The organism is Streptomyces tamarix (genome assembly GCF_032423885.1).
Lineage (GTDB): Bacteria > Actinomycetota > Actinomycetes > Streptomycetales > Streptomycetaceae > Streptomyces > Streptomyces tamarix.
Genome location: NZ_JAWCTQ010000055.1, coordinates 1 through 40,837 on the forward strand (window position 1 = coordinate 1; position 40,837 = coordinate 40,837).

Consider the following 40,837-nt stretch of genomic DNA (forward strand, 5'->3'; position numbering starts at 1 on the left):
CGACGGGGCTGCGCGCCGTCGTCAGCGCGCCCCGTAGGGTGGTCTGATGTTCGATCGTTTGGAGATCAGGGTGTTGCCGCCGGGGCCCCGTTTCGCGGCTCAGGTGCGGGTCTGGGTCAATGGCGAGGACATCGTGGAGGCGGTTGACGAGGGCGGCCGCGGGCCGTACGCCGCCGACGTGCTGCCTGCGGGGCGGCCCAGCCCTCTCCGAGCAACCGGTGAGGCCCGCCGCCTGGAGCTGGGAGAACCCGAGTGCACCGGCGGGTGCTGCGGCTTCCTGACCGTAGTGGTACAGCGGTTCGGAGAGATCGTGCAGTGGTCGGACTGGGAGGTCCCGTGGGCAGCGCACACCGCGCCCTACCCGCCGCCAGAGCTCCACTTCGACGCGGGTCAGTACGACACCGAAGTGGCTCGTGCCGAGGCGGACCACTGGTGGCAGGTGTACTCGTAGACCCAGCGCGGCCCTGCCTCCTACTGGCCCCCGTCCTCGTCGACGCCAACCCCTCAACCAGACCCAGACGCTGTCGAAACTCGGGCTCTGGCTCAAGTTCCGTGACCCAGTCACTGTCAGTGACCACTCGGCCCCTTCGAGCTGTGGGTGAAGTCGCCTGAAAATGATCCCTGGGCAACGCAGTTGGGCTGAAGGTTCAGGGCCGTGGAAGAGGTCCTGCTCCGGCTCAAGGGGTTGTTGTTCCCGTCGATCGCGGACGTCGCGGTGCTGTCGGTGGACGTGAACATCGCGATAGTGCGCGTTGACGCGCAATGCACCGCCGGCGGCGCCGCGTGCCCGGTCTGTGGCACCTGGTCGAACCGGGTTCACGGTTCCTATCTGCGGTTTCCGGCTGACGTTCCCAGCGGAGGCCGACGGGTCGTCCTTCAATTGAAGGTCCGGCGGTTCACCTGTGGAAACTCGGACTGCGCACGCCGTACCTTCGTCGAGCAGATACCGGGCCTGACGCGCCGGCACAGTCAGCGGACCGAACGGTTGCGCTTGACCCTGGCGTCGGTCGGCTTGGCGCTCGCGGGCCGGGCCGGGGCCCGCATCGCCGACGTCCTCGGCGTTTCCGTCAGCCGCAGCACGGTGCTTCGTCTGGTGGAAGCGCTTCCCGAACCCGAGGTGGCCGCACCACGGGTTGTAGGCGTTGACGAGTACGCAACCCGGAAGGGCCGCCACTACGGCACCGTCCTCATCGACATCGAGACCCGCCGCCCCATCGACCTGCTGCCGGACCGGGAGGCGTCCAGCCTGGCGGCCTGGCTCGCCGCGCGGCCGGGCGTTGAGGTGATCTGCCGTGACCGGGCGCCGTTCTTCGCCGAAGGTGCCACCGTCGGCGCTCCACAGGCGGTCCAGGTCGCGGACCGCTGGCACCTATGGCACAACGTGAGCGAGGCTGCCGAACGAGCCGTCGCTCAGCACCGCCGCTGCCTGCGCGCCCTTGTCACGGCCGCCCCCGATCCCGATCCGGAGCCTGCGCCGGAGAAGGATTCCTCTGGCTCGCCATGGCCGACCGGCCATCGTTTCGCCGACCGCACCAGGGCCCGGCACGCCGACGTCCACGCACTGCTGGAAGCCGGGCACAGCCGTCGCTCGGTCCAGCGGCAGCTCGGCATGACATGGCGGACCGTCAAACAGCTCGCCGAGGCCAAGGCTCCGGAGGAGCTGTTCACCGGCCAGTGGCAGAACCGGCCCTCGGTCCTCGATGACTACAAGCCCTACCTGGACGACCGGTGGAACGAGGGCTGCACCAACGCCTGGAAGCTGTGGGAAGAGATCGTGCCGCTCGGCTACAAGGGCAGCTACCAGCGCGTCCGCGCCTACCTGCACAAGAAGCGCACCTCCCCACGACCGGTAGTCGCCCGGCCGCCCTCACCCCGAACGGTCGCCGGATGGATTCTCCGGCGACCGGAAACCCTTCCCGAGCCCGAACAACTGCTGCTCAAGGCCGTGCGCACCCACTGCCCCGAGATCGACGCGCTCACCCGACACGTCCGCGCCTTCGCCGTCATGCTGACCGAGCGCCAGGGCGAGCGTCTTCCGGACTGGCTCGTCGCCGTCCGGCAGGACGATCTGCCCAGTCTCCATACCTTTGCCGCCGGCATCGATCGCGACCGCGATGCCGTCATCGCCGGTCTCACCCTGCCTTGGAGCTCGGGCGCAGTCGAAGGCCATGTAAACCGCATCAAAATGATCAAGCGGCAGATGTATGGACGCGCTGACTTCAGCCTCCTGCGCAAGCGGGTACTGCTTGCCTCCTGAGTGCACTGTCAGTGGCCGGTGCGACGATCCCCAGACGACCGCGCGAGGAGAGACATGGGCACCTGGGACATCGGCCCCTTCGACAACGACACCGCCGCCGACTTCGCCGGTGACCTGGACGAGGCACCACTGGAAGAGCGCGAAGCCATGATCCGGGGTGTGCTCAAGCGTGCCGCCGGGCCCGCGGACTTCCTGGGTATCTACGACGGCGAGCGAGCCGTGGGCGCGGCGGCTCTGGTCGTTGCCCAGCACTCTGACGGCGATCGGGCGTGTTCGAATTATGGCCCTTCAGAGCCGCTACCGGAGCTGCCCGCGGACCTTCGAATGCTCGCCGTCGACGCCCTGGATCAAGTGGTCTCCAACCGGTCTGAACTCGCCGAGCTATGGGCCGAAGCCGCGAACTGGTCGAAGTGGCGCCAGGACATCACCCGCCTCCGCGACATCCTTGCCCCTCCGATCCCGCCACAAGAGGAAGCCCTGTTCGAGATCTAATCGGTGACCCACAGTCACGGACCACAGAACCTGAGCCAGAGCCCGTTCTCATGAACAGAGCCAGGAGCGGCGGCAACGGCGAGGACCAGGAGGAGCGGGAGCTCCGCCTCGAGGCATGGATCGGCAACCAGCGCAGCCGGGCCGCGACACTGTCCCCGGAGTGGGTGGAGCAGCTGTCCGCCATCGGCATGCGCTGGACGTGACGGTGGGCGTCGTCGTCCACCACCACCCCGGTAGCGGGACGGCAAGGCGGCCCGGGACGGCGACACCACCGCCGCACAGTGCCGGCACCGCGGCGGACGGCAGGGCGACAGCGCCACGGGACCGCGGCGCCACAGCGGCACGGCGGCACGGCGAGACACAGCGGCGGGGGGCCGCAGCGGCCCGACGCGGGACAGCGAAACGGCGCCGGGACCGCGGGGTGTCGGCAGGACGGCGACGCGGGACAGGGCAGCGGCGGCAGGACCACAGCGTGGGACGGCGGCGGGATGGCCTGGCTCGAGGCACCCACCACACCGAGCCACCCGGCGCCCGCACCCCGGAAACAGATAGACGACCAGGACGACGCGGCCGACGGGCCGAGCAGCGACGAGTCCACGGCCGGCGGGCCGACGGCGCGGCGGCGGCACGGCGCGACCGGCGGGCGGGACGGCACGGCCAAGGCCCGGGCGGACGGCACGGGCGGCGGGGCGGCGGTCGACGACCGCGACGGGCGGCCGGACACCGCGTACGGCGTCGACGCAGGGACAACGGGCGACGGGGCAGCAGCGACAGGCGCGAACGCTGGCACGGCGGCAAGCACTGCGAGGGCAGCGCGGCGAGGGCGGCACGGCGGCGTACCGGGGCCCACCAGAACGGCGGCCGCACGACGACAGTAGAAGGCGGCAGAAACACGAAGCGACGGGACGACGTGGAGAGCCTGGGACCCAAGCCCGCAGCAGCAACACGACGACGAAACGACCAGGCCCCCTCGGCGGCGAGGACGGCGGCCATCGTCGACGGCAAAACGGCGCGGCGAGACGGCGGTCGACGACGCGGCCGTACGACGGTCGACGACGGTGGTGATCGACGGGCGAGCCCCGATGGTCGGGACGGCGGCGGCACGGGCGAGTGGGACCGGCGCCCGCCCCGCAGTCACGAGCGCGGGCGCCAAGAGCCAGACCCACGACAGCGACACGGCAGGGGGCCGAGCGGCCGGCGGACGGACGGGCGGCGTGGGGCCGCGGGCGGCGGCAGCAGGACGGCACGGCGAGGCGGCGAGCCCGCGACAGCAGGACCTCGAAGTGGGCAGGACGACCGCGCCGCGCCGGTGCCGCAGGACAGCACGCCGGGACGCCGGGCGCGGCAGGGAGGCGGGGCTGCGGCGGCACAGCGGCGGACGGGCGGGCGGCCGTCAACAGTGGAACGCTGAACGAATCCACACAGTCGCGGGCGCCAGCACCCATCCTCGCCGGCCCGGCACCCTTCCCCAGCCGAACGACACCCCGGCCGCCGCGGCCTTCAAGCCCGCCGTAACCGGGGCACCTGGCAGGCTCAGCAGAGTGATCGCGGCACCGCGCAGGCACGACACCACCACCTCGACCGGCCGCTGGAGGAAGTCGCCTGCCAAGATCCGGGGCGTGTCCTGCGACAGGGCCAGCGCGACAGCACACGGCCCGTCCATCACGGTCGCCCGCCGCGCGCGGGCCGGGCTCTTGCCCTGCGCCAGGAGTTCGCGCCCGATCCAGTCGGCGTCCGGATGCCGGCCCTCCCCCAGGAGCAGCTCGGCCTGCCGCCCGCTCACCACCTCCCCGGCCCCCAAGCCGCCTCGCGGCACCCTCCCCGACTGGCGGCCGCTCGACGCCGAGATCGTCTTCAAGGGCGTGTGCCCCGACTGTCTGGGCGACGCCGTGGCCGAGGGCGACTGAAACCACCCTCGGCCACGGCGCTCCTCACACGGAACGCGACACGAACAGCGAGCCGCGCGTCAGCGCGTCGCGGCCATGGTCACGGCCAGGGCCACGACCCCGGCCGCCCACAGAGCCGTACGGCCCACGACTCCCCCGCCGCCGATGCGGCCGTCCGCCGTCGGGCGCCACAGCGCCGCCGGCTCCGACCACAGGTAGGCGGGGAAGCCGGCGCCGAACACCAGGCACGCGGTCAGCCAGTGTCCGGCGCTCGGCGCCCGGAGCCGCGCCCGGACGACGATGTCGACCAGGACGGTCGCCCCGGCCACGAGAACCGCCCAGGCGAGCCAGGCGGTGGAGATGAACCGCCAGTACAGCACCGGCACCAGGGCGGAGAGACCGCCCAGCCTCTCCAGCGGATCCTCCCTGTCGAAGGCGACCGGCACACCGCCGCCGCCCTTCCCCGCGAGTTCCTTCCGCACCAACGCCTCGAAAGCCGCCTCACCGCCCTCGCCCCCCGGAAGGGTCTCGAAGCGGTGCGTCAGCTCCTTGTCGCCGGCGAACCCGGTGGTCCACCGCACCCCCACTGCGTCGGGGGCGGTGTAGAAGACATGGACCACCGAGGTCCGGCCGGCGCGCACGTCGTCGAGCAGATCCCGCAGCGAAGCCTGGCGCGGCACCAGGTTCGACAGCAGGTCGACGACCGCGGCGAGCAGGAGCAGCAGCGCGAGCGCCCGGAGCGACCGGTGCACCGGGCCTCGGGCCCGTACGGGAAGACGGTCGAGTGCACGCACGGCCACTCCTGTCCCCTCTCTTGTCATCAGTCGGCGACGGTCAGAAATCGACCGTCATCGTCCAGTAGTAGGTCTGGTGCAGGGTGCCCATCTGCTTCCCCTGCCCGATGTCCGGAACGACGTGGGTCAGGGACTCCGTACCGGTCTCGTTGTACGCGGCGAAGGCGACCGTGAAGGTGCGTTCCCGCTTGTTGACGTTGATGACCTGGTGGATCTGATCGTAGGAGCCCATGAACGCCTCCGGAACCCCGGATCCCTTCGCGCCGTCGGTCAGCATGCCGGTGATGTCGTTGAAGAAGTTGGTCCTGGGGTCCTTGTAGGAGGATCTTCCGCCCATCGAGGCGGGGTCGATGTCGTAGTCGGCCGCCTGGATCTGCTGTCGGAGCTGGGCGAGGACGTTCAGGCTGTGCTTGTTGGTGGCGAGCTGCTGGGTGATGTGGCTGCCGGCGCCGAAGGCCCGGTTGCCGCCCTTGCCGTTCAGCCACTCGTTGAGCAGGTCGTTCCAGGTGTCGGTGGAGCCGATGCCCGCGAGGTCGTCACAGCCCGCCGCGACGCCGGAGGAGACCATGGCGCCTTTCGACGCACGGGGAGGTCTCCTGGGTGATGACCTGGACGTACTTCTTCAGGTCGACACCGAGCGCCTTGTAGAGGCCGCCCTTCCACTTCTTGGCGATGTTGTCGAGCGCGCGCTGGCAGGGGACGTCACAGCCGCCGCCACCGCCGCCGTTGCCGCTACCGCCGCTGGAGACCGGGATGTCGCCCTTGCAGGTGATCCCGTACTTCTGCGGCTCCATGCACTCGGGCACACCCTCGCCGGTCGGGTCGGCATACGTGACCGGGTTGTTGTTGGCGTAGGCGTACCCGTTGAGCGACTGCGCCTGGTCCAGGATCAGCTTCGGGTCGGCGCTGGTGAACTGCCCGATGGTCGGGTCGTACTGCCGCGCGCCGACATGCGTCAGCCCGGTGGTGGTGTCGACGGTCTTCCCCAGGAACCCCTTGTCGTCGGGCCAGGCTCCGCCAGTGACGGTGCCACGGGTCTGCCCGAAGACGCCGGTGTAGCGCTTGCTGAACGTCTGGGCGCTGGACGCGAAGGACGTCCTGGCGGCCGCGGAAAGCTTCCCGTGGGCCCTGGCCGCACCGGGACGCGGCACTGGCCGGACGGGGAGTTCCTGGACGTCGCGCTGAGCGCGGTACGCACCGAGGAACGCCAGGGGTACATCGAGCGCCTGGAGGCGTTCGTGGAACAGCACCGCGCCCGCCTGGAGGAGCTGCTGCGCGCGTACGGGCCGGGCAGTCGGCCCGCCTCCCACGGCCGGTACGCGCTGATCGGGCAACCGGAGACCCTGGTCGTCCTGGAGCGGATGGAGACCGTTCCGATGCTCCTGCACGGCCGGTGGGAGAAGGGAGCTGGAGACCGTCTTCCTGGACGACCTCGAGTTCGCGTGGGGGCCACGCATCCGCCTCAGCCGGTGAACAGCCCGGAACCAGCAGCGGGGCCGGACAGGGTGATCCTGCCCGGCCCCGCTGTCGTCGGGTCAGCCGAAGTCGAGCGTCTCCTGTGCGAAGTCGGCTGGGGCCGGGCTGGGCGGAGGCGGTAGTGGGATGGCGGCGGGCGCAGCGGTGGAGGCGCCGCAGCGGCGGCCCGGCGGCCCGGCGCCGCCCCGGGCGGGTGGGCCCGCTGCGGCGGCAGGGCGGCGGACAGCGCCAGGCAGCCGGACGGACACCAGCGGCACGACGGCCGGCGCAGCGGCGCGCTGGCGCCGCCGCGGGGCGGGCGCGGCGCGGCGGACGGGCGAGGTGACACAGGACGGGTGCCAGGAGCCAGGCTCGCGACAGTCAAAGCGGCAGGGGCGGCGCGGCAACGGTGGCCCGCCGCGGCCGCGGCGCGAGACACAGAGGTGAGACCGCGGGCGGCAGGGGCGCCACAACAGGGCCATGAAGCGGCGGGACGGCAGCAGGACCGCGAAGCGGCAGGACGCCGGCACCACGACGGAACGGGCGGGCGACACAGCCGAGGCACAGGGCGGACCGAGCGGCGACGGGGGCGCCGCAGCGGCGGAGGTGGGCGGGCCGAGCCGCGGCGAGCCCGCGACGGCAGGGAGTCGACGCGCCAGCCGCAGGGACGCCCCGGCGGTGCCGCAGGGGGGCGGCCCGGGCACCGCAGCAGGGGCGGCGGCCCGGGCGACGGGCCGAGCAGCGGCGGGGTCGGCACGACGACGGGATGGCGGCGGCGCGCCGGCGCCGCCGGGCGGCCGCGCTGCGGGACGGGCGCCCGGCGGCGGCCCGGCGGGGACACGACAGCAGCGGGCAGTAACGGGGATGTCGCAGCGGCACGGCAGACGGCAGAGCAACGCGACGGCGCGGCGGCAGCGGCACGGCCGAGACCCAGGGCGGCGGCAGGGTGTCGGCGCGGCGGCCCGGCAGGGGCAGGACAGCAACGGCGCGGCGCCACAGCAGGACCGCGAAGCGGCGGGACGCCGGTGCCGCGGGCGGCACACCAGGACGCCGGACGCGACGGCAGGACGGCAGGACGGCAGGACGGCAGGACCACGATCAGAACTCACCAAACCGAGACAGCGTCACCTCCAATGCGATAACGCCCCGGGACAGCAATACCCCACGGTTCTCTCACCGCCAAGACAGCGACCCCGCGCCCCGAAACCACCACCGACCAGCACCAACACACCCCGACCCCACTGTCTCCCACCCCACTGTCACAAAACCGAAAGATCGCAGCCGGAGCAGCGCGCCCCACGGGTCGACGCCAGCGGAGGCGGGAAGACGGCGTACGGCCGGACACCGCTCTCCGCAGCAGCACGGCGGCGCCGTACGGCGGGGCAGACGACGGTCGGTCGATGGTGGTGATCGACAAGCGAGCCCCGATGGCCGGGACAGTCGAACGCCACCCCCCGACAGCAACCGACGACGGAGCGGCAGAGCAGTGTCGAAGCGGTGGTCGACGACGGGCCGGGCGGCCGGACACCGCGCACGGCACCGACGCCAGGGGCAACGGGCGACGGGGCAGCAGTCGACAGCCAGCAGCGGGGCGAGGAGCCGGGATGCCGGCGAGACGAAGCCGGCGAGACAGCGACGGCGGCGGGGCAGGACGCCGCCCTCCGCGGCGAAGCAACGGAACCGACGGCCAGAGCCCGGGGACGTCGTCCGCACCGACGACAAACCGGTGCGGCGGGACGGCCGGACACCGCCCTCCGAAACGGCGGGACCGGCGGCGGGCCGGCGGAGCGAACGCCGTACGGCGGCCGGTGGAGCGGTGGCGCCGGCAGCAAGGCGAGAAGGCGGGCGACGGCAGGCCGAAGCAGCGATCGACGACAAGGCCGGGCCCTGTCACGGTCAGCCGGGAGGTGGAGGCCGTACGGGCGAGCGCCAGTGCCCGGGACGGGGCGGTGACGGGACGTCGGGACGATGGAGCGGCGGCAGGGAGACGAGGCGACGGGACGGCCGGACGGCGGTACGGGACGCCGTACGGGAGTCGACGGCGCTGGTGGTCGACGGGCAAGCGTTGGTGGCCGAGGCACCCGTACGGTCACGGCGCTGCGCGCCGAGTGGCGCCCGGCGACGACGTGCCGCCGAAACGGATCCGCCAGGTCTGCGGGGTCAGGCTGCCCGCACGCCCACAACAAGCGATAGCCCCCGGTCCGCCTCCCTCCCTGCCGGACCCGACCGTGAGGCGTCAACGGCGCGAAGCGGTTCCCTGCGGTCGACCGCCACCGGGAGGGGTCAGAGCTTGTCGGCCGCCCGGACCCGGTGGAGGTGGACGAGGACGTCGTAGGCGCGGCCGATCGCGAGGGTGGGCAGGGGGTCGGGGGTGAAGGTCGAGCCGGCGTCGTAGACCGGCCGGGGCCGGTTGAGCCAGATCCGGGCCTTGGCGGGTACCGCCCGCAGGTCCACGTAGAAGTCTCGGTACCCGACCTGGTCCAGGGTGTGCTCGTGCATGCCGGGGCGCGCCGCCGGAACGGTGACCGGCTTCCAGTCGCCGTCGAGGGAGGTGTCTTTGGTGAGGAAGGAGCCGCCGGCGAAGGTGAAGCCGAACGCCGCGTAGTCGCGGCCCAGGCAGTCGCGCAGGACGGTGCCCTGGGTGCGCGGGTACATGTCGGGATGGGTGGACAGGTAGCCGACGTGGCCGTTGTGAGCGGACAGCAGCATCCTGTGGCCGGTCTGGCGCTGCCACCACAGCACGTTGTCGGCCATGGCCTGGTCGCGCAGGCGCTCCGCGGCCGTGACCGAGGCCGGGTCCGTGAGGTCGACGGTGGCGAAGGCGAAGGTGTGCGCGATGTTCCGGGCGTGCTGCACGGTCCACGCGTAGTCCTCACCACCGGCTTCCTGGTGCCCGGCCACCAGGCCGAGGGCCTCCTGTGCCCGCGCGGCGTTCTCCTTGCGTTCCGGAAGCGGCTTGCGCAGGTGGGCGAAGACGTCGTCGAAGGGGCGCAGTCCCGCGTACAGCTCCTGGAGCCGGGGCAGTGCTTCCGGCCTGGCCGTAGCGACGGACGACAGGACCCGTTCGAAGATGTGGTCGCCGAGTTTCGGTGCCCCGAGGTCGTCGCCCATGAAGTGGACCCGGCGGTCGGGGTGGCGGGTGTTGTGGTCGCGCATCCAGCCGATCAGACGGACGAACTCCTCACGTTCCCAGGGGGATCCGGCCAGCGTCTCCCGTGCGATCCGCCGCGGATCGCCGGGGCCGCCCTGGAGGTACTCGTCGATCCTGAGCCCGGCCGACCAGCTCATTTCCAGGGCGAAGGTGGTGAAGTCGCGTTCCTCGACGAGGTGTTGGAAGACGCGGTGCTTCATGGTGAAGAACTCGTGCGACCCGTGCGTGGCCTCGCCGAGGCCCACCACTTTCGCGTCTCCGACCATGGCGTCCAGCGCCCGCAGGTCCGCCGTCGAACCGCCGGGCTGCGTGGAGCGCAGCGGGTGCGCGGCTCGTTCCAGGGAGCGTACGACGCCTGCGGGGGAGGCGGGGGTGGCGCCGGGTACGAAGGGTGGGGACGGGGCCGCGGAGGCCACCGGGGCGGTCACCGCCGTGGTGGCGAGCGCTGCCGTGAGCGCGAGCAGTCCTCGCCGGCCGATGGACTTGCTGTTCCCGTACATGGTGATCACTCCTCGTGTGCGGCGGCTCCCCGAGCCGATGCAGTGATCTTCATGCGTTGCGGCGCGCAGGGCGCTGAGGCCCCCCGCCGTCTTGTTCCGGGGGTCCTCCCCTGCAAGGGGCGGGGGATCGTCCCCACCGTCTTGGGGGGCCGACCGGATGGTCCGGCCGACACCGGCAACAAACAGGGTTGAACCATCAGGAAGTACGGAGGAAGGAAACCCCGGATGTTCGGCATGAAGACGGTCCGCCGCCAGGCGGCCCGCACGGTAGCGGTCTGCACGCTCGCGGTGACCACGTGCGCCACGCTGATGGCCGGCAGCGCGGGAGCCATCGTCAACGGGACCGAGCCGAGGCAACGCTACCCGTTCATGGCGGTGATCCCGGAGTCGGCGCCCGAGCAGGGGCTGTACGACGGCAACTGCGGAGCTTCGCTGATCGATCCGCAGTGGGTGCTGACGGCGGCCCACTGCTTGCAGGGCGACGGGCTTGAGCTGGACGGCTACGTCCGGATCGGCAGCACGGACCGAAAGTCCGGGGGGGACCGTCCGAACCATCGCGCGGACCTTCATCCATCCCGGCTACCTGAACGGTGACGGGAAGGCCGCCAACCGGGACGACATAGCCCTGGTCCGCCTGCACCGCCCCGTCTCCGAAAAACCCGTCCGGATCACGAAACGGCCGGGACGTCCCGGCGCCCCGACCCGGATCCTGGGTTTCGGCACCACCTCCGACACCGGGCTGCATCTCCCGGAGCGGCTGCGGGAGCTTTGGACGCGCCGGGGCGCCGAGACCGAGTGCGCCCCCGGACACGCCGATCGGACCCGGTTGTGCGCGGTCAGCCGCGTGCCCGCGGCCATGGCGTGCTTCGGGGACTCCGGCGGGCCGCAACTCCAAAAGGGCCGACACGGGCGGTGGGAGCCCATCGGAGTGGCCTCGGGACCGGGCAGCCCCGGTGTCCCCTGCTCAGCCGGGCCGGGCCTCTACACCAACGTGCCCGCTTACGCCGGTTGGATCCGGCAGACCATCAGGCACAACCCCTGAACCCGACAGTCACCTGGCATCACACCGCAACCCGTACAACGCCAAGCGCCAGCTACAGGACTGCGCCGGACACCCAACACAGCGAAGCCACTGCATTGACCCTCAGCGTTGTTCACGCGGTTGGGCGGGTGTCCGCGAAATGCGCTGTGACAGCGGTGATGGTTGCAGGTGGGGAGGCAGACTGCCAGGGCTGCTGTGCTTTCGCCGTTCGGAGGTGTAGGGCGGCAGGTGGGGCGACGGGGCCGGGACGCCGTACGAAGGTCGACGAGGGTGGTGGTCGACGGGCGAACCCCGGTAGCCGAGACGGTCGAACACCACCCACGACAGCCAACGACGGGACGGCGGGACGGTGGAACGGCGGCGCCAGCAGCAAGGCTCGCGACAGTCAAGGCGGCAGGGGTGGCGCGGCGACGGTGGCCCGGCGGTGCCGCGGGGGGCCCGAACACCGCAGCAGAGGCGGCGGCACCGCAGCAGGACGGCGCGGCGGCGGGACGGAGCCGCCGCGGAGGGACGGCCACGGCCGACGTGAGGCCGTGGCGGCAGCGCGGCCCCGACGGCGCCGCGGGGGACGGCGGCAGGGCGGCGACGGTCGGCGCCCGCCCCGCAGTCACGAACGCGGACGCCAAAAGCCAGACCCACGACAGCGACACGGCAGGGAGCGAACGGCCAGCGGACGGGCAGGTGGGCCTCGGCCCGCTCCCGCGCCACGACGAGCGGGCATCGTCCTCGGCACGGGCCCGGTCCAGCAGGACGGCGGCGATCGGCTGACACACCCCGCCCCGCCCCGCCGGGCCGGCACAGGCACAGGCACAGGCACAGGCACAGGCACCGATCAGCGTGACCAGAGCGGGCACTGCCGCGGCGCCGACTCGGCGCCGCGGCCGAAGCGAACGGCGCCGGGCGCCGACTCGACGGCACGGCCAGAGCACCGGGGTCGGCTACGGGGGTGGTGTGGGCGGTATCTTCACCCGTACCACTTCGGTTCCGTCCTCGTTGTGCTGCTGTGCCCAGCTGGTCATGGCGGTGTGGCAGGAGTGGTCCAGGTGATGAAGCCCGGACAGGTCGAGGTCGATAAGCCGGTCGGGCGGAAGGGCCTCCAGCGTATCCAGGATCTTGGGCAGTCGCAGAAAGGTGGCGTTGCCGGTCAGCCGGACGCGGATGCGTCGGGCGTGGCTGTCGTCGACCTCCAGGTGGACGACGGAGGTTTCCCAGGCCGCCTTGGCTACAGCCATCAGCAGCCCGAGCAGGACACCTTCGAACATGTTCGTCGCGACGATGGCTAGCGCGGTCACCACTAGGACGACGGCCTCACCGCGATGCTCGCGCCACAGCGGCACCAGTTCCCGGACCGGGATCAGCTTCCCGCCCGCATGGATCAGCACACCGGCGAGCGCCGCCAGTGGGATGACTGCGAGAGCCGCAGGCAACAAGGCGGCGAACAGCAGCAGCCACACCCCGTGCAGCACACGTGAGACCTTCGTTTGGGCGCCGGCCCGGACGTTGGCGGAGCTGCGCACGATCACCGCGGTCATCGGCAGTGCGCCGAGCAGCCCGCACACCGTGTTGCCCACTCCCTGGGCCATCAGTTCCTTGTTGTAGTTGGTGCGCGGACCGTTGTGTATCCGGTCCACCGCCGCCGCGCTGAAGAGGGACTCGGCGGAGGCGATGAGGGCGAAGGCCACCACCGTGCCGAGCACCGCCATGTCACCAAGACGGAAGAAGTCGCCCAGGTCCAGCGGCTGGAGTGACTTGATCAAACCCTGCACTTTGACGGTGGCGACCGGCAGGTCCAGCACGGCCACGGCAATGGTTGCGAGCGCGACGGCCGCGAGCGGCGCGGGAAACGCCTGCGATAGCCGCCCAGCCACCCGCTTCCACAGCCCCAGCACGGCGATCGTCCCCGCCCCCACCAGGAACGCCGACACGGCAGTGCGGCTGGAGGCGGTGTCCACCACCAGAGTGGGAAGGTCACCGATCTTCTCCGGCCCACTGCCCGGAGCCGACAGATCCACCATGGCGTACACCTGGCCGAGGATGAGGACCAGTCCGATCCCCGCCAGCATGCCTTGTACGACCGCGACCGAGATCCCTCTGAACCAGCGCCCGCACCGCGCAGCGCCCAAGGCCATCTGGAGAACGCCGGAAGCGAGCACGATCACCCCGAGTGCGGCAAGCCCATGCGTCTGGATCGCCTCGTACACCAACACCGTCAGGCCTGCGGCGGGACCACTGACCTGGAGCGAGCTGCCGGGCAGGATGCCGGCGACCAGGCCGCCGACGATGCCGGTGACCAGGCCCAGCTCTGCGGGCACGCCCGAGGCGACTGCCACCCCCACACAAAGCGGCACGGCGATGAGGAAGACCACGAGCGAAGCCATCACATCGCTGCGCACGACGCCCGCGGGCGGGGCAGGTAGACGGGAGAACATCAGTCCCTCACGGTGCGGTGGTCAGGACGGAGGAGCGGCGGCACGCGCCTGGGCAGGTTGCCGGCTGCGGTCTGGGACCCGCGGACCCGCCCACGATTTCTCTACAGACACGTAGAAGCATAAGGTCGTCCCAGTCTGTCCCGTCCGTAGCGCAACGCGGCGAACAGACGGCGGCACGACGGCCTTCCTACGGCCCGTCTCTGGCCGCCAGACTGAGACGGGCAGCGCAGCAGCGGCGCCAAGCAGGCCCACGGCAGTGCGCGCCCGAGACGGGACGACGGCCGGAGACGCCGTACGAAGGTCGACGCCAGCGGTAGTGGTGGTCGACGGGCAAGCACCGACGTCCAGGACAGTCGGACACCACACCCGACAGCGAGGTCGGCCGCCGGGGTGGCCGGCTTCCCCGAGGCCGGGCCGGTCGCGCCCTGGGAGTGGACGCCGGACATCGCCCACTGTCGGGCTTCGGCGTCCGACAGGTTCAGCACCTGTGTCTCCTGGGCGCGGCCGCGGGGGACGACTTGGACGCGGCCGTCGTGCTGGCTGGGCATCGGGATGGGGCTGACCGGCGGGCACGGGCATGTGCCAGGCGTTGAGGCTGTAGCGGACCAGGATGCGGGTGGAGAAGTTCTCGCGCATCTCCGGTCCGCCGATGGCGCGGGCGGTGGCGGACTGCGCGACCAGCAGGACGTGGAGGCGGACCTGGCGGCCCATGAAGAGGATCTCGGCGAGCGCGTCGACGGCCGAGGAGGTCTTGGGGTTGCCGGGCTCCCAGTGCCACACCGGCAGCTGGACGTGCGGCACCTGGCGCAGGTGGACGGGGGTGGCGCACCGCGGCAGGCCGGCCAAGGACAGCGACCACCAGGTCGTGGCCGCTGGGCGTTGAGCAGCTGGTTCAGCGCGCGAAGATCATGATCAGGATGCCGGTCGCGATCGCGCTGATGAGCAGCGATCCCAGGCAGCCGATCCGGTTACTGAAGAAGAACATGACACCCGACTACCCCGAAAACACCTGAAGGTAGCCGCAGGAGCGGTAGCAGCTCCGTGGCCGACGGGGAGGAACACCAGACCGGCCGGGGTCGTGCCCGCGTAGATGGTTCAGTCCGGTCGCGGTGAACGGGATCCTCCCGCCGTAGAGGTGGTGGCCACCCTTCTGCCGCTTCCCCTGCCGCAGGTGGTCGCCCGTTGCCGACCGCGGAACAAAGTCAACGTCGGCGGTCCCGCTCAGCCCAGGGGCTCGGCCAGCTCCGGGATGTACCGGACGTCCTTGAGAGGTGCTGTGAGCTGTGCGCCGAACTTTTCCACGACGGTGCCTGCGGTGCCGACGTGCACGACCTGGAGGGCGACGCGGGTGTCTTGTCCGCGCAGGTCGATCCGCACACGGGGGGAGCCGCCTTCGGGCTTCATGTCCACGATCCGCTCGTCGGGGTACCCGGCGCGCTTGAGCGCGGCTCGCACCTCGGCAGCGTTGCCGCCCGTGCCCTTGAGGGCCGCGGTGACGTGCGTGGCGAACTTGTCCGCGTAGCAGGTCTCGGGCTCGGTGAGCGCAACCGGCTCCAGGAGGTTCTCGTCGGGCATGGGCGGTACCGGGTCGTCGGTGGCCGGCGGATCGGCGGGGTCGGGGTCCGCGGGCAGGGGGGCGCGGTCGCCGGGCTTGCCGGAGGGCTCGCCGGAGGGGCCCGGGGGGATGGTGGGGGCATCGCTGGGGCCGAGGGTCTTACCGGTCTTGGTGCCGTCAAACGGCGGGCAGCCATCGGTGACCTCGAAGGACAGTTTCATGAAGTCAAGCTGCGGATGGTCGGCGTCCCCGCCCCCGGGTACGGAGACGGCATTGCCCGTCTCGACCGTAGCGACCGAGTGCGTGCCGGAGCAGGCGGCGAGAGAGAAGGTGAGCACGCCTAGAGCTAGGACGGCTACGGAGTGTGCTGTTCGAGACATGCCGACAACGTACAATCGCATGCTTGACATGGCCATGAGTACGCGTACTCATGGGCAAAACGGAAGAGCTGACTCCCAAACAAATCCCTTGCCCGCGATACCTCCCCCTCATGACAGCGACTTGGTTGTGCTCCCAACCACCGGCGGGCGGGCGGGCGGACACCGCTCTCCGCAGCGGCCCGGTGACGGCGGGCCGGACAGCGGTCGACGACAGTGGTGGTCGACGGGCGAGCGCCAGTGGTGGTCGACGGGCGAGCGCCAGTGGTGGTCGACGGGCGAGCGCCAGCGGGCGGAGGCGGCCGGACACCACTCCCGGCAGGCGACGACGGCACCGTACAGCGGCCGGCCGGGTGGCGGGGCCTCGTACGGGCGAGCACCGGCGACGGTCGACGACCAGCAGCGGGGCAGGGGCGCCGGGATACCAACGCGGCGAAGGCCAGCGGTGGGGCGGCGCGCTGGAGGGCAGCGTGCAGGTCGGCGATCTGCTGGACGCGGATCTCGGCCGCGGGGGCGGGGGCGGGCGGGGTGTCCATGAGGGGTTCTCCTTGGTGGTCGGTCAGGTGGGGCGGGCGATCAGGGCGGTGGCGTTGTCCGCGTACGGGTCCCGCTGCGCGCGGGCACGATGGACAGCGTCGTCGACCAGGCGCTCGGCGGCGGTGCGCGGGTCACCGTTCAGGTAGTCGGCCAGGTCGCGGTCGGCATCCTCGTGGGGCTCGTAGGCGCCGTCGGAGGCGAGGAGCAGCCACCCCGGCCGGGCCGGGGTACGCAGGTGCTCGATGGCCGGGTGGCCCCACCACCGTTCGGTCTCCTCGTCGTCGCGGATTCCGCCGAGGCAGGCGGTGATCAGGTTGCGATTTCCGTGGCCGTCGTAGGCGCGGCGGGCGTTGTGGTCCTCGCTCAGCAACCGCAGAGGCCCGAGTCCGTCGAGAAGGAGGTAGGCGCGGGCGTCGCCCGACCAGGCGACGGAGAACAGGCTGCCGGGGACGTGGACGGCGACGACGGCCGCCGCGCAGGGCAGGTCGTGATCGGGGTCGCGCCGGGCAGGATCGGCGGCGTAGCGGTCGTACTCGGCCCACAGGCCGGCTACCACGTCGCCGCACACGGCGGCGGCACGGGCCAGACGGCGGGACGGAGCGGGGCCCGGGCAGCGGCAAGCCCGCGGCGCCGCAGCAGGACCGCGAAGCGGCGGGACGGCGGCGCCGCGGGCGGCACACCGGGGGCCGGACGGCGGGGGGCCGGGCAGCGGCACGGCGACGGGACCGCGACGGCACGGCGGAGGCAGGCGGCGGGACGGCGGCGCCGCGGGTGGTGGCAGCGCGGCGACGGGCGGGCGGGCCTGCAGGGGACCGCGACGGCGCCCCGGCAGCCCGGCACCGCACCAGGACCGCGAGGCGGCGGGACAGCAGCGGCACGGACGGCACGCCGGGCGCGGCGGGGGGCGAGGTCGCGGGCCGAGCGGCGGGACGGCCGGCGGGCGAGCGGACAGTGCCGAGCGGGCGGGACGGTGGCGGCCCGACAGGACCGCGAAGACAGCGGCGCGGCGGCGCCCGGGCGGCGTCAGCAGTGGAACGCTGAACGAATCCGCGCAGTCGCGGGCGCCGGCGCCCACCCTCGCTGGCCCGGCACCTTCCCCAGCCAGACGACGCCGCAGAGGCACGGCGGCCGCGGCGCTGCGGGCGGCGGGACACCGGGCGGGACGGCGACGCGGCGGGACGGCGGGCCGCGAAGCCGCACCGCCCACGGCAGCATCAACACGGCAAGCAGCGCAGAGCCACGGTGACACGGTGAGGGGCAAGACAGCGACCTCGCGGCGGCACGGTGTCGACACGACAACGGCAGGGACGCCGCAGCGAGGCACAGTGGCGGGGGCGCCGCAGCAGGACGCGGGGACAGCGGAACGGAGGCGGCGGGGATGGGACACGACGGGCGGCGGCGCCGCGGCAGGACCACGAAGGCGGCGGACGGCGCGGCGCCGTGACGGGACCGCAGCAGCAGGACCGCGAAGCGGCGGGACGGCGGCACCGCACCGGCACCGCGGACGGCACGGGGCAGCAGGGCGCCACGGCGGCGGCGCGGCGAGGCGGCGGGCCACCGGGCCTGTGTGGCGTCGGCGCACCGAGCGGGCCGAGCTGGACAGCGGCGGGCGGCGGCACGGCGACCCGGCCAGGCACGGCGCGCAGGAAGTCGAAGACGGCAGGAACGGGCAGCGCTGCGGCGACCCGGAGAGCGCCGGGACCCCGGCCGAGGGCAGAGCTCAGCGACCGGGGTCTTGGTGTTCGCCCTGTCAGACGAGGTTGTGTGGTGTGCTTCTGTTATCCGCAGGTAGCCACCGCTCACCCGTTGGTCTTCTGCACCCCCGCATACGTGATTGTGTCGCTGGAGGCGCCGCACCATCGCGCGCTCCTGGCGTTCGGGCCCGGCGTCTTCCACGGCCCTTGAGCGGTGTAGATGCTCCCGGTGGACCGTTTGCAGGTGATCGTGACCCGGAACTGGCCGTTCCCGCTCGTACAGGTGGCCTCACCGAGCCCGTTCGTGAACTTCCTGGCCGTGCAGCCAGACGGAGCCGCGATGACGACATCCGTCGTGCCGGGCGCGAGACGGAGCTCGTCGCGAACAGCCCCCGTCAGGGTCTGCGACTGCGCGGCCGCCACCCCCGGGGCGCCGATCGCGAACGCACCAACTGCGAGAATCCCCGCACCAAGGACGCGCATACGGTTTTCGAAGAACACTGGGCCTCATCCTTTCAAGTCGATTTACCCTTACGTAAGGTCAGGTCCTGACAGCGAACGCCGCCGACACCGGCCACGGCACGGCCGCCACAGCAGATTCCGGCACTCCACATCGGAATCTCCTGTCGGCTGCGAACCACTCCGTTCCAGAAGTTAGGCCCGCCGTCCTGGGACCCCTCCCGGCTTGACGAGCGCAGGCCGAGCCCGGCCCATGGTCACCTGATCACTGAAATGTGAAACAGACACTTATCGGCAGAACAGCTGGGTGGGCTCGTTGTCGTCGACGTACACGTACTTGCTGCCGTCCCAGGTCCAGTAGGCCGTACACAGGGTGTCTCCGCTCTGCTGGCTGGTGGAGTAGGAGTTACTCGTCGTCGCCCACTGCCACTCGCGCCTAGTCGTTACCGCCGCGGTAACCGACCAGGCCTTCGCTCCAGCCGGCGTAGTGAGGGCTGGAGTTGTACAGGCCGTACCAGTCCTTGGTGCTCTACGGACGCCCTTTGAAGCCGATGACGACCTTACCGGCTCGGCATTGGGGGGGGTGACGGCCGTGGGCGTCCCTGCTGCGGAAGCCGGCGCGGCGAGAACGGCGACGAAAGCAGCGGTCGCTGCGGCGAAAGAAAGTGCCTTACACGTGGGGCATCTCACTCCTTCCTTCTTGTCGAGGATGGAACCTGTTGCCAGTACAGCACACGGACCGTCAATCATTTCACCGTTCTGCCTCTAAACCCCGCTAAAAGGTACGCAGCCATATCAAAGAGATCGAACTTTGATCGCTTTTCGACCTTCCGTTCGAATTGATCAGTCGCGATACTCAGCCTCGTTCCAACAGATCACCAGCAGACAACGGCCCACCCCTTCCATGACCAGTGCGCAGACCGCCCCCGCACCCCAGGCCGCCAGCCGATACCCTGCGGCTGTCACGAAACCGAAAGATCGCAGCTGCCCGTCAGGTACATGCCTTCGTGCCGCGGGGTGGGTCGCCGTCTCCGCGGGTGATGTGAAAGGTCACCGGGATATTCTGCAGGCCGGGACCGGGTGGATCGATAGCGGTGACAATCAGCCGGATCCAGCCGCCGTCTTCTCCTGTGATGACGGCGGATTCCCCGATCGCCACCCCTGTGGCCGTGCAGCTGCGCGTCGGGGTGATGACGAAGTAGCTCACGCCTTTCTCATCCAGGGCGGTGACGTTGATGCCGATGTCTTTCTCCGGCGTCCACTCGGTCGGTGAGGAGGCGATCGGGTGCATCTTGGCGGTCAGCTGTCTATGGGCTGGCAGGGCGGTGCTGGGAGTTTGCACCGCCCTGGTGGGGGCCGCTTTCGTCGACCGGGCGGTGGGTGCGCTGTCGGAGGGTTCTGGACCAGGGGTGCCCGAGGTGACCGGGGGGCGGGCACCGGTGGTGTCGGTGGTGGCGGTGAGGATCGCGACGCCGGCCCAGCCCAGCAGGAACACGGCGACAGCCGCAGTGGCTAACGTCCAGGGCCAGGTGCGTCTTGGGCTGGCCGGAACCTGTCGGGCATGGTCGTGTGATCCGTCCGCCGCTTGAGGCGGGGGGGAGGGTAGTTGGTCGTTTCGCTCCGTGGGCGGGGCGGGTGTGGTGGAGCGGGCGGCGTCGGCGCGTTTCCAGCGTTCCAGGCACGCGGCCACCGCGGGCTCGCCGCCCAGCGCCCAGGCGATGGGCTCCGCAGTCTCCCAGCGAGGGAGTCGTTTGCCGCTGAGGATGTCGGAGATGGTGCTCTCCCGCACGGTGGCATCCGGGTACCGCGTTCGGCTCCGCCGCACGATGGTGGTGTAGCTGGGCTTTGCCGCTTCCCGGTGGAGCTCGCGCATCCAGGCGGCGAACTCCGCGACCGGTTCTGTGGCCCTTCCGGTTTCTTCGGAGTCATTCGCTGTCATTCGGTTTCCCCCTAAGCCCAGGTCATGGGTGGCTCACTGGTGCCTGTCCGCACTCGTCGCTACCCCATCGAGGCTCATCGTGTACGTGCTCGCCGTTCTCGCCCTGCTCATCCTTGCCGGTATCGCGATCGGGCGGATCGCCTACCAGAACCCCGCCCTGGGCACCGCCATGGTCACCGCTACCACCGTCCTCGCCCTCATCTACACCGTCCTGCAGAACTGACCCAGCGCCCGCGCCCCCGGCCCGGGGCGACGGGACCAGTCGGCCGGGGCGCGATGAGCACGCCCCGGCCGAGCAGGCTCTGAACACCGGGCATGAGCGCCACGAAGGCCGCCCATGCCCGAGTCGGCTTGAGCGACCCCTTGGCCGGCCCCCGTACCCCTCAACCCCACCACCGTCGGCAAGGGCACGCCGAGGAAAGTGGCCCACGGACCGAGCCGAGGAGCCGGGATTTCGAAACACGACCGGGGAGGGCCGGGCAGCAGGCCGCACACCGGCCGGCGAGCGGTCGGCATCGAGCCTGGCACCCCCCCCTTGCTTCGCTGGGTCATCGCTCCCCCTTGCAGGGCTAACCCGGCGGCCCTTCACAGTGCCGCCACCGGCCGCAGCGGAACTTCGAACCGATCACCAGGCGCTGCCCACGGCCGGTTGCTTCCCCGGCCTTCCCGGCCGGGACGGCAGGACCTTTTTCACTGACCGGAGGTCACCCACCATGCTCGACACCCTGCTCACCCTCGTGCTGCCCCTGGCGCTGTGCCTCGCTGTGGCCTGCCTGACCGTCGTCTGCGTCGTCGCGCTCAGCCAGGCCCGCCGTACCGACACCGTCGAGGTGGTCCGGGCACTGCCGGAACTCGCAGCCGTCTTCCTGCGATTCCACCGACAGCGACGACGCTGAACACACCCCTACCAGCAAGCGTCCGACCGTCCACCCGCCGATCCGTTGCGGGCGAACGGCCGGGCGTCACCCTCCGCGGTCGAAGTAACGGAACCGACGACCGGGGCCCGGGGATGTCGTCCGCGCCGACGACGGCGCCGTACGGCGGCCGGTGGAGCGACGGCGCCAGAGCGAGCGGCGGAGCCTGCGTCTGTGGCCTGTGGGCCCCGTTTTGGCGCTGGCCTTCACCCTCGCGCTCGTGGTGGCCGCCACCGTCTTCTATACCGCGTGGGACCTACTGGGGGCCCGGGAGGTGAAGACCGAACAGCGCATCGACTCCAAAACGCTGTTCGAGCCGGTCAAGCTGTCCTTCGGGGTGGTAGCCGGAGCCAGCGCACTGGTCGCTTTGGTGGTGGCCTACCGGCGCCAGCGCGTCGACGAGGACGGTGCGCTGCGTGATGCCACCCGGTTGCACACCGAGCGGTTCGCCACCGCCGTCTCCCAGCTCGGGGACGACTCCGCCGCCGTGCGCCTGGGCGGTGTGCCCGAGTACGACGCAGAGGCTGCTGGCGAAGCGCCCGGCCTGCGCGAGGCCCTCGGCCTGGACGAGTCGGCCGCCACCCGCACCGGCGCGGACGACGCCGAGCAGCGGGCGCGCGCTCTGGTGCAGGCCATGGAGGACGCCGGCTGGGTCCCGAAAGCGGTACCGGAGGTCTGCGCCGCCGTGCCCGCCGAACGGCGCGGCCAGGTGGCCGCGACCCTGGACTTCGTGGAGCCCGACGAGGTCGGCGCGCGGCTGGCCGGCCACCCCGAGGTGACCGAGGTGCACGACCTGCACGTCTGGTAGATCGCCTCGGGCGAGGTGTCGCTCTCCGCGCACGTCCTGGTCGTCCCGGGCGGGGACTGCCACACCGTACGGGCGCGGCTGGAGACCGTGCTGCGCGAGGAGTACGGCATCACCCACACCACGCTCCAGGCCGACCACGCCCCCTCGCCCCGCGACCCGCTGCCGGCGCCGCAGGGGCACTGCCTGACCTCCCACGGCCCGGTGCACCGGGCGGCGGCCCCCGAACCGGCGCGGGTGCCGGGGGCGTAGGACGCCTTCCGGCCGGCCGGGTCCCGGCGGGGCGACGGCGCCGTTCCGGACTCCCGGGCGCAAGCGCCGCTGTCCGGATCGGGCCCCTGTGCGATCAGGCGGGCTGCCGGCGGGGGGAGCGCGGAACCATACTGTGCGCTGGTATGCGGCCGGTGCGTACGGGCCGTCAGGAGCGCCCGGCGCGGGCGTCGTCCCGGAGGGAAACCCACATGGAACAGCACGCGTCCCGTCCCGTCGACCAGCGGATACCGCAGACGTTCCGAGGCGAGGCGACGAAGGAGGCGCCGGCCGGCGGCGGTCCGGCCGCCGGCGCCGCCGCCCCGGCGCGCTTGGACGCCGCCGGCTCCTCGGACCTCGACACCGCGCTGGAGGTCACCAAGAGCGCGATCTTCTTCATCCTCGATGAGGGGGTGCCCTTCGTGGGGCCCTTCCTGGCGTTCGGCTTCAGCACCTTGTGGGACGTCCTCCTGCGCCCCGGCACGGATGTGTGGGAGCAGTTGCGATCCCGGATCGAGAACCTGGTCGACCAGAAGATCGGCGACTACCACTACAAGCTGTGCCGGGACAAGGTCAAGGGCTTCAGCGACGCGGCCCAGACGTACCGGAGATTCGCCCTGCAGAAGGAGAAGGACTGGGCCCAGATCGCCATACAGGCCACGGCGCTGCAGCAGTCCATCGTCGCGGCGCTCCCGCTGTTCCAGGAGGAGGACTACGCCCTGCCGCTGACGCCGCTGTTCGTCCAGGTCGCGAACCTGCACCTGTCCCTGCTGCACGACCTGGCGGCCTACGGCGAGCAGATGGGGCTGCAACGGTCCAGCGTCGACCAGTACCGGTCCATGCTGGACGAGGTGGTGTCCCCGCACGGCGACCGGAGCTATGTGAGGTGGGTGACCGACCAGTACCAGGCAGGCCGCAGCAAGCTGCCGCGCGACACCCAGCACTGGCTCGGCGACGCGAAGAACGCCGCCAAGCTGATCGGCTACGACCGGAATTTCTGGCTGCAGTCGATGGACTACGCCACCTATCTGTGGCCGAAACTCCACTCGGACCCCGTGCCCACCGACCGGTTCACCGACCGGACCGTCTACCTCGGCCCGTTCGGGAGCGCCGATTGGGACTGGTACGACGGCTTCCAGGTGCCGGGGCCGGCGCCGCGCGGCCTCTTCTCCGGCCTGGAGGTGTGGAGCTGGGACCGGGTCGACCAGATGGACCGCGCCTTCGGCTGGCCGGAGAAGCAGTGGACGGGCCGGGTAGGCAACCCCGGCGGCTCGTCCGACCCCGACGAGAAGGACCACGGCGCGGGCGGCACCTGGTCCTTCACCCCCGAGGACTACATGACCAAGGTCACCGTCCAGGCGGGGCAGGGCGTCTACAGCTTCCGGTTCACCACGAACACCGGGTGGAGCAGCCACCAGTGCGGCCGGGACATCGGCGGCGACGGCCCCCTGTACTGCGTGACCGACTTCGGAATCGCCAACCACCAGGTGGTCGACGTCCAGCCGCACGGTGCCAACGGCGGCTACACGAACATGGACGCCCTGATGGTCGCGTTCCGGCCGGTCACCGAGCAGGTGGGCCACGGTTTCCCCCTCGGCGTGGACGCCGTCGTCCCTCTCGGGGACCGCGGGTACTGGTTCTTCCGCGGTGACAAGGCCCTTAGGACCGACAAGGCGGGTACCGGCATCGAGGTGCCGGTGGGTCGCCTGACCGATCCCAGGTTCTGGCCCGGGTTGGCCGATACCGCCTTCGCCGGCGGCTGCGACACCGTCTACCGCACCCCGGAGGGCGGCTGGCGTTTCTTCAAGGGAAACCTGGTGCTGGAGACCGACGGCGCCGGGGAACTGCGCACCGGGCCCGTGGACTTCGCCGGCGCGGCGTACTGGCCCGCTCTGGCCGGCACCGCCTTCGCCAGCGGCATCGACGCGGTCTACGGCAAGGACGACGGTACCTGTTGGTTCTTCAAGGACGGCGACTGCGCCCACGTCAGCGCCGACGGTCGGCGCCTGCTCTTCGCCGATCGGATCATCCACGAAGAAGGCTGGCCGGGACTGACAGGCACGGTCTGCGAGACCGGCGTCGACGCGGTCTATCTCGGCGGCGACGGATTCTGGCTCTTCCGCGCCGATCAGTGCCTGAAGACGGACTTCAGCGGACGGCTCTGGTACGAGCCCGGGGCTCTCACCGCCGAAGGGCGCTGGCCGGTACTCCTGGACTGCGGCGTCAACCTCACGACCTGACCGCTGGCCTTCCGCGCCGGTCGCAACAGAGTGTGATCAACGGCTGGTGGGGGGTCACGCTGCCGCGCCTTCACGCGGATTCGGCCCGGAGAAGGGGTCCAGGCCGATTCCGCTCCCGAATGCCCGAATTGATCTACTTTCGCGCGGGTGCTGTCACGCGGCATCCCGGCAACGTGACAGGGGCGCGTGACACCTTCAGGAGGCGCTCGGTGAGCGTGACAGGGGTGATCAAGGTCTGTGTCCGGTGACAGCGAACCCGGACCATCTGCCACCGCAGTTGGATCACCGTTCGGTTCGTGACAGCAAAGTTGGACCGGGAGCCCAGAGGCCACAGTCGTGGCGTCACTGCCCCCACCTTTCTCGTCCCGAGCGATGCCTACGAAGTCGAGGAGGGTGCCGGGGAGAAATCCATGCTTGACCTCAACCATGATTTAGGGATGAGTGTCGAATCATGACCACCCACGACTCGACGGTTCTCCTCTTCCGGAACACCATGCGCATCACCGACGGTCACCTGGAGAGCTTCCACGACGCCATCGCCAGGGCGGTTGCGTTCGCAGAGCAGCACGGGCCCCAGCTGATGGTGGAGACCTTCGTGGACGAGCAGCGGATGCTCGCTCACAGCTTCCAGCTCTATCAGGACTCCGACGCGGTCCGCCTCCACTGGAAACTGGCGGACCCGTACATCCAAGAGGTGATGAAGCACTGCAAGGTAGAGCGCTTCGAGGTGTTCGGTGCACCGGACGCTGATGTGGCAGCGGGCGTGCGCTCGGCTCTCAGCGAGCAGTGCGTGCTGACGTTCAGCCCGCGCATCGCTTGCTTCGTCCGCTTCACCACCGGGCCCCGCTCATAGTCCCCGGCTCCTCATCGCTCGACACCAGCGGTCCAACTCCAATAGCAAACGATCCAGCATCACTGTCAGAGGACAAACGCGGCGAGCGCGCCGACGGCTTCGGGCTCGGTGGTGGCGAGCCGGGCCGCGAACGCCAGCTCGTCGACGCCGGCGTCGGGGACCAGGCGGGCGAGCTCGGCGAGCAGCGCGGCGTGCGCGAGGACCGGCGGCGTCAGAAGGCCGGCGGCTTCCTCGCGGGCGGCCGGGCCGGCGTAGTGCCCGCGGTGCGCGGCCAGGGCATGGGCGCGCCAGGCCTCGACATCGGCCTGGACGTACCCGCCGGCCCGCCGGGTCAGCTCGTCACGGACGGCTTCGTCACCCTCGGCCGGCTCGGTCTGCCCCAGCGTGCCGAGCTCGCGCAGCGCCTGGAGCTCGCCACCCCGGCCGGACGCGGCACGCGGGATGTCGAGGCGGCAGGGGCGCCCCGGCAACACCGCGAGACACAGTGGCCGGGGCGCCACAAGCAGGACCGCGAAGCGGCGGCACGACAGCGCCGCGCCGGCGCCCCGGGGCAGCACGCCGGGGCGCCGGGCGCAGCGGGGGCCACGGCGGCACAGCGGCGGACGGGGCGGACGGCACGGCGGACGGGTGGGCGGCCGTCAACGGTGGAACGCCGAACGAACCCACGCAGTCACGAGCGCCGACACCCACCCTCATCGGCCCGGCGCGGGCCCCGTCGACGGCGGCCCGCCAAGCTCCATGGAGACAAGGGCTACGACTACGACCACCTACGGAAATGGCTCCGCTTGCGCAATATCATCCCGCGCCTCGCCCGCAGAGGCATCGAGTCCTCCCAGAAGCTGGGCCGCCACCGGTGGACTGTGGAGCGAACGGTGGCGTGACTGGCTGGGTGCCGTCGCCTGTACCGCCGCTACGAGCGTAAGGCCGAACATTTCCTGGCCTTCACCGGTATCACGGCCACCCTGATCTGCTCCCGCCGACTCGGCGACTGAGCCGTCCCCTATGATCTCGACCATGGGCAACTTCTCCTGAGCGGCCGCGACGGTCCACAGACATTCGCCCGGCAGGTGCCGGGCTCCGTCAGCGTGCCCGCACGCTCACCCCAGGAGAAACCACCACACCATGTCCGTTCACTCTGCCCGTTCCGCCCTGGACGACCGCATCGCACGCCTGCGACAGCTCGCCCACGCCGACACCCGGCTGGAGGGCGTACTGCTCTACGGCTCGTGGACCGTGGGCGAGGCCGACGCCCATTCCGACATCGAGGCATACCTCTACATCCAGGACGACCGCCTCGCCGACTTCGACGGCCCCGGCTTCCTGGCACAGCTCGCACCGCTCCAGCTCTCCTACACCAATATGTACGGCATCCTCTCCGTCATCTTCGACGACCTGATGCGCGGCGAGTTCCACCTCACCCCCGCCGGCCCCGGCATTGACGAGGTCCCCACCTGGCAAGGCATGGTGCACCTGCCCCGCCCCGACGACGCCGTCCTGCTCGACCGCACCGGCCGACTCACCCAGGCCGCCCGACAGCTGGCCACCTTCCAGCCGCCCGAGCCGATGACCACCGCCCAGCAGCTCACCAACGAGCTGACCAACTGGACCCTCATGCTCGCCCACGTCCTGGCCCGCGGCGAGATCGCCCGCGCCCACGCCCTGCTGCACACCGTCATCGCACCCCAGCAACTGCAGCTCTGCCGCCTGTTGCGCAACAGCACAGCCCACTGGCTCACCCCCAGCCGCGCGCTCGAACAGGACCTGCCCGACACCGACCGCCATCGCTACGCCGCCACCACAGCCGCCGCCCGCGACCAGGACGTGCGCACGGCGGCACGCAACAGCTGGCGCTGGAGCCGTGACCTGGCCTCCGAGGCCGCCGACCGCTGGACCATCCACCTGCCGCACGAACTCCACGAACAAATCAGCAGCCGCCTGAACGACCCTCGCTGACCACATCCAGCTGGGGTCACCAGACTCACCCGGTGGCCCCAGCTTGGCGGCCCCGGCCGCCACACAACGCCAATTGAGATCACCTCTTAAGACCGTGTCCTATATGGTGAGGCGTCGTTGACGTCGGTATGGGGCGGGGTACGTGGAGTTGGATTGTTCCGGACGGACTGTGGGAGATCGCGAAGCCGCTGATCCCGCCGTCAAAGGTGCGGCCGCAGGGCGGCGGAACGCAGGACACGCCTGATGAGACGCTGTTCGCCGCGATCATCTACGTGCTGGTCAGCGGCTGCGCCTGGCGGGCCCTGCCTCCCTGCTTCGGGATATCGAAGTCGACGGCCCACCGCCGGTTCCTGATCTGGTCCAGAGCCGGCCTTTGGGGCCGCTTGCACGAAGCCGTGCTGCACCAGCTCGACGACGCCGGCCTGCTCGATGTGACCCGTGTCGTCCTCGACACCGCCCACGTCAGGGCGAAAAAAGGGGCGAACTCACAGGTCCGAGCCCCGTGGACCGGGGCAAGCCGGGTTCCAAGATGCACGTCCTGTCGGACGCGAACGGACTGCCCCTGGTCGTCGGTGTCTCTGCCGCGAACGTCCACGACAGCGAGGGTCTGAAGCCCATGGTCGAGGGTCACCAAACGAGACACGACCCCCACAACGGTCGCCACTTCAAGCCCCAGCGCCTTCATGCGGACAAGGCGTACGACATCCCCCACCTGCGGAAATGGCTACGCGGCAAGCGCATCGGCGTGCGCATCGCCCGCAAGGGCATCGAGTCCAGCGAAAGCCTGGGCCGCCGCCGCTGGGTGATCGAGCGCACGATCTCGTGGCTGTCGGGCTATCGCAGGATCAGCCCCCGCTACGAGCGTCATCCCCGCAACTACCTGGCCTTTCTCGGTCTCGCCGCGGCCCTGTGCTGCTACAAGCGACTCGTCCGCCTCACCACATAGGACACGGTCTTAGTTATGTGGGGCTAGAAGATCGATGTTACGGCGATGTGACACACATCACACCGTGCGGGCAGTCAGGGGGTGGTCCGGCATTGCCGGGGCCCAACGCGCCCGGCCGACCCTCACCGCGACTCAGCAGGCGGAGTACCGAGGTCGGCAGGGCCGGCCCCGAGCGGGCGCCGCCCCGAACCGCGCGGCTACTCGGCGGGCAGCGATGGAACAACGGGACTCGGCGCGGGAGGGGCACAGGCGGAGGGGTGGCGCCCAGCCGGGAAACGGCGACACGCCGACGGCGTACGGCCGGGGCACGGGCGGGGCCACTACGGCCGAGGATCCCGAACTCGGCGAACGGGCGGCCTACACACCGGGCCGGAAAAAGGCCCGGGACGCGGCGACGGGCCGAGCGGCGGCAGGGCGCCACAGCAGGGCCATGAAGCGGCGGGACGGCGCGGCGGCGGGACCGCGGCGCGCCGGCACCGCAAAGCGGCCGCCGGCCTGGCGGCAGGCGTCGGCGAACGCCCAGCCGGTGTACTGGGTGCCGTGGTCGGTGTGCATGACCGCCCCGGTGAGGCTGCCGCGGGTCCGTTCGGCGGCTGTCAGGGCATCGAGGACGAGATCGGTTCGCATGTGATCCGCGACCGCCCAGCCGACGAGGCGGCGCGAGGCGAGGTCGATGACGGTGGCCAGGTAGAGGAACTTCCCTCCATCCAACGGGAGACAGGTGATGTCGCCGACGTACTTCGTGTTCGGTCCACTCGCGGTGAAGACGCGGCCGATCAGATCCGGGGCTTTCACCGCGGCCGGGTCCGCCACCGTGGTGCGGTGCCTGCGACGCAAGCGCAGACCCGCCAGGCCGGCCTGGCGCATCACGCGGGCGACCCGCCTGTGATTGACCCGCTCGCCCGCCTCGCGGAACTCGGCGGTGATCCTCGGGACACCGTAGGTGCCGTCCGACTCGCGGTGCACGGCCCGCATCCGTGCAGCGAGAGCGGCGTCGGCCGCCTGCCGGGCGGCCCGGCCCGCAGCAGTGCGGCGCCAGTAGCAGAAGCTCGAGCGGGCGATGCCCAGGATGGTGCACAGCCGCTTCACGCCGTAGCGGCGCTGGTGGTCGGCGACGCACTGGAAGCGGTTCACCAGCGCGTCTCCCCGGCGACATACTTCGCCGCCTTCCGCAGGACCTCGCGCTCTTCCTCCAGCTCCCGGACCTTCTTCCGTAGAGCGGCGTTCTCCGCCTCCAACGGCGTCGGTGGCTCGGCCGGCACTTCCGCCCGGCGCCTCCGAGGCCGACTCGCCCCGGCCGCCCGGACCCAGTTCCGCAGGGTCTCGGGATTGATCCCCAGATCGGCGGCGATCTGCCTGATCGTCGCCTCGGGCCGCGACTGGTAAAGCGCGACCGCGTCCGCCTTGAACTCCGGCGGATAGTGCTTCACGACCACGAGATGTCCGTCCTCAGATCCTGAGGATCCAGTGTCTCGTGTGTCCAGGATCAAGGGGCAAGGCCCACCTTCACCCATCGAGATGAGTCCTTGGGAGCCCCGAGTGACCACAGGAGACCGAGGGCGCCTCGGCCGGATCGTGCGCTCCGGTCACGCGGCCGCCGCACGATGCCGCGGCGGACGGTTGCCGTCTCGGCACGGGTGTTTCCCGTCCGGTGGCGGCATGGTGCAGCCTCCCCTCATGGGCGCCGCGCCGGAGGGCGCCCGACCGAGCAGACGACCGCGCACAGCACCGGAGGCACGCCATGACCGACACGCCCGCGCCCGATCAGCCCGCCGAGTTCTGGGAGGCCCGCTACCGCGACAGCGACCGGGTCTGGAGCGGCCGCCCGAACGAACTGCTCGTCAGGGAGGTGACCGGCCTGGCGCCCGGCACCGCCCTGGACCTGGGGTGCGGGGAGGGCGGCGACGCGGTCTGGCTGGCCTCGGCGGGCTGGCGGGTCACCGGGGTGGACATCTCGGCCACCGCGCTGGCGCGCGCCGCCCGGCACGCCGCCGAGGCCGGGGTCGGCGAGCGCACCTCGTGGGAACACCATGAACTGGGCCGGTCGTTCCCCGAGGGCTCCTTCGACCTGGTGAGCGCCCAGTACCTGCAGTCCCCGGTGGAGCTCGATCGGCAGGGCATCCTGCGCGGCGCCGCCGACGCCGTCGCGGACGAGGGCACCCTGCTGATCGTCATGCACGCGGGCTGGCCCTCCTGGGTGACGGAGCCGCCTTTCGACGCCGTGTTCCCCACCCTGGACGGCGTTCTGGACGAACTCTCGCTGCCCGAGGAGGAGTGGGCCGTCGAGACCCGGGAGACGGTCCGCAGGCCGGGTGTCTCCCCCGAAGGCGTCGACGGCTTCCGCGAGGACCATGTATGGCGGCTGCGACGGCACCGGGGCGTGGGCCGGAAGCGGATCCCGACGGCGGGATGAACCCGGATCGTGGCGCGCGGGGGCCCGGCGGGCGGGCGGTGGGCGGCGCAAGAGCCGCCGTTGCCGCAGGTCAGGGGGCCCGGCCGCCCACCGGCGCGGGTCCGGCGGTCCCCGCTGCCGGGCCGGACCGCGTCCTCCGGGCCGGTGGCCGGGCGGGGGCGGGTCCGGAACCTCCGGCCCGAGGCCGGGGCGTCAGCCCTCCGTGCGACGGCCGAGCGGCAGGAGGTACTGGAGGGGGTGGTCCAGGTCGTCCAGCCCGAACAGCTCCTGCGCCAGGTCGTCGTGGAAGCCGCCGAGCGGGGTGCCCGCCAGGCCCAGGGCGGTGGCGGTCAGCAGGAGGGTCTGGGTCAGGTGGCCGGCCTCCAGCAGGGCCAGCCGCAGGGCGCGCAGTCCGTACCGGCGGCGCAGCAGCCCCAGGTCGACGTAGACCCCCAGCAGGACCGGTGCCTCCTCGACGCCGATCCGGTCGGGGTCCTGCGGCGGGCGGGAGAAGTACGTCGACAGCGGAGTGACGTCCGCGACGGGCGGTACCGGGCCCACGGGCCGCAGGGTCCGGCGTTCGGGCACGCAGTCGTACGTGGCCGCCGGGAGGCCCGCCACGTCGAGGGCGAGCAGCCGCACCCGGGCCGTGTAGAGGGCCCCCGCACTCGGGTAGGGGCGGTGGTCCAGCGTGCGCGTGGTGCCGTCGGCGAGGCGCTGCTCCGAAGTGCTGCTGTGCGCCAGCGCGTTCCACAGCAGCGTGCCGAGCCCTTCGGCGTCCAGCGGCCCCCGGAGCGCGCCGCGCAGGGAGGTCCGGCCGATCAGCGCGGCGCGCAGCGACACCTCGGGCAGCGGGCCGGCCGGAAGGGGTACCTCCGGCGGGCCGGAGGCGCCCGCCGCGCCCAGGGGGAGCGCCGACGGCGGCAGGGGGCGCAGCGAGGAGTCCTCGTTGCGTCCGATCCGGAACTTGCTGCGTTCCAGGTACTGGAGGTCCACCGCGTGGTGCCCCTCGGGGAAGAACGACTGCGGGTCGTCGGTGTCCAGCAGCGTCCGGGCGGCGAGCAGGCACACCGCGCGTTCCTCGTCGGGGGTGACGCCGAGACGGTTGAACAGCATGTGCAGCTGCGACGCCCACACCCACGGCAGCACGGTGTCGGCCGCCCCCGCCCCGAGCTCGGCCCGCAGCCGTTCGTCGGCCTCCCGCACGCACCGGACCCACTCCAACAGCCACGGTTCTCCACTGCCGTCCCGCAGCGCCTCCCCCAGACTGCGCGCCCGCCGCCGCAGCGCCGTGCGCTGGGCCGCGTACACGGTGTGGACGCGGGAGTGCACCGCCGCGCCGGGGAGCAGCGCCACCTCGGTGACCCACCGCCAGCCGGACGCGTGGCGCCGCAGCCACCTCGTCGCCGCGAGCCGGTCCATGCCCAGGGCGTACGCCGTGGCGTGGGCGAGGTCGGCCGCGATCGTGAGGCGCGCGGCGCCGCCGGGCCCGCCCCGGAGCGTTCGCAGCGCCTCGACTGCCAGGCGGGAGGAGACGACGAACACCTCCTCGGCCGTGGGCAGGGCCCGCGGGCCGCCGTACCGGCCGGTCTCCGGTACGTACTCCACGGCGCGGATCTCCCCGTGGTGGGAGGGCCAGGGGCCGTCCGCCACCGCGGGCTGCTCCTTGGCGGCCCGCGCCAGGGCTCCCGGCAGTTCGGCGGCGGCGCCGGGGCCCAGCCCCCGCACCCGTACGCGCAGGTGCGGTCCGTCCTCGCCGTACCGGATGAAGAACCACTGCGCGGCCTGGCCGGAGGCGACCAGCCCGTCCAGGTGGGGGGCCAGCCACCCGGTCAGGAAGGCGTCGGTGTCCTCGGTGCCGGAGTGCAGGAACAGGTGGTGGCTGTGCCAGGTGTCGGTCGTCACGTGCGGCCCTCGTTCGGTGGGAAGGTGGACGGGAGGATGTGCGGGAGGGGCCGGCCGGGGAGCGGCCGGTGGGCCGGGCGCGGTGCCGGGGCGGGTGGGCGGTCAGGGGAAGGGATGCGGGTGGAGCGCCAGGTCGCGGTGGCGCAGGGGCCGGGAGGCGCGGCCGAGCCGGTGGGGGACGTGCAGGAGCCGGGGCAGCCCCCGCGTGCGGTGGTTGACGTGCCCGAAGGTCATCGGCAGGGAGCCGGGCACGATGACCTTCGCCCCGTACAGGCCCAGGCGGTCGCGCAGTCCCGGCTCGGTCTGGTCGACGGCGATGACCTCGAGGTCCGCGTCCGCCAGCCGGGCGACGGCTGACGCGAGCAGGGCGCTCAGATCGGTGACCGGCTCCGGCGCGCCGGGCCAGACGGCGGCGACCGGCCGGGCGGGCGTGTCGCGGAACAGGAAGTCCAGGCGCGGCCCCGCCTCGGGAAGGGTGTTCACCCCCACGTGGTCGTCGAGGGTGACGACGAGGTCCGGCCGGTCCAGCATGGGCCGCAGTCGTTCGGGGTCGCGGGGCCGCCCGTCGGCGGTGGCACGGTGCGGGGACTCCAGGACGTTGGTGACGACTTCGGCGACCGCCGACCGGATGGCCGTGCGGGGGTCGTGGTGCGCGCCGGCGGCCAGGAACATCCGCGGCGCCCGCGGATGGGTGCCTTCGTAGCGGCAGACGGCCACGACCGCCGGGATCCCGAAGTCGTTGGTGGCATCGAGGAGGAGGAGCCGGTAGCCGAGGAGCGCCGCGCGGTCGGTGAGCAGCGCGGTGTCGGGGTCGTCGGCCGGCGGCTCGACCCGAGGAAGGGGCGTGGCCCCGTACCACGCCATCAGGAAGGCGTCGCGCTCGGCGACCTCGAACAGGCCGTAGAGCGTCGCCTCCTCCAGGCTGTTGCCGAGCCCGCAACCGTTGGACGACTCGTAGACCACGCGCGTGCCGCCGCCCGGTACGTCCCAGTACGCGACGTGCTCCGGTACGGCGACGGGCCGGCCCCGTGTGAGCGACCAGCCGTGCACCCAGTCCAGTTCCAGCGCGGGGTCGTACGGCACCGTCCGTGACGCCGGGTGGCCGTGGAAGGCGGGGTCGGGCAGCCCCAGCCGCCGCGGGTCGACCGCCCTGTCGGGTCCCAGCGCGGCGAAGGGCGCGCGCAGGACGGTGCGACGGCCGGTGGGGCGCATGCCCACGTACCGCTCGACGCTCTCGAAGAGGGCCACCCGCTCGCTGCCGGCGAAGTCGCCGGCGCGGCCGTATCCGCCGTCGTCGAGCGGACGTCCGTCGGTCACGAACGCCGTCGTCAGGCAGAACGCCGAGACCTCGGAGCGGAACAGCCGGCGCACCGGTCCGAAGCGCTCGTCGTGCAGCGCCGCGCGCAGGTCCTCGGCGCCGGTGCGGTCGTTGGCGCCGCGCAGCACCGCCGGGTCGGCCACCGGCCGCGGGCCGGCCGGGAGGGGGCCGACCGAGTCGGCCGAGTCCTCCGGCAGGGGGCGGCAGACCGCGCAGCCGCCGATCGGGCGGACCCGGTGGGTGGACCAGGTGGCGCGCCCGTTGTGCACGACGTGGACGGTCGCCGTCGCGGCGGGAGCGGCCGGTGTCGTCGGCGGCGCCTCCTCCAGCAGGTCGAGGGCGAGGGCCCCGACCGCCTCGCCCAGGGCGGGCGCCGGCACCCCGCCGAGCGTCAGCGCCGGGCTCTGCCAGGGCACCCGGCCACCCGCCGTGGCCAGACGCTGGTGTTCCGAGCAGCACAGGCACGCGGCGGCCGCCGGCCCGAGCACCGGTCCGACCACGGACAGCGCCCCGTCGAGGCGTACGGGAACCATGGTCACCGGATGGGCGAGCGCGTGGCGGCTCAGCTCCTCGGCGAGTCCCCGTGTCCACCGGGTCAGCAGGACGACGACCCGTCCCGCGGTGGTGGCCAGCGCGGTGTCCGGGTCGAGGACCGGCACGGGCAGCGGGCCCAGCGCCTCGTGCGGGTCCGGCGCCTCGTGCGGCTCCAGGGTCTCGTGCGGGTTCGGTGTCATCGCTGGTCCCCTCCCACCGCGAGCACGGTGAAGCCGAACGCGCGCAGCAGCGCGGCGAACTCCCGCGCTTCGGGGGCCGCGGGGAGGGCCTCCCGGTCGTGCAGGCCGGTCAGCGTGCGCAGGGTGCCGCGCAGGGCCGCTTCGCGGGCGGCGACCTCGGTCAGCCAGCCGGTGGTCCAGCGGTTGTCCTCCCAGGGCGCGGGCCGGGCCCCGGCCACCGCCGACGGGGCCGCCGAGCCGCCCGGCGCGCACGGGTCCGTGACGGCGGCACCCTGGCGGGCGGCGCTGACGGCGGCGGTGGCGGTGAGCGCGGCGAAAGCCGCCGCGTCGCCCGGAGTGGCCTCGACGGCCCAGCCGAGCCCTGACCCCGGTTCCGCGGCCGGATCCGGCACCGGCCCCGGATCCGGCCGACCGGTGTCCGCGAGCACCACGGCCCGGTACGCCTCCCGGTCCCGGTCCAGGCGGATCACCTCCATGCGGGCCCGGACGCCCAGGCGTTGCGTCAGCGTCGCCCACCAGTGGCGGGCCTGCGGATGGCCGAGCCAGACGGCCTCCGGCAGCGGACCGCTCACCGGACCGGGTGCGCCCGGGCCGGCGGCCCGGCGAAGGGCCCGCCCCCAGGCGTGGTCGGGGTTCGCCCCGACGACGTACCGGACGGTGGGGTCCGCGCCCGCCAGGCCCAGCTCGGCCGCCCGGCAGAACGCCTCCAGGCGGGCGAGGTCCAGGCGCGGCGCCCCGGCGACGACCGTCTCGGAGCGCGGCGTCCGTACCGCGCCGCCCGGAAGGTCGCAGGAAGCCAGCGGTACGGGCAGTTGCCGCAGCGCTCCGGGGAGGGGCGCGGGGCCCGTGCCGATGTGCTCCGCGCCGAGCGCGACCGCCCGGTCGAGCGCCTCCGCCAGGCTGCCGGCGGGCTCCAGGGGGGTACGGCGGTCCGGATCGATCCGGTCGGGCCCGAGCCAGTTGCGGTACTCGGCGCGCGGCGGTCGCGCGCCGGCCACCAGCACGGCGGGCAGCCCGGGCAGCAGCCGGTGGTCGTCACCTTCGTCGGCGGGGTCGGGCAGTCCGCCCGCCGCGCACAGGAGCCGCTGGGCCGCCGCCGCGGCGAGCAGCGGGACGAAGGAGGCGGGGAGAGGCCCGGACGCCGGGGCGGTGGCGGACCGCGGCGGGGCCGCGGCCCCCCGCGGGTGGGGGGCCGTCGAGGCGCCGGTGCCGGCGGCCAGCCGGGCCGACAGGGCGCGTGCGTCCGCCGCGGCCTGCTCCGGGCTGCCCGGGGCGGTGACGAACCCCAGGCCGCCGTGCACGCCCGCGGCCACCGCGCGCGGCGGGCCGTCACCGCCGGCGATGCGCAGGAGGACCAGCCCGTCGGGCAGGGCGGGGGTGACGGCGTACGCCACCGTCACCCCGCCACGGCGCAGCGCCCGCCCGGCGGCGCCGGCCAGGTCGTCCGGGGTGGGTGGGGGCGCGGCCGCCCCGAGGCGGTCGTACGGCGGCCGGCCGGCGGGAGCACCCGAGACGACCTCCACCCGCGTCGCCGCGAGGACGGCCGCCGCCGTGGGCGGCCGCTTCGCCGACGCCGCGAGCCAGCCCGCCGCGGGTCCGGCGGGCTCCGCCACGAGCAGGTCGTGTTCCAGGAGTTGACCGACCACCGTGTCCACGGCCTCGCGTAGGGCGGTGCCCGGCTCCGCCTGCCGCAGGGGACCGGTCAGGCGGCCGGTGCGCAGCGGCTCTTCCAGAAGCCGCCACAGCCGGGGCAGCGCGGCGCTGCCCTCCAGGGTCACGCTGCCCCGCCGCCCGCGCAGGTGCAGGCCGTTGTGCAGGGGGGTCACGGCGACCCCGGGGCGCAGCCGCCACGGCAGGGGCGAGCCGTCCCGGTGCGCGTCCGTGCCGGAGGCGGCCGGGGCGGGCGTCCCGTCCGTCATGAGCGACCCTCCACCGCGTCGATGACCGCCCCGACCCGCTCCCGCCAGTCGCAGCCCGTCAGGCCCGGGACCGTACGGATGACCAGGTACGCGGCGAGGTAGCGCTCCAGCGGCCGGACGTCGCAGATCGCGAAGAGCCGGTACAGGGCGTTGGTGCAGGCCCGGTAGACGAGGTAGTCGGGGCGGCTCCACATCGTCCCGCGCGGGTCCGAGCGGCGCAGGAGCCGGTGGAACTCGCTGTAGCGGGTGCGGACGTCCTGGTTCCAGCGCTCCATCGCGGCGGCGTCGCCCGTCGCCGCCGCGCGCACGCGGTACTCGAGCGGGGAGCCGTGCAGGTCCGCCCCCGCGTCGTGACGGCTCTGCGCGAGGTCCCAGGCCGCGGCCGACCACGCGGCCCACGCCCTTTCCCACGCCAGGGCGCCGCCCTCCGCGATCCGGCCGACGAGCGCGGTCACCACCTCGCCCGCGCTGTCCCAGCGACGGGCGAACCCGTCCCGCAGCCGCCCGTCCGGGTCGGCGTGGACCAGGAAGTCCTCCAGGTGGGAGACGTACGAGTAGTGACCGCCGGCGAGTCCCCCGGGGTGGGCCGCCGCGTGGGCGGCGAGCGCCGCGACGGCGAGCTGGACGCGGGCCTGGGCGCTGTTCCCGTGCGTGCCCAGGAAGGCGGTGCCGGCGCGCAGCGCGCCCAGCCCGCTGCGCAGCAGGTCGTCCCGGAGGGCCACACCGTCGGCGCCGAGCAGACCGTGCAGGGAGGTGCGGTCGACCGGTTCGACGCGCACGGTGTTGTCCGCCACGATCGGGCCGTAGGGCGGGGCGACGAGTTCGACGCGGCCCGCTTCCGCGGCCTGCGCGAGCAGTTCGTCCTCTCCGAGGTCACTGTGGGAGGGGTGGTCGCGGACCCAGTCGCGCAGGACGCGGGCGGCGTCCCGCGCGGCCGGGCGGACGCTCTGCGCGGGGCCTTCGAGGCGCAGCCGCACGTGGGGGCCGTGCAGCCAGTGCCGTTCGACGTGTGCGGCGAGGCCCCGACCCACCTGGGCTTCGGCGAGCGGGAGCACCGCCTCGCGCAGCAGCGGCGCCTTGACGGGCTGGTGGTAGTAGGCGACGACGTCGAGGGAGGTGGTCGTCCGGGACGGTCCGGCGGGCACGGTCTTCTCCTCGGCTCTCCGGTTGCGGCGGGTCATGACGGGCGGCGGGGGCGGTAGGTCTCCAGGACGAGTTCCACCGCCCGGGTCGGCGTGGCCGATCCACCGGGCGCGGGCAGCGCCTCCTCCAGGACCACGCCGTCGGGGTGGCGGGAGAGCCACTTGGCCAGGCAGCGCAGGTGCAGCGCGTTGCCCAGATCGACGAACTGCGGCTTCGGGCAGCTCAGTTGCGTCAGGAAGTCGTCGGCCGCGCGGCCCGTCGGCGCCGTGACGACGGGGTGTAGGAAGACCTGGTCGGGCAGGGCGAGCAGGGCCCGCCACCGGGCGGCGGCCTCTACCGGGACCGTCCCGGCGGCGGCCAGTTCCTCGCGCAGCGCGCGCACGACGCCGGACGGCAGGACCCAGCGCCGGCGGAGCAGGACGACGTGCCGGTGGCGCAACCGGGGGGTGCGCACCACGGATCCGCCCGGGGCCCGCACCGTGTGGTGGGGCACGAGGGAGCGGAAGTCGACCATGCCGTGAGGGTGGTCGGACAGATGGGCCGCGATGCGGCGCGGGAGCATGATCGGGGCGAGGAAGCCGGGGTACAGGACGTCCAGGACGTCACCGGTGTCCCGGATCCCGAACCGCACCTGGTCGGTGGCCTCGTCGTGGAAGAGCTCCAGTTCGTCCTCCGCGATCGATGCCGCCCCGCGGTCGGGGCCGATCTCGTCGGGGACGAGGAGGGGATGGAGGTTGGCGTTGAAGCCGTTCACGGGACGGATCTGGGCGACACGCTCCCCGGCCCCGTGCCCCAGACCGCGACGGATCTGCCGCGCCACGCCCTCGGCGGCCCGCGGGTCGAGGGCGTCCAGGAAGCGGCTGGTGAAGCGCCCCCAGCCGCCGTAGACGTGGTTGACGCAGAGCAATCCCCCGGCCGGGTCGCGCTGCAGGAAGTACGCGTAACTGACGGGCCGTTCCACCGTCCAGCGCGGCAACCGCGCCGCCAGGCCCCGGACGAGGTCGGGCGGCAGGACGACGTCGTCGTCCGGCCCGGGTGCCGGTGTCCTGGTGGCCGACGCCTCCCGTACGGCGCCGGCGACGTCCTCGCGCAGGGCGGCGAGTTCGGCACCACCGGTGGGGAACGCGGCGCTGTCCTCCCGGCGCAGGGCGGCGACGCGCCCCGCCCGCTCCCACGCCGCGGCGACGTCGGCGCCGAACTCCCACGGGTGGGCGCAGCGTCCGCCGCGGCCGTACCGCTCGACGAAGCGGTCCCGGGCGACGCGCCGCACGAGGTGGCCGAGGTCGAAGAGTTCGGCGAGGGCGGTGACCTCGCCGAGCGCCTCGTGGTCGGCGGAGCCGACGAAGCCGTCGAGTCGCAGCGCTCCCGGGGCGACGACGTCCTCGGACAGGAGGTTCAGCGGAGCCGACCCGGCCGGGACGGGGCGACCGTTGTCCGCGAGCAGCCCGGTCCAGCGGTGCGCGAGCTCGGTGAGCACGCGGGGGCGCTCGTGAACCGGGGCGGCGGGGAACCGGGCGACGAGCGCCGCCAGTTCGTCGATGCGGTCCGCCTGGGCGATGTCCTCGGCGCGGGTGCTTCCTCCGGCGTCGGCGCCGTCCTCGCCGTGGGCGGCGTCCACGGCGTCGGCCGTGCCGAGGGTGCGCAGCCACGCGGAGAGGCGCGCCAGGGGGTCGGCGTCCTGGGGCGGCACCGGATCGGTGGGCACGAGGAGACCGGCTTCGGCGAGGCGGTCCAGGAAGGCCGTGGCGGCGGCGAGGTTGCCTTCCCCGCGGTCCTCGCCTTCCGCGCGGCTCGCGTTCCCCGCACCGGGCGCGCGGGGCAGGGCTGAGGCGAGCGCCAGGGCCAGTTCGTGGAGCGGGGCGGGGGTCCGGGCACGGTCGGTGAGCAGGCGCAGGGGGCCGCCGAAGGCCACCTCCACCTCGTCCTCGTCGGTGACGAGGTACCGTCCGCCGGCGAAGGCGGTCCGGCTGCGCGCGTACGTGGCGCGGCCGTCGGTGATCCGGGCGGTGCTGGTGATGCGGTGGGGGCGTGCGGCACGGCGGTGCGGCCGGTCCAGGAGGGCGGCGGTGAGGGCGGCCGTGAGCGTGCGGTTGACCGTGACCGTCGCGTGCAGCGGGCCGTCGAGGAGCGCCTCGTGCCCCCAGGGCCGCACGTGCGGCCGTGGCGCCGGGGACTGCGGCAGAGGGCCCCAACCGACGGCGGTGAACCAGGACAGAGGGCTGGTCTTGGTGCTGGCCCTCAGGGCGTAGCGCAGCACGTTGGGTTCTTCCTTGCGCGCCTTCCGGTCGTCGGTGCCCCTGCCGGCACGTTCGAGGGCGCGGAGCAGGCCGGCGCTGGTGAGGGCGACGGCGCGGGCCAGGGCCGGCTCCCGGCACAGGGCGGCCAGGGCCGAGCGCTCGGCCGCGAGGGCACGGGGGACGGCGAGGTCCAGCTCGCGGAGCAGAGCGGCGCGGCGCTCCCGCAGGGTGAGCCAGCGGGTGAGCCGGGGCAGCCGCCCGGGCAGGTCGCCGAGCCGGGCCAGGAGGGCGGGCCGTGGGGTGCGCCCGTTGTGCACGGTGCGCCGCAGCGGCAGGACGACGTCCCGGTGGAAGTCCTCCGGGTGGCCGTCCCGGCTGGCGTACAGGTCGTCGCAGAGGGGGTGGGAGAGGGCCGCGAGTTGCCCGTCCAGCTCCGTCAGGCGGCCGATCAGCGCGCGGAACCCCGCTGCGGCCGGTGTCTGGGGTGGATGGGCGAGCACGGTGGCGCGGACGAGCGCGTACGGCGCCGAGTGCACGAGCCGGTCGGCGGTGTGCGGGTCGGTGCCGGCGGCGGCCTCCACGTCGGCCTTCTCGACGTACGGCATGCGAATCCCCTCTCCCTTTCGTCGTGCGAGCCCGCCGCGGGGGGGGCCGCGCCGGGG

Annotated in this window: 31 protein-coding genes and 3 pseudogenes; 16 read left to right on the forward strand and 18 right to left on the reverse strand. The window is 72.8% G+C overall.

Annotation, left to right across the window (positions count from 1 at the left end; all coding sequences use genetic code 11):
- The first annotated feature begins 46 nt into the window (after nucleotides 1-46).
- The 4 genes from RND61_RS28935 (at nucleotide 47) to RND61_RS28950 (ending at nucleotide 2,952) form a co-directional block, all read left to right on the forward strand.
- Nucleotides 47-451 (forward strand): hypothetical protein, encoded by a 405-nt coding sequence (locus tag RND61_RS28935; protein WP_315881103.1) that lies wholly within the window; start codon nucleotides 47-49, stop codon nucleotides 449-451.
- Nucleotides 452-655: 204 nt separating this feature from the next.
- A complete protein-coding gene (locus RND61_RS28940) occupies nucleotides 656-2,257 on the forward strand; it encodes an ISL3 family transposase (protein WP_315881104.1) in 1,602 nt (533 codons plus the stop codon).
- 54 nt (nucleotides 2,258-2,311) lie between these two features.
- On the forward strand, nucleotides 2,312-2,749 hold the full coding sequence (locus tag RND61_RS28945; protein WP_315881105.1) for a DUF4259 domain-containing protein: 438 nt from the start codon (nucleotides 2,312-2,314) through the stop codon (nucleotides 2,747-2,749).
- A gap of 50 nt (nucleotides 2,750-2,799) precedes the next feature.
- Complete coding sequence (locus tag RND61_RS28950; protein WP_315881106.1) at nucleotides 2,800-2,952, forward strand: helicase associated domain-containing protein; 153 nt, start codon at nucleotides 2,800-2,802, stop codon at nucleotides 2,950-2,952.
- Nucleotides 2,953-4,142: 1,190 nt separating this feature from the next.
- Here RND61_RS28950 and RND61_RS28955 read toward each other — a convergent pair.
- The 5 genes from RND61_RS28955 to RND61_RS28975 form a co-directional block, all read right to left on the reverse strand.
- Nucleotides 4,143-4,607: a hypothetical protein gene (locus tag RND61_RS28955; protein ID WP_315881133.1), complete on the reverse strand. Its 465-nt coding sequence runs from the start codon at nucleotides 4,605-4,607 to the stop codon at nucleotides 4,143-4,145.
- A gap of 108 nt (nucleotides 4,608-4,715) precedes the next feature.
- A complete protein-coding gene (locus RND61_RS28960; RefSeq protein WP_315881107.1) occupies nucleotides 4,716-5,429 on the reverse strand; it encodes a hypothetical protein in 714 nt (237 codons plus the stop codon).
- Nucleotides 5,430-5,469: 40 nt separating this feature from the next.
- Entirely contained in the window at nucleotides 5,470-5,997 is a 528-nt protein-coding gene (locus tag RND61_RS28965; protein WP_315881108.1) for a hypothetical protein, read from the reverse strand.
- Nucleotides 5,966-6,763, reverse strand: coding sequence for an RHS repeat-associated core domain-containing protein (locus tag RND61_RS32775; RefSeq protein WP_391654366.1), 798 nt, complete (start codon nucleotides 6,761-6,763; stop codon nucleotides 5,966-5,968). Before RND61_RS32775 ends, RND61_RS28965 begins: the two co-directional genes overlap by 32 nt.
- Nucleotides 6,764-9,167: 2,404 nt before the next feature.
- A complete protein-coding gene (locus RND61_RS28975; RefSeq protein WP_315881109.1) occupies nucleotides 9,168-10,535 on the reverse strand; it encodes an erythromycin esterase family protein in 1,368 nt (455 codons plus the stop codon).
- Between the two features lie 369 nt (nucleotides 10,536-10,904).
- Between RND61_RS28975 and RND61_RS32780 the strand changes: the two are divergent.
- Nucleotides 10,905-11,577: pseudogene (locus tag RND61_RS32780) on the forward strand (S1 family peptidase).
- A 938-nt stretch (nucleotides 11,578-12,515) separates the two neighbouring features.
- Here RND61_RS32780 and RND61_RS28990 read toward each other — a convergent pair.
- On the reverse strand, nucleotides 12,516-14,006 hold the full coding sequence (locus tag RND61_RS28990) for a SulP family inorganic anion transporter (RefSeq protein ID WP_315881111.1): 1,491 nt from the start codon (nucleotides 14,004-14,006) through the stop codon (nucleotides 12,516-12,518).
- A gap of 616 nt (nucleotides 14,007-14,622) precedes the next feature.
- On the opposite strand from RND61_RS28990, the gene RND61_RS28995 reads away from it, so the two are divergent.
- On the forward strand, nucleotides 14,623-14,889 hold the full coding sequence (locus RND61_RS28995; protein WP_315881112.1) for a hypothetical protein: 267 nt from the start codon (nucleotides 14,623-14,625) through the stop codon (nucleotides 14,887-14,889).
- Between the two features lie 338 nt (nucleotides 14,890-15,227).
- Here the strand turns inward: RND61_RS28995 and RND61_RS29000 are convergent, their stop codons facing one another.
- The 4 genes from RND61_RS29000 to RND61_RS29015 form a co-directional block, all read right to left on the reverse strand.
- Nucleotides 15,228-15,941, reverse strand: a complete 714-nt coding sequence (locus RND61_RS29000; RefSeq protein WP_315881113.1) for a hypothetical protein — start codon at nucleotides 15,939-15,941, stop codon at nucleotides 15,228-15,230.
- A gap of 556 nt (nucleotides 15,942-16,497) precedes the next feature.
- Nucleotides 16,498-17,031, reverse strand: coding sequence for a PP2C family protein-serine/threonine phosphatase (locus tag RND61_RS29005; protein WP_315881114.1), 534 nt, complete (start codon nucleotides 17,029-17,031; stop codon nucleotides 16,498-16,500).
- Nucleotides 17,032-18,274: 1,243 nt separating this feature from the next.
- On the reverse strand, nucleotides 18,275-18,670 hold the full coding sequence (locus RND61_RS29010; RefSeq protein WP_315881115.1) for a hypothetical protein: 396 nt from the start codon (nucleotides 18,668-18,670) through the stop codon (nucleotides 18,275-18,277).
- A gap of 949 nt (nucleotides 18,671-19,619) precedes the next feature.
- On the reverse strand, nucleotides 19,620-20,567 hold the full coding sequence (locus RND61_RS29015) for a hypothetical protein (RefSeq protein ID WP_315881116.1): 948 nt from the start codon (nucleotides 20,565-20,567) through the stop codon (nucleotides 19,620-19,622).
- Between the two features lie 79 nt (nucleotides 20,568-20,646).
- Here RND61_RS29015 and RND61_RS29020 point away from each other — a divergent pair, with 79 nt between their 5' ends.
- The 6 genes and pseudogenes from RND61_RS29020 to RND61_RS29045 all read left to right on the forward strand — a co-directional run bounded on the left by RND61_RS29020 (nucleotide 20,647) and on the right by RND61_RS29045 (nucleotide 25,628).
- The gene (locus RND61_RS29020; RefSeq protein WP_315881117.1) at nucleotides 20,647-20,790 is read left to right on the forward strand and encodes a hypothetical protein; all 144 of its coding nucleotides are present in this window, start codon (nucleotides 20,647-20,649) and stop codon (nucleotides 20,788-20,790) included.
- Between the two features lie 490 nt (nucleotides 20,791-21,280).
- Nucleotides 21,281-21,463, forward strand: coding sequence for a hypothetical protein (locus RND61_RS29025; RefSeq protein ID WP_315881118.1), 183 nt, complete (start codon nucleotides 21,281-21,283; stop codon nucleotides 21,461-21,463).
- A gap of 151 nt (nucleotides 21,464-21,614) precedes the next feature.
- A pseudogene (locus RND61_RS32785) lies at nucleotides 21,615-21,986 on the forward strand (pentapeptide repeat-containing protein); the annotation flags it as partial.
- Between the two features lie 318 nt (nucleotides 21,987-22,304).
- Nucleotides 22,305-22,538, forward strand: coding sequence for a hypothetical protein (locus RND61_RS29035; RefSeq protein WP_315881119.1), 234 nt, complete (start codon nucleotides 22,305-22,307; stop codon nucleotides 22,536-22,538).
- Nucleotides 22,539-22,747: 209 nt separating this feature from the next.
- Nucleotides 22,748-24,775 carry an insecticidal delta-endotoxin Cry8Ea1 family protein gene (locus RND61_RS29040; RefSeq protein ID WP_315881120.1) on the forward strand — a complete coding sequence of 676 codons (2,028 nt, stop codon included), beginning with the start codon at nucleotides 22,748-22,750 and terminating at the stop codon, nucleotides 24,773-24,775.
- A 451-nt stretch (nucleotides 24,776-25,226) separates the two neighbouring features.
- Nucleotides 25,227-25,628 carry a hypothetical protein gene (locus RND61_RS29045; RefSeq protein ID WP_315881121.1) on the forward strand — a complete coding sequence of 134 codons (402 nt, stop codon included), beginning with the start codon at nucleotides 25,227-25,229 and terminating at the stop codon, nucleotides 25,626-25,628.
- 65 nt (nucleotides 25,629-25,693) lie between these two features.
- On the opposite strand, the gene RND61_RS29050 is transcribed toward RND61_RS29045, so the two are convergent.
- On the reverse strand, nucleotides 25,694-26,101 hold the full coding sequence (locus RND61_RS29050; RefSeq protein WP_315881122.1) for a hypothetical protein: 408 nt from the start codon (nucleotides 26,099-26,101) through the stop codon (nucleotides 25,694-25,696).
- A 222-nt stretch (nucleotides 26,102-26,323) separates the two neighbouring features.
- Between RND61_RS29050 and RND61_RS29055 the strand changes: the two are divergent.
- The 3 genes and pseudogenes from RND61_RS29055 to RND61_RS29065 form a co-directional block, all read left to right on the forward strand.
- Nucleotides 26,324-26,620: pseudogene (locus RND61_RS29055) on the forward strand (IS5/IS1182 family transposase); the annotation flags it as partial.
- A 130-nt stretch (nucleotides 26,621-26,750) separates the two neighbouring features.
- Nucleotides 26,751-27,581 carry a nucleotidyltransferase domain-containing protein gene (locus RND61_RS29060; RefSeq protein WP_315881123.1) on the forward strand — a complete coding sequence of 277 codons (831 nt, stop codon included), beginning with the start codon at nucleotides 26,751-26,753 and terminating at the stop codon, nucleotides 27,579-27,581.
- A gap of 128 nt (nucleotides 27,582-27,709) precedes the next feature.
- Nucleotides 27,710-28,527 (forward strand): IS5 family transposase gene (locus tag RND61_RS29065; protein WP_315881124.1). Its coding sequence is split into 2 segments (ribosomal slippage): nucleotides 27,710-28,058 and nucleotides 28,058-28,527, totalling 819 coding nucleotides; the frame shifts between segments, so codons are not numbered across the junction.
- 357 nt (nucleotides 28,528-28,884) lie between these two features.
- On the opposite strand, the gene RND61_RS29070 is transcribed toward RND61_RS29065, so the two are convergent.
- Nucleotides 28,885-29,661, reverse strand: a complete 777-nt coding sequence (locus RND61_RS29070; RefSeq protein ID WP_315881125.1) for an IS3 family transposase — start codon at nucleotides 29,659-29,661, stop codon at nucleotides 28,885-28,887.
- Entirely contained in the window at nucleotides 29,658-29,963 is a 306-nt protein-coding gene (locus RND61_RS29075; RefSeq protein ID WP_315881126.1) for a transposase, read from the reverse strand. Before RND61_RS29075 ends, RND61_RS29070 begins: the two co-directional genes overlap by 4 nt.
- A gap of 305 nt (nucleotides 29,964-30,268) precedes the next feature.
- On the opposite strand from RND61_RS29075, the gene RND61_RS29080 reads away from it, so the two are divergent.
- Entirely contained in the window at nucleotides 30,269-30,940 is a 672-nt protein-coding gene (locus RND61_RS29080) for a class I SAM-dependent methyltransferase (RefSeq protein ID WP_315881127.1), read from the forward strand.
- A 192-nt stretch (nucleotides 30,941-31,132) separates the two neighbouring features.
- On the opposite strand, the gene RND61_RS29085 is transcribed toward RND61_RS29080, so the two are convergent.
- The 5 genes from RND61_RS29085 to RND61_RS29105 all read right to left on the reverse strand — a co-directional run bounded on the left by RND61_RS29085 (nucleotide 31,133) and on the right by RND61_RS29105 (nucleotide 40,780).
- On the reverse strand, nucleotides 31,133-32,824 hold the full coding sequence (locus tag RND61_RS29085) for a thiopeptide-type bacteriocin biosynthesis protein (RefSeq protein WP_315881128.1): 1,692 nt from the start codon (nucleotides 32,822-32,824) through the stop codon (nucleotides 31,133-31,135).
- Between the two features lie 102 nt (nucleotides 32,825-32,926).
- The gene (locus RND61_RS29090) at nucleotides 32,927-34,876 is read right to left on the reverse strand and encodes a TOMM precursor leader peptide-binding protein (protein ID WP_315881129.1); all 1,950 of its coding nucleotides are present in this window, start codon (nucleotides 34,874-34,876) and stop codon (nucleotides 32,927-32,929) included.
- Nucleotides 34,873-36,795: a hypothetical protein gene (locus RND61_RS29095; protein WP_315881130.1), complete on the reverse strand. Its 1,923-nt coding sequence runs from the start codon at nucleotides 36,793-36,795 to the stop codon at nucleotides 34,873-34,875. Before RND61_RS29095 ends, RND61_RS29090 begins: the two co-directional genes overlap by 4 nt.
- Nucleotides 36,792-37,940, reverse strand: coding sequence for a lantibiotic dehydratase C-terminal domain-containing protein (locus tag RND61_RS29100; RefSeq protein ID WP_315881131.1), 1,149 nt, complete (start codon nucleotides 37,938-37,940; stop codon nucleotides 36,792-36,794). Before RND61_RS29100 ends, RND61_RS29095 begins: the two co-directional genes overlap by 4 nt.
- A gap of 32 nt (nucleotides 37,941-37,972) precedes the next feature.
- Entirely contained in the window at nucleotides 37,973-40,780 is a 2,808-nt protein-coding gene (locus RND61_RS29105; RefSeq protein WP_315881132.1) for a lantibiotic dehydratase, read from the reverse strand.
- Between the last annotated feature and the right edge of the window lie 57 nt (nucleotides 40,781-40,837).

Excerpts from the sequence above, each read along its gene's own strand:
- RND61_RS28935 (WP_315881103.1), top strand. The coding sequence starts at position 47 with ATGTTCGATCGTTTGGAGATCAGGGTGTTGCCGCCGGGGCCCCGTTTC.
- RND61_RS28945 (WP_315881105.1), top strand. The coding sequence starts at position 2,312 with ATGGGCACCTGGGACATCGGCCCCTTCGACAACGACACCGCCGCCGAC.
- RND61_RS28950 (WP_315881106.1), top strand. The coding sequence starts at position 2,800 with ATGAACAGAGCCAGGAGCGGCGGCAACGGCGAGGACCAGGAGGAGCGG.
- RND61_RS28965 (WP_315881108.1), bottom strand. The coding sequence starts at position 5,997 with ATGGTCTCCTCCGGCGTCGCGGCGGGCTGTGACGACCTCGCGGGCATC.
- RND61_RS28975 (WP_315881109.1), bottom strand. The coding sequence starts at position 10,535 with ATGTACGGGAACAGCAAGTCCATCGGCCGGCGAGGACTGCTCGCGCTC.
- RND61_RS28990 (WP_315881111.1), bottom strand. The coding sequence starts at position 14,006 with ATGTTCTCCCGTCTACCTGCCCCGCCCGCGGGCGTCGTGCGCAGCGAT.
- RND61_RS29000 (WP_315881113.1), bottom strand. The coding sequence starts at position 15,941 with ATGTCTCGAACAGCACACTCCGTAGCCGTCCTAGCTCTAGGCGTGCTC.
- RND61_RS29015 (WP_315881116.1), bottom strand. The coding sequence starts at position 20,567 with ATGACAGCGAATGACTCCGAAGAAACCGGAAGGGCCACAGAACCGGTC.
- RND61_RS29025 (WP_315881118.1), top strand. The coding sequence starts at position 21,281 with ATGCTCGACACCCTGCTCACCCTCGTGCTGCCCCTGGCGCTGTGCCTC.
- RND61_RS29040 (WP_315881120.1), top strand. The coding sequence starts at position 22,748 with ATGGAACAGCACGCGTCCCGTCCCGTCGACCAGCGGATACCGCAGACG.
- RND61_RS29045 (WP_315881121.1), top strand. The coding sequence starts at position 25,227 with ATGACCACCCACGACTCGACGGTTCTCCTCTTCCGGAACACCATGCGC.
- RND61_RS29060 (WP_315881123.1), top strand. The coding sequence starts at position 26,751 with ATGTCCGTTCACTCTGCCCGTTCCGCCCTGGACGACCGCATCGCACGC.
- RND61_RS29080 (WP_315881127.1), top strand. The coding sequence starts at position 30,269 with ATGACCGACACGCCCGCGCCCGATCAGCCCGCCGAGTTCTGGGAGGCC.
- RND61_RS29090 (WP_315881129.1), bottom strand. The coding sequence starts at position 34,876 with ATGACACCGAACCCGCACGAGACCCTGGAGCCGCACGAGGCGCCGGAC.
- RND61_RS29095 (WP_315881130.1), bottom strand. The coding sequence starts at position 36,795 with ATGACGGACGGGACGCCCGCCCCGGCCGCCTCCGGCACGGACGCGCAC.
- RND61_RS29105 (WP_315881132.1), bottom strand. The coding sequence starts at position 40,780 with ATGCCGTACGTCGAGAAGGCCGACGTGGAGGCCGCCGCCGGCACCGAC.